Origin of the sequence: Geothrix sp. SG200 (genome assembly GCF_022808935.1) — a bacterium.
In the GTDB taxonomy this organism is placed as follows: Bacteria; Acidobacteriota; Holophagae; order Holophagales; family Holophagaceae; genus Geothrix; species Geothrix alkalitolerans.
In genome coordinates this window covers 507,938-565,608 of sequence record NZ_JAKZFR010000001.1, presented here as the reverse complement: position 1 = coordinate 565,608, position 57,671 = coordinate 507,938, and the positions used below count along the sequence as shown (strand labels likewise).

Below are 57,671 nucleotides of genomic sequence, written 5' to 3'. Positions count from 1 at the left end.
CGGGACGGAGCTCTACGACACGGAGATCGCCCTCACCACCGAGGACCGGCCCGGCATGGTGGCCGCCATCTCCGAAGGCATCCAGCGCGTGGGCATCAACGTGCAGCGCTTCCACGGCTCGGCCACGGAGGAGGGGGCCGGCCTCTTCCACATCGCCCTGCGGGTGCGCGACCGGACCCACCTGGTGGAGCTCATGGCCGGCCTGCGCCGCATCCGCGGCGTCTACACCGTGGAGCGGGTGAAGGGATCCGTGTTCGGGAAGGTGAAATGAGCGCCTGGCGTCCCCCCGACGAAGCCCCGCCGGTCCCCTGGGCCCGCATCGCCGAGAGCCTGCGGCGGCCCCAGCTCGGGCCCGACCCGCACAAGATCAGCGCCCGCATCCCCGAGGATCAGCGCCGCGCGGCGGTCGGGGTCATCCTCTGGGGCGACCTCGCTGGCGCGCGCAAGATCATCCTCGTCCAGCGGGGCTACGGCGCGCCGCACCACCCCGGCGAGATCGCCTTCCCGGGGGGCATGGTGGAGCCCCGGGACCGGGACCTGCCCGCCACGGCGAGGCGGGAGGTGGCCGAGGAGATCGGCGTGTCCACGGGCCTCTGGGAGCTCGGGTGCTTTCCCGACGGCGTGGCCAAGGCCCGGGTGCGGTTCACCCCGGTGTTCTTCCGCTGGGAGGAGCCGAAGCCCAGCTTCCGCCTGGACCACGAGCTCGAGCAGGTCCTCCTGCTCCCCCTGGCGCCCCTCATGGAGGCCCCCTGGACCATCGAGCGCCTCGAACGGCACGGCCTGGCCCTCGATGTGCCCAGGCTCGAGCTGCCCCAGGCGCCGCTCTGGGGAGCGACAGCCTTCGTGCTGAAGGCCTGGCTGGATGTGCTGAAGGCCTGCGCCGACCCTGCGAAGCCGGCGCAGGCCTAAGAGTGCCTACTTCACGTTCACGGCCAGCCAGGCGGTGTTTACGGTGGCGTACTCGGTGGAGGCGGCTCCGTAGAGGTCAGCCGCCGCGTTCAGGGTCGCCATGCGCGCCCCGGCATAGTCCGTGCGCTTGGTCATGTAGACGGTGAGAGCCCGGTACCAGATGCGGCCGGCCTTGTCGTTGCCGATGCCGGTGATGCTGGTGACGCCGTTGGTCATGGGCGAGGCGATGTTGCCGGAGAGGGAATCCACCTGGCTGCCATGGGCCAGGAGGAAGAAGAAGTGGTTGGCCACGCCGGAGCTGTAGTGGACATCCAGGCGTCCCAGCGTCTTGCTGTAGAAGTCCGGGCTGCGGCCGTCGAGGCTGGGCTTGTACATCCACCGCAGGGGCGTGCCGCCATGGCCCCAGCTGTTCTCGAACAGCATGTAGTTGGCCGTGATGGGACCCGGGCCCGCCGTACTGGGGATGAAGCTGCCGGTGCTGTTGTTCAGGGTGTAGAACTCCACCAGGGTGCCGAAGATGTCCGAGTTGGCCTCGTTGAGGCCCCCGGACTCCCGCCGGTACTGGAGATTGGCGGTGGCGGAACACACGCCGTGGCTCATCTCGTGGCCGGCCGTGTCCAGGTCCGCCTCGCCCACGGAGCCCCCCACCTGGCCGTCCCCATAGGTCATGCAGAAGCAGCTGTCCGACCAGAAGGCGTTGTCGTACTGGCTGCTGTAGTGCATGCGGCTGAAGGTGGCCCCGCCGGCATCGTCGATGCCGTTCCGGCTGAAGGCGTTCAGATAGAAGTCCCACGTGGCCTGCATGCCCCGGTGGCCGTCCACCCCAGCGGTCTGGGCGTTCGCGCTCATGCCCGGCGTGCCGTTGTACTGCAGCCCGTCGCCCCAGGCGTTGTCGGCGTCGGTGAAGATCGTGCCCGTGCCGGAGGTGCCATTGAGCAGGTTGGTGGTGACGTTGTTCCCGAAGGTGCCGCCCGTACCCCGGGTGGTGTCCCGCAGCTCGTAGCCGGTGGCGGTGCTGTTGGTGCTGAGGCTCACGGTCCCGTACCACTGCGACTGGCCCGTGCCGGTGGTCCCGGCGGTGTGGAGGGTATCCCAGGATTCGAGGATCCGGCCCGTGTGGGCATCCACGAGGAAGTCCGTGTGCTTCGTCTCCTGGGCCCCATTCTCGAGCTCCGTGTGGACGTGGTAGGCCAGGACATACCGCGTGGCCCGGCCCGGGCCGTCCGGCTCGAGGCCCGCCACGACAAGGGTGGCGGTGGGTTCATGGGCGTAGGTGCCGCGGGGGGCCAGGGCCGCATGGGCCGCCGCCAGGACCTCGGCCCGACCCAGGGTGGGCTCCACGTTGAGGGCCGGGCCGCGCACCAGGTCGTCGGTCACCGCCCGCACCCGGCCGTTCCGGAAGTGGACGATGGCCTCGCCCTCGAACACGGGCACCCCCTTGTAGGCCTGGTCGAGCCGGACATGGTCCTCGCCGAGGGCATCGGAGACGAGGTTCCGGAAGGTGAAGCCCGCGTGCGGGCCCAGGCCCATCTGGAAGGCCCGGGCGGCCAGGTGGCTCTGGGCTTCGCGGACCAGGGCATCGGTGCGGGCCTGGTCCGGCGGCGCGGCCAGGAGGCAGGCGGGGAGGAGGAAGGGAACCACATGGCGCATGGGACCTCCAGGCGAAAGGAGGGTCGGGGGGTCCACCCGACCTGGGGCCACGATCCTACTCCCGCCTGTTAAGTTGTGTTAATTTTTCGACCTTTTTCGTTCATGTTTAACAATTATTACCAGTATTGGACTTGTGCAACCACGAAAAGGCCCGGGCGCGCACTTGCGCGTCCGGGCCTTTCGGATCCTGGTTGGGACTACTTCTTCTCGGCCTTCACCGAGCCATCCTTGTCCAGGTACTTATCGGGGTCCTTCATGAGGGTCTCGCCGCAGTACTTGCTGCAGATGCGGTACTCGCGGCCCCGCACGGCGACGGTGGCGGACTTGGCATCCACCGTCATCTTGCAGACGGGATCCTTCGTGTTCACGGCAGGCTTGGCCTTCTGGGGCGCAGGGGCGGCCAGGACGGCGAGGCTCAACAGGGCGGCATTCAGCATGGGGGTCTCCTCCGGGGCTACAGTTTATCCCCTACTTCCGGGCATTTTTCGGAGTGCCGTCCTTCTCGAGGTACTTGTCGGGGTCCTTGAGCAGCTGGGCGTCGCAGCCGCCGCAGCAGAGGCGGTATTCCTGGCCGCGGACGACCACGGTCTTGGACTTTTCGCTGACCTTGCCGCCGAGGACGGGGCACTTGGCGTTGGTGGCGGGCTTGGCGTGCGGCGTGGCCGCGACGGCCAGCGTGAGCAGGAGATTGAGCATGGGGATTCCTATGGGCATCACGGCCCTGGAGTGGCCGGCGGTCCCTGGGCCGTGGACGGGACCGCCGGGGTGCGGATGGGCGTCAGCCCGGGATCAGGCCGGGCATTGGAGTGGCCGGCCCCTCCACCACCTCCTTGCGCTTCCAGAGGTAGTAGATGGACGGATAGACAAGCAGCTCGAGCAGGAAGCTGGTGGCCAGGCCGCCCACCATGGGCGCGGCGATGCGCTTCATGACGTCGGCGCCGGTGCCGGTGCTCCACATGATGGGCAGCAGGCCCATGAAGGCTGCGAAGACGGTCATGGCCTTGGGCCGCACGCGCTTCACGGCCCCGTGGATGATGGCCTCCACCAGGTCGCCGGTGCTGTTCAGCCGGCCTTCCCGCTTCGCCTCGTCGTGGCTGAGGTCCAGGAAGAGCAGCATGAACACGCCGGTCTCGGCGTCCAGGCCCATGAGGGCGATGAGGCCCACCCACACGGCGATGCTCATGTTGTAGCCCAGGGCCCACAGCAGCCAGAAGGCGCCGATGGCGCTGAAGGGCACCGCCAGCATCACCACGGAGGCCTTGAAGGCGCTCTTGGTGTTGGCGTAGAGCAGGCCGAAGATCAGCACCAGCGTGATGGGCAGGATGACCTTCAGCCGCTCCTTCACGCGGATCATGTTCTCGTACTGCCCCGACCAGGTGAGGCTGTAGCCGGCGGGCAGCTTGAGCTCCTTCTCCACCGCGGCCTTGGCATGCTGGACGTAGGTGCCCACGTCGAACTTCGAGGTGTCGAAGTCCACCAGCACGTAGCCGTTCATCTGGCCGTTCTCGTCGCGGATCATGGCGGGGCCGTTGGCCCACGTGAGCTCCGCGATCTCCTCCATGGGAATCATGGCGCCGCTGGGCGTGGGGACGAGCACCCGCTTGAGGGCATCCGGGCTCTCGCGGAAGTCGCGGGCGTAGCGGACGTTCACGGGGTAGCGGGCCCGGCCGTCGAAGACCGTGCTCTGGTTGTCGCCGCCGATGGCGGTCATCACCAGCATGTTGGCCTGCTCCACGCTGAGCCCGTAGCGGGCGAGCTGGTCGCGCTTGAGCACGAAGTCCAGGAAGTAGCCCTGGGCCGTGCGCTCCGCGAAGGCGCTCCGGGTGCCCGGCACACCCGAAAGGATGCGCTCGGCGTCCACAGCCACCTTCTCGATGGTGGCCAGGTCCGCCCCGTTGATCTTGAGGCCCACGGGCGTGCGGATGCCTGTGGAGAGCATGTCCTGGCGGGCCTTGATGGGCATGGTCCAGGCGTTGGGAATGGCCGGGAGCCGCACCACGCGGTCCAGGTCCGCCACGATGTCCTCCTCCGTGATCCGGTCCCGCCAGATGGGACGCAGGGCGGCCTTCAGGAAGTCAGGTGCCCAGGCGCTGAACCAGCGGGGCTTCGCGCGCCACTGGTCCTCGGGCTTGAGCACGATCACGGTCTCCATCATGGAGAAGGGGGCCGGGTCGGTGGCCGTGTCGGCGCGGCCGGCCTTGCCGAAGACGCGCTCCACCTCCGGCACAGTGCGGATGAGGCGGTCCTGCACCTGGAGGATGCGCTGGGCCTCGGTCTGGCTGAGGCCCGGCAGCGTGGAGGGCATGTAGAGGATCGTGCCTTCGTTGAGCGGAGGCATGAACTCGCTGCCCAGGCTCATGAACGCGGGGATGGTGGCCACCACCAGCAGCACCGCCACCGCGATGGTGGCCTTGGCGTGGCGCACCACGAACCGGCAGGGCCCCTCGTAGATGCGGTGGAGGAAGACGCTGATGGGGTGCTTCTCCTCGGCGTAGTACTTGCCCACGGCGAGCTGGGTGAAGGTCCAGGCCAGCCACCTGGGCTTGAACATGAAGGGCTCCACCCGCGCGAAGAGCATGCGCATGGCGGGGTCCAGCGTCAGCGCCAGGATGGCTGCGATGGCCATGGCCAGGTTCTTGGAGTACGCCAGTGGCTTGAAGAGCCGGCCCTCCTGGTCCAGCAGGGTGAAGATGGGCATGAAGCTCACCGCCACCACCAGCAGGGAGAAGAAGACGGAAGGCCCCACCTCCATCAGGGCCTCCAGCCGCACCTGATGGAAGCTGCCGGGTTTTCCCGCCTCGATCCACTTCTCGATCTTCTTGTAGGCGTTCTCCACCTCCACGATGGCGCCGTCCACCAGCACGCCGATGGAGATGGCGATGCCCGCCAGGCTCATGAGGTTGGCGTTCTGCCCGATGCCGTACATCGGGATGAAGGCCAGCGCCACGCTCACGGGGATGGTGACGATGGGCACCAGGGCCGAGGGGACGTGCCACAGGAAGATGAGGATGATGATGGAGACGACGATCATTTCCTCGATGAGCTTGTGCTTCACGGTGCTGATGGCGTTGTGGATCAGCTCGGAGCGGTCGTAGACGGTGATCACGTCCACGCCTTCGGGCAGGCCCTGCTTCAGCTCCCCGATCCGGGCCTTCACGCGCTCGATGACGTTCAGGGCGTTCTCGCCCTGGCGCATGACCACGATGCCGCCCACCACATCGCCCTGGCCGTCCAGGTCCGCGAGGCCCCGGCGCATCTCGGGCCCCAGGGTCACGGTGGCCACGTCGCCCAGCCGCACCGGCGTGCCGTTCTCGGCCTTGAGCACGGCCGACTCCAGGTCCTTCGTGGCCTTCACGTAGCCCCGGCCCCGGACCATGTACTCGCGGCCGCTGTATTCGACGAGGCGGCCACCCACTTCCGCGTTGGCCCCCTTCACCGCCCCGATGACGGACTCGATGGGGATGCGGTAGGCCGCCAGCTTGTTGGGATCCACCTGCACCTGGAACTGCCGGGCCTGGCCGCCCACGGTGGCCACTTCCGCCACGCCGGGCGTGCTCTGCAGGCCGTAGCGCAGGAACCAGTCCTGGAGCGAGCGCAGCTCGTCCGAGCTGTGCTTGCCGCTGTGGTCCACCAGGGCGTACTGGTAGACCCAGCCCACGGAGGTGGCGTCGGGGCCGAGGGAGGTCTGCACCCCCGGCGGCAGGTTGGCGGTGATTTTCGAGAGGTACTCCATCACCCGGCTGCGGGCCCAGTAGATGTCCGTGCCGTCCTCGAAGATCACGTAGACGTAGGAGAACCCGAAGTCCGAGAGGCCGCGCACGGCCTTCACCTTCGGCGCCCCCAGCAGGCTGGTGACGATGGGGTAGGTGACCTGGTCCTCGACGATGTCGGGGCTCCGGTCCCACTTGCTGTAGACGATGACCTGGGTGTCGCTGAGGTCCGGCAGCGCGTCCAGGGGGATATTCCGCATGGTCCAGAAGGACATGGCCAGCAGCACCGCCGATGCGGCGATGACCAGCCAGCGGTTCTCCGCCGAGAAGCGGATGATCCGCTGGAGGAAGGTCGGGTGTTCGGGATCGTAGGCGGCGTGTCCGCTCATGCGGGCCTCCCCGTGAGGGAATACAGCAAGGAATTCTCAAAGCGGAGGAGAGCGGAGGGGCCGAGGAGAGCGGAGAAAGAGAAAACTGTTTTACTCAGCTTTCCTCCGCTTCTCTGCGTTCCTCCGCTTATCAGATTCTGTTTCTTTGGCGATGGATTCATGACGGCCCTCACCTCAGTGCTTGTGCGTCATCTGGGCCAGGGCGGCCTTCAGGCGGGATTCGGAGTCCACCAGGAAGTTGGCGCGGACGACGACTTCATCCCCGGCCGACAGACCCGAGCGGATCTCCACCTGCTCGCCTACCGTGGCGCCGGTGGTGACTTCGCGGGGCTCGAACTTGCCGTCTCCCAGGGAGACGAACGCCACCTTGGTGGTGCCCGCGTCCAGCACGGCGTCCAGGGGGACGAGGAGGCCCTTGCGGCCCGGACCGTGGATCACCACGTCGCCGAACATCTCAGGCTTGAGGATGCCGCCGGGGTTGGGGAACTCCAGGCGGGCCCGCGCGGTGCGGGTCTTGGGATCCATGACGGGATCCACGAAGGCGATGCGGCCCTTGAGGGTCCTGCCCGGCGCGGCCTGGGTCGTCAGCTCGGCGGGAAGGCCCACCTTCACGCGGCTCAGCTCGGCCTCGTAGACGTCCACCTGCACCCAGACGCGGCTCAGGTCCGTGATCTCGAAGGGGATGTCCGCCGGGGTGAGCCGGGCGCCCTCCACCACGTTCTTCACGGTCACGATGCCGGAGATGGGGCTGCGCAGCGTGAGGGCCCGTTGGACTTCGCCCGTCTTCTCCAGCCGGTCGATGGCCTCGGGCGGCACGTCCCAGAGCAGGAGCCGCCGTTTGGCCGCCTCCAGGAGCTCGCCGCCTGACTGCTGGAGCGAGCCGCTGCTCAGGGCCTTCTGGGTCTTCAGGGCCAGCAGGTACTCCCGCTGGGCGCTGACGAACTCGGGGGCGTAGAGGCTGAAGAGGGGCTGCCCCTTGGCCACGGGCTTGCCCACGTAGTCCACGAAGAGCTTCTCCACGAAGCCCTCCACCTTCACGTTCACCTTGCGGACGCGGGTCTCGTCGATGGCCACGCGGCCCAGGGCCCGCAGCTCGCCGCTGACGGTCCCCTCCGCCACCTTCTCCGTGCGCAGGCCGATGAGCTGCTGGCGCTCGGGGTCTATCTTCACCGCGGCGTGGGACTCGATCCCCGCGCCTTCGCCTTTCAGGTCGCCTTCATAGACGGGCACATAGTCCATCCCCATCTCGTCCTTCATGGGCACCGGCGAGGTCTGGCTGGGGTTCATGGGCGAGCGGTAGTAGATGACCTTGCCCTTGTCCCTGGGAGCCTCGCCTTCCATGGGCACCAGGTCCATGCCGCAGATGGGGCAGGTACCCGGGTGGTCCTGGATGATCTGCGGGTGCATGGGGCACTGGTACATCTGCTTCCTGGGCGCCGCCGCGCTGGCGGCCTCGTGCTCGTGATCGTGTTTCGGAGCGGGCCGCAGCATCAGCGTGCCGCCGATGCCGGCCACCAGACCCAGGGCCACCAGGCCGAGGGTGCGGAGGCGCGACGCCCGGGCCGGAGTCGGGGAATCGAAATCAGGTCGTTCGGTGGTCATCGGGGATCTCCTACATCTTCATGGCGGCGGGACCGCTGTCCTGGGCCTGGCCCGGAACCTTGGCGGCGGATGTCGAGGCGGTGGGCGCGGCGGCGCCGGCGGACAGGCTGGCCGAAGCCAATGCCCCGCCGGTGATGGGGGGCGTGGCGCCGAGGGCCGCTTCGCCCAGGGCGATGTGCTGGGCCTGGAGCTGGGCCAGGGTCTGCAGGTAGGCCCCCTGGTCGCCCACCCAGCCGTTGAGGGCTTCGAGAGCGCCCAGGAAGGGCGCGCGGCCGGCCTCGTACTGGGCCAGAGCGGCCTTGAACGTGGCCTCGCTCTGCACCAGGAGGCCCTCGCGGTAGAGGTCCCGGGTGCGGCGCAGGGTCTCGATCTGGATGGCCCGCTCCTCGGTGCGCTGGCGCAGGAGGGTGCGCACGGATTCCACCTCGGCGCCCTGTCCCAGGCGGTGGTGCTCGTGCTCGGCGATGGCGCGCTGCTGCTTGGACCGGCCGTAGATGGGCAGGGAGATGCTCAAGCCCACCTGCCACATGGGATCCAGGCTGCCCCGGGGCATGATGCCCGCGGTGACGGCGAAGTCCGGGCGGCGATCCAGCTTCGCCAGCTCCACCAGCTTCTCGGTCTGCCGGACGTTGGCCCGCGCGCCCGCCAGCTCGGGGCTGCGGGCCTCGACCTGCTCCGGCGTGAGGGAGGCAGGTTCCGGCAGGTCCGCCAGTGCCGCGGTGGTGGGGATGGGGTCGGCCGGGTCGTGCTGACGCAGCCGGTTCAGGGCGGCGAGCGTGGTCCGCTCCTCCGCCTCCAGGGCCCAGGTCGCCTGCTTGAGGCGGGTCAGCTCCAGCTGGGCCCGCAGCAGGTCACCCTGGCTGCCCTGCCCCACCTCGTAGCGGGTGCGGGCCAGGCGCTCGGCCTGCTCCAGGAAGATGGTCTGCTGGGCCAGCAGCTCCTTCTGCCCCCGCACCAGGAGGAGGGCCGCATAGCCCCGGCGCACATCGGCCTCCAGGCTCATCTGCACGCGGCTGCGGGTGGCCTCCGACACGCTGACGCCGGCGGCGGCCACCTCCTTCCGCAGGCCGCGCTTGCCCGGCCAGGGGAAGGGCTGGGTGAAGGCCACGCTGTAGAAGCTGGTCTCCATCTTCCCGACCTGGATCCCGTTGAAGCCGTCGTTCTGGAGGCCCAGCGACAAGGTGGGATCGGGCAGCACGCCCGCCTGGGGGATGCGCTCCTGGTCCATGCGCACGGTGGCCTCCGCCCGCTGGACATCGGGATGTTTCCCGAGCGCCTCGGCCAGGAGGCCTGCCAGGACCGGGTCAGCCTCCGGGGTCGGCGAGGCGACTGGAGGGGTGTGATGGGGGGCCTGGGCCAGGGCCGGCGCGGCGAGCACCAGGGCCGGGGCCAGGCGCAGCAGCGTGCGCATGGGGATCTCCGGAAACGGGAAAGAGGGTCGGCCCACTCCCACGAGCAGGCAAGGCTTCGCTCAGTCCCGGATCAGATCCGGAAGGTGCTCAGGCGCGCCAGGTGTCGACCCAGGTCCGGGTCGCGGCCGCCTTCGGCGCGGAGAGGCAGGGAGTCCACATCGACCGAGGCCGCCTTGGCCCAGCCGGCCGGCTCGGGCCGGGGCTCGGTCCGGCGCGCGCCTTGTTCCGCCCGGCGGGCCGCCGGGGCGACGACCACTTGGCGCTCGGCGCAGGCGCCCCGCTGAGGTGCGCGGTTGCTGTCCGGCTTCGGGCAGGGGCAGGGGTCGTCCATGCCGGGAGGCACAGTGCCGCAGCAGCAGTCGTGAGGCTGGGCCGCCGTCCGGTCGCCCGCCAGCGCCCAGTCCCCGCCCACGCCGCCCAGGAGCAGCGCGACGGCCAGGATGGTGCGCAGGATCGTCCGCACGGAGGAACCTCTGAATGGAGTTCATGATAGGCCCTCCACCCGTGTGGCAACACGAAAAGATTGACGGCGGTCACACGGAAGCGCCTCCGGGCCGCCGCCAAACCGAGATCCCGCGCGCATCAGCGCTACGATGAATGGATGGGCACGAATGAAACGGCGGACCTGGCGATCATCGGCGGCGGCATCGCCGGCCTGAGCCTCGCCTTCCACCTGGCCCGGGCCGGCCAGGGGGGCCCAGAGAGCGTCATCCTCCTGGACCGGGAGGACCAGCCCGGCACCTACGCCAGCGGCCACAATGCCGCCGTGGCCCGGTCCCTCACGGGCCGCGACGAGCACACGGCCCTCACGGTAGAGGGCCGACGGCGCCTGGCGGAGGCGAGCCTGATGACAGCCAGCGGCGGTCTCCTGGCGAGCACGGAGCGCGGCCCCCTGGACACCTTCGAGGCCGAGGCCGGACGCCACGGCGTGGCGGTCCATCGCGGCGCGGGCATCCCCCTGCCCGGCCTCCGGGCCGCCGAGCACCTGGCCATTCCCGGCGATGGCGTCATCGACGCCGCGGGCCTGCTGCAGGCCTGCGTCGAGGGCGCCCGGGCCGGCGGCGCGGACCTGCGCTTCGGCTGCGGTGTGAGTGCGATCCGCCCGACGCAGGATGGCTTCGACCTGGATACGGATCGGGGGCCGCTGCGCGCCAGGACCCTGGCCATCGCGGCGGGCGCCTGGGCCGGCGAGCTGGGCCGCCAAGCGGGCTCGCAGATCGCCTACACGCCCCTGCGGCGCTCCCTGGTGTGGAGCGGCGCCGCGCACCCCCAGCGGGATCCCTGGGCCTGGTGGGTGGACCGCCCCTTCTACCTGCGACCCGAGAGCGGCGGCGTCCTCATGTGCCCCTGCGAGGAGGTGGCCGTGCCCCTGCCCCCGCGCGGGCGCCAGCCGGACACGGACCCGGCCGTGCTCGAGGGCCTCTTCGCCAGCCTGCGTGAACTGGCTCCGGACCTGGCGGAGCGCCCCATCACCCGCACCTGGGCCGGCCTGCGCACCTTCGCCCCGGACCGCCGCTTCGTCATCGGCTGGGACCCCTGGAATCCGCGCCTGTTCTGGTCCGCCGGCCTCGGCGGCCACGGCATGACCAGCGGCCTCGCCGTCGGCCAGCTCGCCGCCGATTGCTACCTCCGCCATACCACCGCCGGACCACTCGATCCGCGAAGATTCAGGAACTGATGGGAACCGCGAATGGCGCGAATGGGCGCGAATAAGGCAAATACCTGAACATTGGCCAACCTCATCCGGAAAAATGAGGAACGCAGAGAACGCGGAGATGCCCTTCGGGCGCGCGGAGGGCGCAGAGGGGACTCGACCCACTCCGGACATCCTTTCCCGGGTGGCGGTTCCGGGCGGCTTTTATGGGCCGCCACAGCCGCCGCCCGGGAAACGGGTCGTGCGAGGCGCGGCCCGGGGCCGCAGGCCCGGATGTCCTGGCCGGGGTGCCTCTGTTTTATCTGCGGTTCGAGCATTTCCTGGCTGAAGGGCGCCCAGAACGAAGAACGACACGGTCCAGTCTTTCTTGGGTCCTCACCTTCGTGGCGATGACCCTTGCTGCTTTTTCATTCGCGCCCATTCGCGCCATTCGCGGTTCCATCTTTTAAGATCTCCCCATGACCTCTCTCCGCGTCGCCCTCATCCAGCAGGACACGGTCTGGCAGGATCCGGCCGCGAACCTGGCCCGGGCGCGAGGGTTCGTCCAGCAAGCGGCCCAAGCAGGCGCGCGGGTGGCGGTGTTCCCCGAGCTCTTCACGCTGGGCTTCACCATGGCGCCCGAACCCTTCGCCGAGCCGATTCCCGGCCCCACCACGGAGGCCGTGGCGGCGCTCTCGCGGGAGTTCAGCCTCTACCTGGTGGGCTCGGCGGTGGAGGCCCACGCGCCGCACCCCCGCAACGCCGCCTTCGTCACCGCGCCGGACGGCTCGCTGCTCGCCGCCTACCGGAAGATCCACCCCTTCTCCTACGGCGAGGAGCACCAGCACTACTCCGGCGGGGAGGACTGCCCCCTGTTCGAGGTGGACGGCATCCTCTGCGGCCTGCAGGTCTGCTACGACCTGCGCTTCCCCGAGCCCTTCCGGGCTCTCGCCGCCCGAGGGGCCGAGGTGGTGTTCGTCCCCGCCAACTGGCCCGTGCGCCGCATCGCCGCCTGGTCCACCCTGCTGGCCGCCCGGGCCATCGAGAACCAGATGGCTGTCTGCGGCGCGAACCGCGTGGGGCGCGACGGGGCGGGCCTCGAGTATCCCGGCGCCTCCGCCCTCCACGACGCCTTTGGCGAGGTCGTGGCGAAGGGCGACGCCACCGAGGGGCTGGTGGTGGGCGACCTCGACCTGGACGCCCTGCGGGCCTGGCGGACGCGCTTTCCGGCCCTGGGGGACCGCCGGCCGGACGTCTATCGCCGCCTGATGCCCTAAGTGGCCCGTCCGGCCCTCAGGAGATCCACATCATGAGGCTGGCGACCTCCCGCAGCTTCCCGTCCTCCATCCGGAACACCACCAGGTGCCCCGAACCCGCCAGCCAGTCGTACTGGGTGCCGAGGTAGATCAGGAGCAGGCGCTGCTCGCGGTCCACCACGGGGATCGAGACCGTGGCCATGCCCCCGGCGCCGGGGTGGTCCCGGCGGAGCTTCGCCCACCCGCCGCCCCCGGTCTTGAAGTAGGCCGCGTAGGTGCCGTCATGGTCCACCAGGTAGCCGTCCTTGGGCGCCGAGGAGAGGCGCAGCCGCACCGGCGCCGCATTGTGCTCGAAGAGGGCATCGATGAGGGCCGAGGCGTCGTAGCCGGGCACCTGGAGGTTCTTCTTGCAGTAATCCAGGCTGCGCGCCCGCTCCTCCGGCGAATCCATCCGGACCATCCCCAGGCGCGTCTCCGGGCGCAGCACGGTGGTTCCGCCCGGGGCCGCCGTGGCCGCCAGCACCCGGGCGATCAGGTCCTCGCCTCCGCGCTCGGGGGGCGCTGACCGCGCGGCAGGGCCAGCGAGCGCGAGGCAGGCGAGGAGGATGGACGCACGGACGCGCAAGGGGTCTCCGGATGGCCAGGGGCTGCCCGATCCTACCCCCGCCCGGCCCTTCCGGCCACCAGGTCTGCGTCCCGCCCTGTCCCGAAGTCCACCCCCCTCCGCGTGGGCTGAACTTCCCTTCCTGGCCGGCGCACGGCACCTAGATTGGTAGGTATGCGAAAGGTGCCGCGCTGGGCCGCCGTCCTCCTCGCGATCGGGGCCGGGGCGGCCCTTCTCATGGCGTGGCTCCTCCGGAAGCCGGGCCTGGAGGTGAAGGTCGCCCGCGTCGAGGTGGGGCCGGTGGAGGAGATCGTCGCCAACACCCGGGCGGGAACGGTGAAGGCCCACCGCCGGGCCAAGCTCTCGCCCCAGATCCCCGGCGTGGTGACCGCCCTGCCCCACCGCAAGGGCGACCGGGTGGCCGCCGGCGACCTGCTCCTCCAGATCGAGGATTCGGTCCAGCGGGCCGCTTTGGCCCTGGCGGAGGACCAGGTGCGCACCGCCGAGGCCCGCACCCGGGAGGCCTGCCTCGCCGCGGACCTGGCCGAGAAGGAGCTGGCCCGGGGCCTGGCCCTGAGCCGGGACGGCGTCCTCAGCCCCCAGGCCCTGGATGCCCTCCAGAGCGCCCGGGACCGCGCCGCCGCCACCTGCCAGGCCCTGCGCGCCGCCCTGGAGGAGGCCCGCAGCCAGGTGCGCCTCGCCCGGGCCCAGCTCGCCCTCACCCAGCTCCGGGCGCCCTTCGCGGGCATCGTGGCCGAATGTTCAGGCGAGGTGGGCGAGTGGATCACGCCCTCGCCCACGGGCATCCCCATCCCGGCGGTGCTGGACCTCTTCGACCCCGCCACCCTCTACGTCAGCGCCCCCATCGACGAGGTGGACTCCCAGCGGGTGAAGGCCGGGATGCCGGTGCGGATCGCCGTGGACTCCCATCCCGGCCTGAAGCTGGCGGGGCGCCTGGACCGCGTGGCGCCCTACGTCCTCGACGTCCAGGAGCAGAACCGCACCGTGGAGATCGAGGTGTCGCCTCTGGATCCCTGGTCGGCCCAGGGCTTCCTGCCCGGCACCTCCAGCGATGTGGAGGTGATCGTGGCCCGGCGGGACGGGGTGCTCCGCGTCCCCACCGCGGCCCTGGCCGAGGGCGGGAAGGTGCTGGTGCTGGCGGGCGGGCGGCTGGCGGAGCGCACCGTCCAGACCGGCCTGCGCAACTGGCAGTTCACCGAGGTCCTCGCGGGCCTCGCGGCGGGGGACCGGGTGGTGACGGTGCGGGACTCCCCGGCCATCCGCGCCGGGGTCCGCGCCCGCGCCCAGGCCCAGGCCCAGGCCCAGGATCAGGATCAGGCCCGGGAGGGCCCATGATCGAGCTGCAGGGCGTGTGGCGCACCTACCCCGTGGGGGAGGGCGTGGTCCATGCCCTGCGGGACGTCAGCCTCGCCATCGCGCCCGGCGAGCACGTGGCCCTCATCGGCCCCTCGGGCTCGGGCAAGTCCACCCTCCTGCACATCCTGGGCTGCCTGGACCGCCCCAGCCAGGGCCGCTACTGCCTGGAGGGCCGGGATGTGGGCACCCTCTCGGAGGCCGAGCGGTCCCAGCTCCGGCGCACGCGCATCGGCTTCGTCTTCCAGTTCTTCCACCTGCTGGCCCGGCTCACCGCCCAGGGCAACGTGGAGCTGCCCATGCTGTTCGCCGGCGTCCCCCGGGAGGAGCGGAAGGCGCGGGCGGCCCAGGCCCTCGCTTCCGTGGGCCTCCTCCCGCGCGCCGGGCACCGGCCCGACCAGCTCTCCGGCGGGGAGCGTCAGCGGGTGGCCATCGCCCGGGCCGTGGTGATGAACCCCGCCATGGTGCTGGCGGACGAGCCCACGGGCAACCTGGACCGCGCCTCCGCCCAGGAGGTGATGGGCGTGCTGGAGGCCATGAACCGCCAGGGCCTGACCCTGGTGGTGGTGACCCATGATCCAGTCCTCGCCGCCCGGGCGAGGCGGGTGGTGCACCTGTCGGACGGCATGCTGGCGGACGCGCCCGCCGGGGAGGCCTAGGTGGCCTTCCTGGACCTGCTCGGCTTCGCCCTGGGCGCCCTCCGGGGCCACCGGCTCCGCACGGCGCTCTCGGTGACGGGCGTGGCCATCGGCATCACGGCGGTCCTGGCGCTCACGGCCCTGGGCGAGGGCGCTCGGCGCTACATCGTGGACGAGTTCGCCACCCTGGGCTCCAACCTCGTCATCGTCCTGCCGGGCAAGGTGGAGACCACCGGCGGCATGCCCTTCGGCGGTGTCACCCACGACCTCACCCTGGAGGACCATTCCGCCCTCGCGCGCCTGGGGCGCCTGGCCCGGACCGCCCCCATCGCCGTGGCCACCGAGACCCTGCGCTTCCAGGACCTGGGCCGCTCCGTCCCGATTCTGGGCACCACCGCCGACTACCAGGAGATCCGCCGCCTGCGCCTGGCCCTGGGAGCCTTCCTGCCCTCCGGCGATCCCGACCGCTCGGGCACGGAGATCGTCCTCGGCGCCAAGGTGGCCCGGGAGCTGTTCCGCGGGGAGCATCCCCTGGGCCAGGTGGTGCGCGCGGGCCCCGCCCGTTTCCGCGTGGTGGGCGTCCTCGCGCCCCGGGGCCTCTCCATGCTCGGCTTCGACCTGGACGAGGCGGCCTTCATCCCCGTGCGCACCGCCATGCGGCTGTTCAACCGCACCAGCCTCTTCCGGATCGTGGCCGAGGTGCGCATCTTCGCCGAGATGGACCAGGCCAAGGCGGATGTCCTGGCCCTGCTGAAGGACCGCCACCGCGCCGAGGACGTGACCGTCTACACCCAGGACGCCATGCTGGCCTCCTTCTCCGCCATCCTCCGCGCCTTGACGCTCTCGCTGGCGGGCATCGCCTCGGTGTCCCTGGTGGTGGCGGGCGTGGGGATCATGAACGTCATGCTCGTCTCCGTCACCGAGCGGCGGGCGGAGATCGGCCTCCTGAAGGCCCTGGGCGCCCCGGCCCCGCGCATCCTCCTGGCCTTCCTGGCCGAGGCGGTGATCCTGGCGGCCCTGGGCGGCGCGGCGGGGCTGGCGGCCGGCGCCGCAGGGGTGGGCCTCCTGGCCTTCGTCTATCCCGAGTTCCCCGTGGCCATCCCCCTCTGGGCCGTGGGCGCGGCCGTGACGCTCTCGTTCCTCGTGGGGGTGGGTTTCGGCGTGTGGCCGGCGCGGCGGGCCACGCAGCTCGATCCCGTCGCGGCCCTGGCGCGGAGGTGAGCATGCTCCTGCTGCCGTCCGCCGAGCTGCTGCGCTTCGCCCTGGGGGCCGTGGCCGGCCACCGGCTGCGCTCGGCCCTCTCGGTGCTGGGCGTGGGCATCGGCGTGGCCGCCGTGGTGCTGCTCACGTCGCTGGGAGAGGGCACGCGCCAGTACATCGTGTCTCAGTTCAGCCAGTTCGGCGCCAACCTGCTGGCCATCAACCCCGGCAAGGTGAAGACCATGGGCGTGCCCGGCGTGTTCGGCGGCACCACGCACCTGCTCACGCCGCAGGACGCCGAGGCCCTCCGCCGCCTGCCCGGCGTGGAGGCGATGATCCCCGTGGCCATGGGCCAGGGCCGGGTGGAGTTCGAGGGGCGGGGCCGCAGCGTCTACATCTACGGCGTCAACCACGAGCTGCCCCGCGTCTGGGGCGTCGGCACGGCCCAGGGCAGCTTCCTCCCGCCCCTGGATCCCGGGCGCCGGGCCTCGCTGGCCGTGCTGGGCCCCAAGCTGGCGCGGGAGATCTTCGGCAGCGCCTCGCCCCTGGGCCAGCGCATCCGCATCGGCTCCGAAAGCCTCGTCGTCATCGGCGTCATGGAGCCCAAGGGCCAGCTCCTGGGCTTCGACCTGGACGACACGGCCTACATCCCCGTGGGCACGGCCATGGGCCTGTTCAACCTGGCGGAGCTGCATGAGATCGACCTGCTGGCGGCCACCAGCGAGGGCATCCCCGCCCTGTCGGACCAGATCAAGGCCACCCTCATGGATCGGCACCGCGGCGAGGAGGACTTCACCCTCACCACGCAGACCGAGATGCTCGAGGTCTTCGGGCGCGTGATCGGCATCGTGACCCTGGCCGTCACCGCCATCGCCGGCATCTCCCTGGTGGTGGGCGCCATGGGCATCCTCACGGTGATGTGGATCTCGGTGCACGAGCGCACGGGCGAGATCGGCCTCCTCCGGGCCCTGGGCGCAGACGGCGCCACCGTGCAGGCCCTCTTCCTCCTGGAGGCCATCCTGCTGGCCCTGGGCGGCGGGTTGGGCGGCCTGGCCTTCGGGGCGCTGGTGCAGCTGGTCCTCCGGATGATCGTGCCCGGCCTGCCCCTGGCGACGCCCCCGGAGGCCGTGGCCGCAGCCCTCCTCATGACCCTCGCCGTGGGCGCCGCCGCCGGCGTGCTGCCCGCGAGGAAGGCCGCCGCTTTGGATCCCATCGAGGCGCTGCGGGCGGAGTAGGGCCTTCGCACAGGAAAGAAGAACGCGAAGGACGCGAACGCCCTTCGGGCGGGCGAAGGGCGCGAAGGACAAAGGCTTTTTCGCCACCGATTTCGCCGATTTCAGTGATTTGAAAAGATGGGCCCGGCCTCCACGCAGCATGGGCTCCATGGGGGGCGCCAGGGCCGCGGCCCCTTGGAAGGCCTCGGCCCTGGCGCCCCCCATGACTTCCGGCGAAGCCGGAAGCGGCCTCCGGCCGGCCCATGCGGCGATCCGCCGAGACGCAATCAGCGCAATCAGCGAAATCGGTGGCTAAAACAGCTTTTCATCCGGATGGTCCGCCCGGCCCTCAGGTGGTCGCCACCAGCAGTTCTTCGGCGGGATCGGGGGGACGGAGGCCGTCGGTGCGGTTCGCGAAGTAGCGCTGGGCCACGATGGCAGCCCGGAAGAACCGCGTGAACGGCGCCATGTCCGGCCGCTCCCGCCACCCCGTCTCCGGCCCCACCAGCCGCGGCCCCACCTCATCCCGGAACACCGCCGGCGGCGCATCCACCTCCAGATGCAGCGCCCGCCAGAACGCCACCCGAACCGCCGTACTGTCCGGAGAAGCCACCGATTCCCCGCGCATCAGGCCCCCGAAAGATCAACCACCGAGGGAAGTCTAGCGAACACACCCGCCTCGACTATCTGACTCCGCCACCATCCACAACGCTCGCGGTGAAGTCCCTGCCATGGGAGATGGCACCGAGGTCTTGTAGGCGGAGTAATAGATCTGTCCAGCTAACAGCCTGATGCGAGTACTTCCCGTCGCTCAGGGACCCGAGGCGTGAATACGTAATAAGTACCAGAGTCAAAAGAGGAATACCAATAAACCTGGATCAAAGACAATAAACGTCAATCAAGTTTTTCCGAGCCCTATGGAACAATTTATCAGCTGATAACACAATGAGCACATCACCCTGTAAGTCTAATATGCCCACGCATGTTCCTTAAACAATTCAACCTCTTCTGGTTGAATAACTTCCGTTATATCATCAACATCAGAAACGACGATCTTGTTAACATCTAAGGCACTCTTGAGTGCCTCGCTTGCGATCCAGCCAGACTCCCAAAGTTGAGGGGATGCGCCATTCACAATCTGACAAATCGGTTCATTGCTTTCAAATATGATGCCAACAGTTTTTGGTTGGATTACACGCTGAAGCCAAACTTCTAGATAGCCATTATATGGAACTCTAGCCATCTTTTCACGTACCTTAGTCCACAATCGCACTTTTTCTTCTTTTGGTGCGAGTGAGATAAGGTGACTTAGAATGCCAGCCACGGCTGGAAACGTCGATGGCGAAACGAAAGCAATATCTGTTGCAATCGCAACCTGCACGTCAAGATCCTCGGGAGTTTCAGTCTGGTTTGAAACATTAGTATGAAACTCACCAACCAATCTTCGCAATGCTCCACTGTTTGGATATCGCTGGCCAAATGAATGCAATCTCAAAAGTTGTTTTTGAATTGTCTTTGCATTTGATTCTCCGAGATCTTGTTGATCAATTCCAGCCAACTTATCAGGCTTGATTGATCCTTCTACTACATTCCTACACGAAATTGTTTTTGACACCCCGAGCCTCATTCCTACCGCTCGTAATTTGTCGCTGACCACCTTCAAAACGGCTTCTGCACGCTCATCACTGTTCGCAAAAATCCTATAATCATCTCTATACCTAAGTATTTTTATATCAGTGTTTCCGGTTAATTCAAAATTAATCTGCTCATCGACGTATCCTAGGACCATCTCCGCGATGAAATCCATAAGGATTGACCCTTGCGCAATACCATTGGTCTGCCCATAGCGGCTAGCTTGAATATGGAAATCAATTTTGTTTCCTAATAGGCTTTTATTATTTCTTTCTGCTTTAGCTTTAGGCAGGCCATGCAAAGCCCAAGCAATACTATGAGTATACATGGATCCGTAACAATCAGTCACATCGGTATGAAGAAGATGGCTAAATTCTAATGAATAAGTTAAAGACCTTTGCTCAACACTCTGCCACCAGCTTTTTATCTGAGTTGCGACATCAGTTTGATGATCCACCGATAAGACCTGTGCACTACAACAATCAACTAAACCTCCCTCAAACTCTTTGAATCTTGTCTTTATACATTCCCAATTTGCAGCATCGCAAATCACATTCACCAGTGATACATAGATAGCAGGGTGCAATAACTCATAAGGTCGCCATGCAAATTTTCCATCCTTATTTGATATGAAGCTGTAGTTTACATTCGGGAGATCATTGGGATTTGTACTTTTAAATTGGGCGTAACCTGCACCACTTAGAACTTCAGACACGCCATTCAGTATGGGTTCGAAACTGATGTACTTGGGCAGGTCCCCATTAAAGTAGCTACTTCCCTTTAGGAAATGGCCCCTTGCCTCTTCATTGGACAAGTCTATCAATCGTTTCATTGCCCCCCCAATCGCAATATTGGTCACGCCGAACGCTAGTATCTAATCCGTGGCTAATTCCCATTACTTTGACGGATTCGCCGGCGCATCCCGTTTGTACCACTGTGCCTGCCCATAGACGGGCCGTACCTTCTGTTCCAAGGCTTCTAGCTGAGCCAAGTTCAGCGGCAAGAACTCCCCGGCGATGCGGACGTTCTCTTCGAGCTGGGCCACGTTGTCCACGCCGATGATGACGGTGCTCACGGGGTGGCTCAGGGTGTAGCGCATGGCCTCCTTGATGGTGAGGGTGCCGGGGCGGTCGTGCTTGGCGGGGCCGCGCTGCTGGGCAGGGGGCGGGGGCTGGACGCCGGCCAGGAGGCGGCCGCGGGCAGGGATCTTCATGCCGATGATGCCCATCTCCTTCTCCACGGCCAGGGGCAGCAGGGTCTTCTTGAAGGGCAGGTGCCAGGTATCGGCGGCGTTGAAGGCCATGAGCACCGTGTCGAAGGGGAAGCGGCGGATGGCCTCGGCCAGCACATCGGGATCCGTGTGGCCGCTGAGGCCCAGGAAGCGCACCAGCTTCTGGTCGCGCGCCTTCTGGAAGGCCTCCAGGGCGCCGCCCTTGGCGCAGACGCGCGCCACGTCATCCATGGTGCTCATGGCGTGGAGCTGCCAGAGGTCCACATGGTCGGTCTGGAGCAGCTTCAGCGAGGTCTCCAGCAGCCGCAGCGAGCCGTCCGCCGTGCGGTCGTGGGTCTTGGTGGCGAGAAAGGCCTCGGCCCGCCGCCGCTTCATCACCTGCCCGAAGTACTGCTCGCTCCAGCGGGCCTCACCGCCGTAGCGGGCGGAGGTGTCGCAGTAGTTCACGCCCAGGTCCAGGGCCCGCTCGATGAGGGGCACGGCCACCTTCTCGTTGTGGGGTTTCTCGATGGCCGCCTGGCCGCCCAGGCTGAAGATCCCCACCTTGTGCCCCGTGCGCCCCAGGTTGCGGGTGGGCATGGCCTCCGCGGTGGCGGGGTTGAAGGGCGGATGGGGCACGGGGTGGTGGATGACGGGCTCGGCGCCCTCCGGTGCCAGGGCCGGTTCCAGAGCCGGTTCCAGGGCCGGCTCCACGGCCGCGAGGCGCGTGGCCACGAGGCCCGCCGCCGCGGCGGCTCCCAGCTTGAACAGGTCGCGTCGGGTGGTGCCGGCCTCGGACATGGCGTCCTCCACGGGATTCAGGATCTGGTCATCATGATCGCACCAGGAAGGCGTCCAGGTGCGCCAGGGCTTCATCAACGGCTCCGTAGGTCCGGAAGGCCACGCCGTCCTGCCGGATGCCCGTGAGCATCTTGCTGACGCGGACGCCCTCGCGGGCCAGGCAGAGCACGGGCTTGCCGCGCTCCAGCGCGTAGGCGATCTCGAAGCCCACGCCATGCGACGGCGTGCTCACCTCGGCCACCACGGCCTCGCTGGCCCGGAGCCAGGCCGTGTCGCGGTCGTAGACGGCCTCCGGGGGGGGGCCTCCGTCCGCGGCCATGGCGGAGGCGTCGGCCAGGTGCGCCGTCAGCACCCGGTGGCCCAGGGCCTCCATGCGGGCCACCAGCGCCGCCACCACGGGCTGGTCCCCACGACCGCCGGTGAGGGAACACGAAAGGTACAGATCCACCTGATGCCCCACGAAGAAGGATGATCCCCAGAGTCACACAGCCCTGAGGGCGGGGGAACGACTGAAAGGAAAAGAGGAACGCGAAGAGCGCGAAGCAAGGAGCGAAGGGCGCGAAGAATACAGGGATCTGGGATTCAGGAGGGGATCTGGATACCGGCCCAACTCAACCGGAAATGCGAACAACCGCGAATGACGCGAATGACGCGAATGGGCGCGAATGGCAGCGGAGGTGGGCCGCCTGGGCCTCCGGCCCCCAGCCGCGTGATGCGCGGCTGGCCATGCGCGTGGAGGCGGAAGCAAGATCGTTCGCCATTCGCGCGCCCGAAGGGCGATTCGTGTCATTCGCGGTTCAAGCCTTCCAGGGGAAGGTTGCCTGAACACCTGGAAATCCTTTCGCGTCCTTCCATCCTTTCTTCGCGCCCTTCGCGTTCCGTCTGTGGCTGTTGGATTCGCTTGGCCTCAGCGGCCCAGGAGCTCGTCGGCGAGGTAGCCGGCGTCCATGATCTTGCGCAGGGCCTCGAGGATGGCGCGGGCGTCGGTGGCCACGGCGCGCTTGGTGTCGGCGTCGTAGACGTAGTAGCCGCCCTGCCCTTCGTAGACGCTGTCGAAGTTGATGCCCACGAACTCGCCCTTCACGTTCACCACGGGGCTGCCGCTGTTGCCGCCCACGGTGTCGCAGGCGTAGATGAAGTTGAAGGGGGTGGCCAGGTCCAGCTTCGACTGCCGCTTGAGCCAGCGCTCCGGCAGGGTCCAGGCCCCGTGCTCCGCGGCGGCGGCATTGCCGCCCCAGCCCAGGTGCCGGTCGTACATCCCCATGTAGGTGGTGAAGGGCTGGGCCAGGGTGCCCGTGCCGTTGGCATAGGTGGCGACGGGACCGTAGCCCAGGCGCAGGGTGAAGGTGGCGTCGGGATAGAGGCTCTTGCCGAAGGTCTTGAAGCGGGCCTCGGCGATGCGCCCGCCGTGCTCGTTGAAGACGCCTGTGACTTCCGCCTCCATCCGCGCGTGGATGGCGCGGCCGAAGGGATCGACCTTCTTTGCCAGCAGGATCATGGGATCCGTGCTGGCGTCGAGGGCGGCCTTGCCCCCTTCGGCCAGCGCCTTCCGCACGGCGGGATCGTCCAGCCTGGTGCCCGCCACCGCGGCCTGGGCCACGGCCTCCGGGGACTGGCCGCCCAGCAGGGCCTTCACGAAGGGATGGTCCGCGCCCAGCTCGTCCTTCGCCTCCTGCAGCCCGGCCGCCAGCAGCGTGGCGTCGATGGGCTTCTGCACGGGCCGGGGCGAGAGGAGCTGCGCCCGCGTGGCCTTGAGGTTGCCGTCGCTGAACTCGCTGAGCCGCTCGGCCGAGGGCTTGCCCAGCTCGTCCGCGAGGCGAACCAGCGTGAGGGCGTGGCGCAGGCTGGCCACCCGGCCCACCAGGGTGCCGCGGCCGGCATCGAGGTAGGTGGCTTCCTTCAGCAGCGCCTTCTGCCGCTCCACGGCCTGGGCCACCCGGTCCCAGCTTCCGCCCACGCGGGCCTGCAGGGCGGGATCCTTGGCCACGGCGGCCTTCAGGGCAGCCTCGGCCTCGGCCACCTTCTTCAGGTTCTCCGGCTTGGCGAGGCCCAGCAGCTGGCCGCTGAGCCGCTTGTGGCCGTTCTCGATGCCGTAGATGGGCTCGGCGGCGAGGCGGTGCGCCTCGGGCGAGGTGGCCGAGTACGCCAGGAGGGCCTGCTTCTGGCGCTCCAGCGTGCGGAGCTGGAAGGGGATGCCGATGTCGCGGGCATAGGCCATCTGGGCGTGGGTCTGCTGGCGGTAGGTGATGCCGGGATGCCCGGAGATGAAGGTCAGCTCGCCCATGGCCACGCCCTTGGCGCTGAAGGGCAGGAGGGCCTCGGGCCGGTAGGGCTTGCCGTCCTCGTAGACGCGGAACAGGGAGAAGTCCAGGTTGTGGCGGGGGTAGGTGTAGTTGTCGGGGTCGCCGCCGAAGGCCGCGACCTGAAGCTCCGGCGCGGCCACCAGGCGCACGTCCTTGAACTTCCGGTAGCGGTAGAGCCAATACTCGCCGCCCTGGTAGAGGGTGACGGGCTCGCAGGTCAGGCCGGTCTTCGCCTCCTCGGCCTTGCGCAGCTCGGCCAGGGCGTTGCGGCGGGCGGCCAGGGCCTCGGCGTCCCCGCTGCCGGGCTTCACGGCGCCGTTCACCCGGGCCGTCACGTCCTCCATGGAGACGAGCATCATCAGCTCGAGCCCGGGCACGGGGATTTCCTGGGCGCGGGTGGCGGCGGTGAAGCCGTTCTTCACGAGGTCGGCCTGGGCGGTGGACACCTGGGCGATGGCGCCCCGGCCCACGTGGTGGTTGGTCACCACCAGACCGTCGCGGCTCACGAAGGCACCCGTGCCGCCGGGGAACCGCACGGTGGCGAGTTGCAGGTTCTTCAGCCAGGCCTGGCTCAGGTCCACGCCGTACTTCGCCTTGATCTTCTGCACGGGGATGTTGTCGAAGGTCCACATGCCCTCGTCCGCGCGCAGGGCGGGCAGGACGGCGAGCAGGAGGGCGAGGGCGGAAAGGCGCATGGGGGCTCCGAAAAGGGGCCCCGGAGGGCCCCCTGTGGTCAGTCGTTCTGGTTCACTTGCCGGTGAGCTCGGCGGCGAGGTGGGGCGCGTCGTAGACCTTCACGAGGGCCTCGAGGATGGCACGCGCGTCCACGGAGACGCTGCGGTTCACCTTCTCGTCGTAGAAGTAGCGGCCGGCGTTGCCCTCGATGTTGCCGTCGAAGAGCAGGCCCACCAGCTCGCCCTTGCGGTTCACCACGGGGCTGCCGGAGTTGCCGCCGGTGGTGTCCACGGCGTGGGAGAAGTTGAGGGGCGTCTTCAAGTCCAGCTTGCCCATGCGGTCCAGCCAGCGCTGGGGCAGGTGCCAGTCGGTGTAGTCCTTCGCGTCGTTGCCGCCCCAGCCGAAGTGGCGGTCGTAGAGCCCGGCCCAGGTGGTGAAGGGCTGCTGGAGGGTGCCGTTGGCGGGATAGGTGGCCACGGCACCGTAGGTGATGCGCAGCGTCCCCGTGGCGTCCGGCGGCAGGGTCTTGCCGTAGACGGCGAAGCGGGCCTTGGCGATGCGGGCGCCGTGCTCTTCGAGGATGGCCTTCACGTCGTCCTGCTTCTTCCGCTGGGCCAGGAGGATGGGCTCGAGCTTGCGGGCCAGCACGATCATGGGATCGGCGCTCTCGGCCACGGCCTTCTGGCCGCCGTCGATCAGGGCCTTGCGCACGGCGGGATCGTTCAGCTTCGTGCCCGCCACGGCGGCCTTGGCCACCTCGGCCGGCGTCTTCCCGCCCAGGACGGCGACGATGTAGGGGTGCTGCGGGCCCAGCTCGCGCCGGGCATCTTCCAGGCTCCGAGTGAAGAGGAGAGTCTCCAGCTCAGGGTTGGCGGCCTGGCCCATCATGCCCATGGCGGGGCCGGAGAGGCGGGTCTTCAGGGTCTTCAGGCCGCCTTCGGAGCGGTACTCCGTCAGGCGCTTCTCCACGGGCAGCTCCTGCTGTGCGGCGAGCCGCACCAGGGCGAGGGCCTGGCCCAGGGTGGCGGAGCGGGCGGCGCCCAGGTAGAGCGACTCCTTGAGGTTGGCCTTCTGGAGCTGCATGGCCTGCTCAACACGGGCCCAGCTCCTGCCCGTGATGGCGGCCAGCTTGGGATCCTTGGCCACGGCGGCCTTCAGGGCCTTCTCGGCGGCCTCGAGGCGCTTCATGGCCTCGGCGTCCTTCAGGCCGGCCAGGGAGCCCTCGTTGGCCTTGGCGCCGTTGTTCACGCCCAGGATCATCGTCTGCACCTGGCGGGCATGCTCCGCGTCCTGCTTGCCGTACTCCTCGAGGATGGCGCGGGTGCGGTCGGCATTCTTCAGGTAGGTGGGGATGCCGAAGTCGCGGTCGTACTTCATCTGGGCGAAGGTCTGCAGGCGGCTGGTGCGCCCGGGATGGCCCACCACGAAGGTGAGGTCGCCGTTCTTCAGGCCCTCGGTGCTCCAGGTGAGGTGGTGGGGCGGGTGGTAGGGCTTGTCGTTCTCGTAAACGCGGACCATGGAGAAGTCCAGGTCGTGGCGCGGGTAGGTGAAGTTGTCGTAGTCGCCGCCGAAGGCCGCCACGGCGATCTCGGGGGCGGCCACGAGGCGGATGTCCTTGAACACCTTGAAGCCGTACATCCAGGTCTCGCCGCCCTGGTAGAGGTTCACCACGTCGTAGGTGAGGCCGGTCTGCTTCTCCAGCCCGGCCTTGATGGCGTCCAGCTCCTTGGCGCGGGCCGCGGCGGCCTGCTTCTCGGTGAGGCCGGGCGTCACGGCCTTGGCCACGCGCTCGGTGACGTTCTCCATGGCCATGAGGGTGCGGTAGGTCAGGCCCGGGATCTTGAGCTCCTGGTCGCGGCTCATGGCCACGAAGCCGTCCTTCACCAGGTCGCGGTCCTTGGTGGAGAGGCGGGCCAGGGAGCCCCGGGTGCAGTGGTGGTTGGTGACCACCAGGCCGTCCGCGCTCACGAAGGAGCCGGTGCAGCCGCCCAGGGTGAGGGTGGAGAGGCGGACGTGGTCGATCCAGGCCTGCCCGGGCTCGAAGGCGTACTTCTCCTTGAGCTGCTTCAGGGGCAGGTTGTCGAAGGTCCACATGCCCTCCTCGGCCCGGAGGGCCGGCAGGGCGAGCGTGGAGACGAGGGCGAGGGCGAGAACGGAGAGGTGTCGCATGGGGGCTCCTGAGGTGGATCTACTTGCCGGTCAGCTCGGCCACGAGCGCGGAGGCGCCGTAGACCTTGTCCAGGGCATGCAGGAGGCCCCGGGCATCCACGGAGACGCCGCGGTTGGCCTTGTCGTCGTAGAAGTAGTTGCCGGGCAGCATGTCGATGTCGCCGTCGAAGATGAGGCCCACCAGCTCGCCCTTGCGGTCCACCACGGGGGAGCCGGAGTTGCCGCCGATGATGTCGACCTTGTGGACGAAGTTGAAGGGCATGGCGGGGTCGAGGGCGCCGCGCTTGTCGATCCAGCGCTGGGGCAGCGTCCATGCCCCGCCGTGGGCCGCGGCGGCGTTGCCGCCCCAGCCGTCGTAGCGGTCGAAGAGGCCGCCGAAGGTGGTGAAGGGCTGGATGAGCGTGCCGTTGGCCGGGTACTCCGCGACGGGCCCGTAGGTCAGGCGGAGGGTGAAGGTGGCGTCGGGGTAGGTCTCCTTGCCGTAGGCCGCGAAGCGGGCCTTGGCGATGCGCGCGCCGCACTCGGTGAGCACGCTCTGCACCTGCTCCACCTGCTTCCGGCGCACCTCGCGGGACAGGGGATCCAGCTTCTGGGCCAGGAGGATCATGGGGTCCTGGCACTCGGCCACGGCCTTCTTGCCGCCGGCCAGGAGCGCCTTGCGGAATTCGGGGTCCGCGAGCTTGGAGCCGGACACGGCCGCCCGGGCGACCTCCGCCGCCGGCTTGCCGTCCAGCATGGCCTGGATGTAGGGATGGGCGCCGCCGAGCTCCTTCGCGGCGTGCTCCAGCCCCTGAGTGAACATGAAGATCTCCTGCTCGGCGTAGAAGGGGGCGTGGACGCTGAGGCGGGTCTTGGCGGCCTTCAGGTTCGCGTCGCTGTATTCGGGCAGGCGCTTGTCGCTGGGGAGGTGCTCCTCATCGGTGATGCGCACCAGGGCGAGGGCGTAGCCCAGGAGCGTCGAGTCGGCGGTGCCGACGATCTGGGATTCCTTGGCCAGATTCCCGGAAACTTTGAGAGCCTCTTCGATGCGAGCCCAGGCATCGCCGACCTCGGCGGAGAGCTTGGGGTCCGCGTCCACCTTGGCGCGGAGGTCCTTCTCCGCCGCGGCGATCCGGGCCATGGCCTCGGGGTTCTTGAGGCCGGACCAATAGCCGTTGACGGCCTTCAGGCCATTCTCGACGCCGAAGATCTGGGTGTTGACCTGGCGGGCGGCCTCCGGGGAGGACTTCCCGTACTCAACCAGGGCTTCCTTACGCCGTTCCATGGCCTTGAGGCGCATGGGGATGGCCACGTCCCGGGAGTAGATCATCTGGGCCAGGGTGTCCTGGCGGCTGGTGCGGCCGGGATGGCCGGTCACGAAGGTCAGGTCGCCCGCCTTCAGGCCGGTCCGCGTCCAGTGCAGGAACGCCTTCGGGTGGCAGGGCTTCCCGTTCTCGTAAACTCGGAAGATGGAGAAGTCGAGGTTGTGCCGGGGGTAGGTGAAGTTGTCGTAGTCCCCGCCGAAGAAGGCGATCTGCATCTCGGGGGCGAAAACCAGCCGCACGTCGGTGTGCTTCTTGTAGCTGTAGATCCAGTGCTCGCCGCCCTGGTAGAGGGTCACGTGCTCGCAGGTGAGGCCCGTCTTCTCCTGCATCTCCTTCTTGATCCGCTCGATCTCGCCCTCGCGGAGCTTGTGGGCCTCGGCCTCGGAGGCGCCGGGCTTCACCACCTTGGCCAGCCGGTCGGTGATGTTGTCCATGGCCATGAGCGTCAGCAGCTCGAGCCCGGGGACCTTGATCTCATGGTCGCGGTCCTGGGCCGCGAAGCCGTTCTTCACGTAGTCGTGGTCCTTGTCGCTGACACGCTGGATCCAGCCCCGGCCCACGTGGTGGTTGGTGAGCACCAGGCCGTCGGCGCTCACGAAGGAGCCGGAGCCGCCGGGGAAGCGCAGGGCCGACAGGCGCACATGGTCCAGCCAGGCCTGATCCGGCGCCCAGCCGTAGGCCGCCTGAATCTTCTTCGTCGGCAGGTTGTCGAAGGTCCACATGCCCTCCTCAGCCTTCGCCGACCCGGAGGCCAAGGCGAGAACGAGCAGAGGGAGGGTGAGGCGTCGGGCACGGAAGGACATGGCTGCTCCACAGGGGGGATGACCATCGTATCACTACGTATCCCCGGATCCGCCTGCCTTCCAGGCTCGGGGACCGGGGCCCGGCATGCTTTGGCTAGACTGTGACCCCCAGCCGATCTTCGGCCTGGTGACGGGCATCACTTCTCAACCCCGAGGTCTTGAATTCTATTTTTCTGAGACTCAGTATCACAATTATGACGACAACGACCCCCTCTCCCCTCTCCCGCATCCTTCCAGCCCTCCTGCTCGCGACCTCCCTGATGGCCCAGGAGAAGAAGGAAGGCCCCATCCAGGACAACTCCTTCCTCGTGGAGGAGGCCTACAACCAGGAAACGGGCGTGGTGCAGCACATCAGCACCTTCACCCGCTACCAGGAGGCCAAGGACTGGATCTACACCTTCACCCAGGAATGGCCCGTCTTCAGCCAGAAGAACCAACTCAGCTTCACCCTGCCCTGGCAGCGGCTGGACGCCTCCCCCGGCCGCAAGCAGGCCTTCGGCGACGTGGCCCTGAACTGGCGCTACCAGCTGCTGGGCGACGGGAACGCCCCCGTGGCCTTCTCCCCGCGCCTCAGCGTGCTGCTGCCCACGGGCGACGAGAAGGCCGGCTACGGCAAGGGCGCCACCGGCTACCAGGTGAACCTCCCCGTGAGCTTCACCCTGGGCGGCGACTTCGTGGGCCACTTCAACGCCGGCGGCACCCTCACCCCCCGGGCCCGCAACACCGACGGCGACCGCGCCACCACCCGGGACTACCTGCTGGGCCAGAGCTTCATCTGGCTGGCCACCCCCCGCTTCAACGTGATGCTGGAATACATCTACACCAGCGCCGAGGTCATCACCGGCCCCGGCCAGACCCAGCGCCAGGGCGCCTCCTACGTCAATCCCGGCATCCGCTGGGCCTACAACTTCCCCAGCGGGCTCCAGGTGGTTCCGGGCATCGCCGTGCCCATCGGCGTGGGCGCCAGCCGCGGCGAGAAGGCCATCTTCCTCTATCTCAGCTTCGAGCACCCGTTCTGAGGCGGCGCTGAGGCCGGCTCAGAACGTCCACTTCACCCGGGCGGCAAAGGTGCGCGGCGGGATGACGTGGGTGCCGCCGAAGGCGCTGAGGAAGTTGTAGAGGCCCTTCTCGTCCGTGGCGTTCAGCAGGTCCAGGCCCACCGACAGCTTCTGCCCATTCTTGAGCGTCCACGCCTGCCCGGCGTTGAGGTTCAGGATGGTGCGCGACTTGATGCGGTGGTTGAGGCCCACCAGGCTGTCGGTCTCCGTCCGGACGTAGGGGATGCCGAAGGCGTAGTCGGGATTCCCGGCGACGGTCGCGGGGTCGCCCGCCTCCAGGCCCGAGTCATGGCGCGCGGAGGCCTGGGCGAAGAAGCCGCCCTGCTCGTAGCGCACGCCCAGCTGGGCGGTGAGCTTCTGGTCGTGGTCGATGAGGTACGGCGTTCCGTCGGGGCCGTTCACCGTGGGGTCCGCCGAATCCAGTCCGCCGAGGGTCGGGCTGTAGTAGAGCGTCCGGACGGTGCCCGCGCTGAGGTAGGCGGACCAGCCCCGGATCGGCACCGTGTCCACCCGGAGGTCCAGCCCATGGAAGCGCCCCTTCCAGGCGGAGATGGGGAAGAGGATGCCCGTGTTCAGGAATTGGCTGTTGTCGGCGGAGTTCCGGCTGTCCTTCCACCAGTAGTCGAGGCTGACGCGGGCCACCTGGCCCAGCTGCTGCTCCAGGCCCACCAGGTAGCTGTCCTGGGTCTCGGCCCGGAGCTGGGGCACCGGCGTGGATGACTGGGTGACCAGGCTCCAGGCGGTCTGGGAGGTGGAGAAGGCCAGGTTCTCGTTCTCCGGTGTGATGAGCAGCCGGTCGTAGACCACCCGCACCAGGGTGCCGATCCCCGGCAGCGCGTAGGTGACGCCCAGCCTCGGCTGGAGCTCGTTCTGGGTGAAGTCCCGTCCCTGGTAGCTGTCGAAGCGGAGGCCCAGGGCGAAGGTCCAGCGCCCGGCCTTCAGGTCGTCCTGGATGTAGGCCGAGGCCAGGGAGGGCGCGAAGCCGTCTGCGAACCGGAGGATGTTTCCGCCCCCGGCGGGGGTGTAGGGATACAGGGGATCCGAGGGCCCGGAGACCTGGGCCTGGTCGGTGATGGCCAGGTCGAACCGCTCGTGCAGGGGATAGCGCACGACCTGGAGGCCCACCTTGAAGGTGTTGTCGCCGTTTCGCTGGGTGTAGCCCGCCTGGGCGCCCTGGTTGTCCAGGCGTCGGTCGGAGCGGATCCACACGGGGGTGTCCGGCCCGCCGCCGGTGAAGCCCGGCTGCAGGTCCCGGGTGGGGTCCAGGCGCGCAGTGGCGCCGCGGTAGTAGATCGCCATATCCAGGCTGCGGTCCGCGCCCAGCAGGTGGGTCCAGCCCAGGTTCAGGTTCACGTCCGTGGTGTGGACCCGCTGGTCCTGCCCGGCGGCCTGCTGGGAGGCCAGGTTCACCACGTCCCGGTTGGTGCTGCCGCCGCTGGCGGAGAACCGGAGGATGTCGTTGGCGCCCAGCAGCCAGTCGAAGCGGGTGAAGAGGCGGTCCGTGGTCCCGTGGTTGTGCAGGTTCTCGAAGTTCACGGGGTCGAGGAACCGATCGCCCTCGGAGGCGGCGCCAGTCACGAAGTAGCCGAAGGAGGCCGACCCGCCGCGGGCCCCGAAGCCCAGCTCGCGGGTGCTGAACCGCGAGGCGCCCAGCGACACCTCACCCTGGAAGGGCCGGGGGGAACCCAGGCCGGACTTGCTGGTGAGGTTCACCACGGCCGCCGGCTTCCCGCCGTACTCGGCGCTCACGCCGCCGGTGATGACCTCCATGCTCTCCACCTGGGAGGGGTCCAGGGAGTTCGAGAAGGTGGACTGCACCTGGTCCGTGACGGGCACCCCATCCACCACATAGGTCACCTGCCCGTGGCTGCCGCGGAAGTGGAAGCGGCCGTTCTCGTCCTGGATGAAGCCCGGCGTGGCGAGCAGGATGCTCTCCATGGCCCGGCTCTGCACGGCGGTGGGGATCTTCTCGATGGTGGAGCGGTCGATGTCGATGTGGGCCGAAGGGTGGGCCTCCACCAGGGACACCGTGTCCTCCACGGCCACCGTGGCGGAGGCCTGGGCGGCCTTCAGCCGCAGATCGAGCTGGGTGGGCAGGTTGGAGCGGACCGAGATGTTCTGGTGGAGGTCCTGCATCCCCGGCGCCACCACCTCCAGGTGGTAGTCGCTGAAGGGGACGTTGTAGGCGGCGTAGGTGCCCGAGGCGTCCGTGACGACCGTCTGGCGGAATCCGGAAACCCGGTTCTCCAGGCGGACCCGGGCCTGGGGCACCGGCCTTCCCTGGTCGTCCAGCACCCGTCCGGCGAGGGTTCCGCTGCCCGCAGCGGCGGCGAATGCGGGCCCAGCCGCAAGAAGGGCTAGGATGGTGGGGCCGATGGGGGAGTGGGACAAGGCGGGTCCTCCAGATGAAATTATTTTCCAACTAGAGGGTTCAATCAATGGAAAACAATTTCATTTATGACGCCCAAGGCCACTAAACCCTTGGACCATCTGAGCGAAGATTGAGATGCGATCAGCCCGTTGGGGAGGCCTTTGACATGAAGCGGAAGCAGATGTGGATCCTCGGCGGAGGATTGGCGATCTTCGTGATCGCCGGCCTGAGCATCGCCGGCATGCGGGACAAGGGCATCGCCATCCAGGTGGCCACCGTGGCCCGGGAGAACCTGCAGGCCAAGGTGAGCGCCAACGGCAAGATCCAGGCGGTGACGAAGGCGGACATCTCCGCGAGCATCATGGGCCAGGTCACCCGCCTGGCCGTCAAGGAGGGCGACCGCGTCCACAAGGGCCAGTTCCTCATGGAGATCGATCCCCGCAGCGCCCGGGCCAACTCCGAGGCCATGCAGGCCAGCCTGCACGCGGCCCAGTCGGACCTGACCTCCGCCACCGCCAACCTCGCCCAGGCCAAGTCCGACTTCGACCGGGCGAAGGCCAACCGGGACGCGGGCATCATCTCCGCGGCGGATTTCGAGCGGGCGAGGACCGCCCTCGAAACCGCCCAGGCCGCGCAGGAGACGGCCCGCCGCCGCACGGACCAGGCCAAGGCCAACCTGAGCCAGTCCCATGTGGGACTCGGCTTCTCCACCATCGCCGCGCCCATGGACGGCGTGGTCACCGCCCGCCGCATCGAGCTGGGCGAGACCGCCGTGCCCGGCATCCAGAACCAGCCTGGCACCGTGCTCCTCACCGTCTCCGACATGAGCAAGGTGGAGGCCGAGATGGAGGTGGACGAGGCGTCCATCCCCACCGTGAAGCTGGGCCAGGAGGCGCAGATCCGCATCGACGCCTATCCCAACCAGGTCTTCCAGGGCCAGGTCACGGAAGTGGGCGGCAGCCCCATCCTGAAGACCAGCGTGAACGACGCCACCAAGTTCAAGGTGAAGGTGTGGATCAAGGATCCGCCCCTCACCATCAAGCCCGGCCTCTCCGCCCAGGCGGACATCTTCACCGGCAGCCGCGACCAGGCCCTGGCCATCCCCTTCCAGGCCCTCGTCATGCGCGAGATCAAGCTGAAGCCCGGCGAGACCCACAAGCCCGGCGCCCCCCGCGAGGAGGAAGGCGTCTTCGTCATGGAATCGGGCAAGGCCAAGTTCGTGGCCGTGAAGACGGGCCTCATGGGCGACCTCTCCGTGGAGGTGCTCTCCGGCCTCAAGGGCGGCGAGTCGCTCATCACCGGCCCCAACCGGGCGCTCCGCGACCTCAAGGGCGGCGAGGCGGTCCGGGTGGAGAAGGCGAAGAAGAAGGACAAGGACAAGGACGAGACCAAGTCCTGAGGCCCCCATGAACCCCACTGAACTCTTCCGCGCCTCCTTCCGGGCGATCCGGGCGCACACCCTGCGCAGCTTCCTCACGCTGCTGGGGGTCATCATCGGCGTGGCCACCATCGTGGCCGTGGTGGGCGTGATCTCCGGCCTGAACACCTACGTGAAGGAGAAGATCATCGTCCTGGCCCCGGACGTCTACGTCGTCCAGAAGTTCGGGATCATCCGGAGCCGACGGGAGTTCATCGACGCCCTCAAGCGCCCGCCCATCACCTGGCAGGAGTATCAGCGCCTCTCCAGCGGCATCCTCAAGGAGTCCTCCCAGGTCTCCGCCGCCGCCGGCAACTCCATGCCCGTGCAGAGCGGGGACCGGCACCTGGACAGCATCGCCGTCATCGGCATCACCTCCAACTTCGCGGACCTGTTCAACCTGGAGTTCGAGGCCGGACGGTTCTTCTCGGACAACGAGGACCAGGGCGCCCTGAACGTCGCCGTCATCGGGGCCAACACCCGGGAGGAGCTGTTCCCCCACCTGGATCCGGTTGGCCGGACGATCCTGATCCGGGGCCTCCCCTTCCGCGTCATCGGGCTCATGCCCAAGCAGGGGCGGAGCATCGGCTTCAACCAGGACGGGCGCATCTACATCCCCCTCCAGGTCTACCGGAAGAACTTCATGGCCTCGAACGAGAGCCTGGAGCTGCAGATCAAGGCCCGGAACGGCGTGGAGGGCCTGGACGCGTCCATGGACGAAGTGCGGGCCCTGTTCCGCGCCATGCGGCACACCAGTTTCCGCAGCCCCGACCCCTTCGGCCTCCTCACCCAGGAGAGCCTGCAGGAACTCTGGAAGACCATCAGCAGCGCCGCCTTCATCCTGCTGATGCTGATCTCGAGCGTGAGCCTCGGCGTGGGCGGCATTGTGATCATGAACATCATGCTGGTGAGCGTGGTGGAGCGGACCCAGGAGATCGGCGTCCGCATGGCCCTGGGGGCCCGCAAGCGCGACATCCGCTACCAGTTCCTCCTGGAGGCCGCCCTGCTCTCCGCCGCCGGCGGCGTCATCGGCGTGCTGGTGGGCTCCCTCGGCGCCTTCACCGTTCGGGCCCTGGCGGACTTCCCCGCCCAGATCACGCCGGGCATCGTCCTCGTGGGCATCCTCCTCAGCACCCTCGTGGGCCTGGCCGCGGGCTTCCTGCCCGCGTACCGCGCCTCCAACCTCGTCGTCATCGACGCCATCCGGGCGGAGTGACCATGGCCAGCCGCAAAGCCGGATTCAGGGGCATCGGCAGCGAGAACGTCAAGTTCGCGTTCCGGGCCATGGTGGCCCAGAAGCTTCGGAGCTTCCTCACGCTCTTGGGCATCGTGGCGGGCGTGGCCACGGTCATCGCCATGGTGAGCTTCGTGTCGGGCTTCAACGACGCTGTGACTGACAGCTTCTCCAGCTTCGGCACCACCCTCGTGCAGTTCCAGAAGTACGAGCCCCGGTTCGGCGGCGGGCGCATCCCCGAGGACCAGAAGCGCCGCCGCGACCTCACCATCGAGGACGCCGAAGCCCTCAAGCAGACCGCCACGCTCGCCGCGGCCGTGTCCCAGGAGCGCTACCTGTTCGGCAACGACGCGGCGAACCTCAGCATCAAGACCCCCGAGGGCCAGGAGGGGAACAACCCCACCTTCGTCGGCACGAACCCCGACTACGCGCCATCCAACAACTCCTTCATCCAGGACGGGCGGTTCTTCGTGGACGCGGACGTCACCCACACGGCCCGCACCTGCGTGGTGGGTCCCATGACCGCCGAGGCCCTCTTCGGCAAGCGGGATCCCATCGGCCGCACGGTGCTCGTCAACGGCGTGGCCTTCAGCGTCATCGGGCTGCTGGAGAAGAAGGGCAGCTTCCTGGGCGGCGATGCGGACAACATCCTGCTCATCCCCATCAGCACCTTCGACGAGATGTTCCCCCAGGTGAAGAACGGCGGCGGGGACACCATCCACATCGCCACCGTGCCCAAGGACCCGAAGCGGATGTACGAGATGATGGATCAGGAGGTGGCCATCCTCCGGGCCCGGCGCGGACTTCGGGCCAGCCAGCCCAACGACTTCGCCATCTTCACCAGCGAGGCTCAGCTCAAGACCTTCCAGCAGATCACCGGCGGCATCGCGGGCGCCATGATCCTCATCGCCGCCATCGCGCTGCTGGTGGGGGGTGTGGGCGTCATGAACATCATGCTGGTGAGCGTCACCGAGCGCACCCGTGAGATCGGCGTGCGCAAGGCCCTGGGCGCCACGCGCCGGGACATCGCCATGCAGTTCCTGGTGGAGGCCATCAGCCTCACGGGCGTGGGCGGCGCCGTGGGCATCGCCGTGGGCCTGGGCATCGCCATGCTGGTGCGCCTGGTCTTCGAGTTCCCCGCCGCCGCGCCCCTCTGGAGCATCGTCCTCGGCTTCGGCGTCAGCACGGCCGTGGGGCTCATCTTCGGGCTGTGGCCGGCGCTGAAGGCCGCCAAGCAGGATCCCATCGAGGCCCTCCGCTACGAGTAGCGGCGGGCCTCTGGATCCCGCGGCTCCGCCGACAACCCCCAGATCGGATGCGCCACTGGCGCCTCCTCCCGCTCACCTCCGGTTCGCGGATGGGGCCCCGTCCCATCGAGGCCCTCCGCTACGAGTAGCGGCGGGCCTCTGGATCCCGCGGCTCCGCCGACTACCCCCAGATCGGATGCGCCACTGGCGCCTCCTCCCGCTCACCTCCGGTTCGCGGATGGGGACCGTCCCATCGAGGCGCTACGGTACGAGTAGCCTCAGCCCTCGACCAGGGTCTTCACGATGAACGCCGGGGGATGCTCGATGTGCTTCTTCACCGTGCACTGGCTGGCGGTGCGCACGAGAGCGTCGTGGTACTTCTCGGGGAACGTAGGCGGCACCAGGATCTCCAGCTCCACGCGCCCGACCATGCCCGTGGCGGGATCCGGGACGGTCCGCTGGACCAGCCGGATGCCCTCGGTCGGAAGCTCACGCTGGCGGCAGAAGTTCAGCACGTAGATGCCGGCGCAGGTGGCGAGGGAGGCCTGGAAGAGGGCGAAGGGGCTGGGCGCGGAGCCTTCCCCGCCGCCCTGGACGGGCTGATCCGTCTTCACGGTGTAGGGTCCGAAGTGCGCGTCGACCCGCGCGCCGCCCGGAAAATCGATGACCATGTCCATGCCCGGCTCCTTGTCGCAGAACCTTCATGGTGCCACAATATTCTATCATAATCAAATAGGATTATTTGGCGGCCCCCTGGAAGGAACCCATCGCACCGCAGGATGACAGGGGCTCCGCGATGCACGACCATGGGCGGAAGATCCCCGGAGTTCGACATGACCCAGGCTGAGGCGCAAGGCCCCGTGACGCTGCTGGACCTGAAGTTCCAGGTGGAGAACACGGTGGGGGCGTTCCTCATCCGCACGTCCGACGGGCCCGTCCTCGTGGAGACGGGGCCCGAGTCCCTCTACGAGCACCTCCGGGAAGCCGTGGAGGCCCAGGGCTTCGCCCTGGAGGACATCCGCCATGTCTTCATCACGCACATCCACCTGGACCACGGCGGCGCCGCCTGGCGGTTGGCGCGCCACGGCGCGAAGATCCACGTCCATCCCAAGGGGGCCCGCCACCTCCAGGATCCGGCCAAGCTGCTGGACTCGGCCCGGCGCATCTACGGCGATGCCATGGAACGCCTGTGGGGCCGGCTCGAGCCCATCGCTGCGGACCATATCGTGCCCATGGAGGACGGCGGGACGGTGCGCATCGGTGATACCGCCATCCAGGCCATCCACACCCCGGGCCACGCCATCCACCACATCACCTACCGCCTGGACGACGGGCTCTTCACCGGCGACGTGGGCGGCATCCGCATCGGGCACGGCCCCACCATCCCGCCCTTCCCACCCCCGGACATCGACCTGGAGGCCTGGCGAGAATCCATCCGCCGCATGCGGGCAGCCCGTCCCGCCTTCATCTACCCCACCCACTTCGGCATCAAGCGCGATGGCGAGGCCCACTTCGATTCGCTGGAAGAGAACCTCCACCGCATCGCCGAGTGGGTGCGCCAGCAGCTCGCGGCGGGCACCCCCGAGGCGGCCATGGTGCCCCGGTTCCAGGCCTTCCTGAACGGCCTGCTGGCCGGGTACGGGCTGGACGACCAGGCCATCCAGGACTACGAGATCGCCGATCCCGCCTTCATGAGCGTCTACGGCCTGGCCCGCTACTGGCGGAAGAAGGACAGCCTCGCCTGATATCTCTGAAGAGGAGCCAGCCATGAACCCCTACGAATCCATGAGCCGCGAGGACCTGCTCCGGGCCCTCGAGATGTTCGCCAAGAACTGGCTGGCCCACGACGGCTGCTGGCTCCTGGCCGCCGAGGAGCGCGATGGCATGGACGCCGCCATCGAGCTGGACGCCCTGGCCTGGAAGCGCTTCGCCCAGGCCGAGGCCAATCGGATCATGGAGACCTTCGCCGTGCCCGCCGGCGGCGGACTGGAGGCCCTGGAGAAGGCCCTGGCCCACCGCATGTACGCCTTCATCAACGAGCAGCACGCCGAATGGTCCGAGGACCGGGATGAGCTGACCTTCGTCATGGACCGCTGCCGCGTGCAGGAGACCCGCCGCCGCAAAGGACTGCCCGACTTCCCGTGCCGCCCGGTGGGGGAGGTGGAGTTCAACGCCTTCGCCCACGCCGTCGACCCCCGCATCGAGGTGAGCTGTCGCCACTGCCCGCCGGATGCCCCCGAGGGCGCCTACTGCGCCTGGCGGTTCCGGCTGAAGGGCTGAAGGGCCGCTCGCCGCGCCCCCAGCGACCTCGCGGTTGCCCCAGGTCGGAAGGGGTACTCGCGAGGTCCGACTTATCCCTGGGCGCCCCGTTCCGGCACCGGCACACTTTGGGCCATGGACACCCTCGACCCCACCGCTCGTTCCGTCGTGCCGGAGGCCTTCCGGCAGGAGGACCGTCGACGCCGCTGGAAGGTCCTGGCCGCCTTGACGGGGTTCCTGCTGGCCTTCGCCAGTGGCACCGCCCTGCTGGTGACCCAGCCCGTCTTCGCCGGGCGCACCGCAGACGATGTCCCCGCGGGATCTCCGGAGCGCCTGGAGGCCGATGTCCGGCTGCTCTCGGAATCCTGCGCGCCCCGGGACTGGCTCGGCGCAGGCCTGCCGAAGGCCGCCGACGCGATCGCCCTGGCCTTCCAGGAGGCAGGCGGGCGGGTGGCGCGTCAGCCCTTCGAGGTCCGCGGGCACACCGTCACCAACGTGATCGCCTCCTTCGGCCCCGAGACCGGAACCCGCGTCGTGGTGGGCGCCCACTATGACGCCTGCGGGGAACTGCCCGGCGCGGACGACAATGCCAGCGGGGTGGCCTGCCTGCTGGAGCTGGCCCGGTCCCTCGGCCAGGCCCCGCCGGCCGGGCGGGTGGACCTGGTGGCCTACACGCTGGAGGAGCCCCCCTTCTTCCGCACCCCGGACATGGGCAGCGTCAGGCACGCCCGCCTGCTGAGGGAGGCCGGGAGCGAGGTGCGGGCCGTGATCGTCCTGGAGATGGTGGGCCGGTACACCGAGGCCTCCAACAGCCAGCGATACCCCTCGACCCTCCTCGATCTGCTGTACCCCGACCGGGGGAACTTCCTCCTGGTGGCCGGCCGATTCGGCGACATCGACCTGACCCGCCAGGTGAAGGCCGCCTTCCGGTCCGCCTCGCCCCTCCCCGTGCGCTCCCTGAACGGCCCGCGCTGGATCCCCGGCATGGACTTCTCGGACCACTACCCCTACTGGGACCAGGGGTTCCCGGCCGTCATGCTCACGGACACGGCCTTCTACCGGAACCTCGACTACCACACCGGCCGTGACACCGCCGACCGGCTCGACTACCGGCGCATGGCCCAGGTGGTCCAGGGCGTGCATGCCGCCGTGACCAGGCTCGCCATGCGGGCACCCTAGAGGAATGCGGGCACACTAGAGGCATGGACGCCAACGAATTCCGCCGCCTCGGTTACCAGCTCGTGGACTGGATCGCGGACTACCGCGAGAACCTCGAGCGCCTCCCCGTCATGAGCCGGGTGCAGCCCGGCGACATCCGCGCCGCCTTCCCGGACCACCCGCCTCAGCACGGAGGCCGTGTGGCCCAGGCCCTGGCGGCCCTCGAGCGGGACGTGCTGCCCGGCATCACCCACTGGAACCATCCATCCTTTTTCGCCTACTTCCCCAGCAACACCAGCTACAGCTCGATCCTCGGCGACCTGGCAGCCTCGGGCCTGGGCGCCCAGGGCATGAGCTGGCAGACCAGCCCCGCCGCCACCGAGGTCGAAGAGGTGGTCATGGACTGGCTGCGCCAGATGGTGGGCCTGAGCCCCGCCTTCGCCGGCGTCATCCACGACACCGCCAGCACCGCCACCTTCACGGCCCTGCTCTGCGCCCGGGAGAAGGTCTCTGAGTACGCCCAGAACACGGAAGGCCTCCAGAGCGGGGAGGCGCCACTGGTGGTCTACGCCTCGGACCAGGCCCACAGCTCCATCGAGAAGGCAGCCCTCCTCGCGGGCTTCGGCCGCAGCTTCCTGCGGCTCATCCCCACGGACGAGAACCACGCCGTCCGGATCGATCTGCTGCAGGCGGCCATCGAGAAGGACCTCGAGATCGGCCTCCGCCCCTGCGCCCTCGTGGGCGCCGTGGGCACCACGGCCACCACGGCCCTGGATTCCCTGCCCGCCCTAGCGGACCTCGCCGAGAAGCACGGCATGTGGCTCCACGTGGATGCGGCCATGGCGGGCACGGCCATGGTGCTGCCCGAGTGCCGCTGGATGTGGGAAGGCATCGAGCGGGCGGACAGCCTGGTGTTCAACCCCCACAAGTGGATGGGCGTGGGCTTCGACCTCAGCGCCTACTACGTCCGCGATCCCCAGCACCTCATCCGCGTGATGAGCACCAACCCCAGCTACCTGCGCACGGCCCAGGACGGCCAGGTGAGCAACTTCCGCGACTGGCACATCCAGCTGGGCCGCCGCTTCCGGGCGCTCAAGCTCTGGTTCTACCTCATGGATGTCGGCGTGGAGGGCCTCCAGGCCCGCATCCGGCGCGACCTGGCGAACGCCCAGTGGCTGAAGGACCAGGTGGACGCCGCCCCGGACTGGGAGCGCCTGGCTCCCGTGCCCCTCCAGACCCTCTGCCTCCGCCACCTCAAGCCCGGCCTGGACGAGGGCGCCCTGGCCCAGCACAACCTGGACCTCGCCCACCGCATCAACGAGGGCGGCGCCGCCTACCTCACCCCCTCGATGCTCAAAGGCCGCCAGATCCTCCGCGTGAGCATCGGCGCCGAGCCCACCGAGCGCCGCCACGTCGAAGCCCTGTGGCAGGCCCTGAAGGCTGCGGCCGAGGCCTGAACCGCAGAACGCGAAGAGCGCGACGCCGCCCTTCGGGCGAGCGAAGAGCGCGAAGGGGGTTCGACCCATCCCGGACATCCCTTTGAGAGCGGCGGCCATGCGCGACCTGGGGCCGAAGGCCCGGATGCCCTGCACCAAGGCACCCACAACTGCTTTCGCGGTCTTCGCTCTTTCTTCGCGCCCTTCGCGTTCTTCTTTTCCCGTTTTCCATTGCATCAAGCGGCCTCGATCCGGCACACTTGGCCCACCATGATTCCTGTCCTGACCTTCAACCCTCGCCCTAGCCACCCTATGACCGGCCGACCGGTTGGAGGGCTTTGAGCTAGTCGCCAGGACGATCCGCTCACATCCACCCCCGGGCCGCACACCGACCCGGGGGTTTTTCTTTATGGCAGATGACCATGACCCGCAGCACCCACGCCATCGCCAACACCGCCCAGCGGGCCAGTCTTGGCGCGGCCAAGAGGATCGTCATCAAGCTCGGCACGCAGGTCGTGCTGGATGACGAGGGAAGGCCTGCGCTCAGCCGTCTGTACGGATTGATGGAAACCGTGGCCAGTCTCCGCCGCCGGGGCGCCCAGCCCGTGCTGGTGTCCTCCGGCGCCATCGGGCTGGGAGCCCGCCAGCTCGGCATCCACAAGCCGAAGGAATTGCCCCAGAAGCAGGCCTGCGCGGCCGCCGGGCAGGGCCAGCTCATGTCCATCTACCAGGAGGGCTTCGCCCGCATGGGCCACTGCGCGGCCCAGGTGCTGCTGACGGAGGACGACTTCGCGGATCCCCTCCGCCATGCCAACCTCCGGCGCACCCTGGACACCCTGCTGGAGCTGGGGGCCATCCCCATCCTCAATGAGAACGACACCGTGTCCACCCTGGAGCTGGAGCGGCCGTCCCCTGGCCGCCGGCCCATCTTCAGCGACAACGACCACCTCTCCGCCCTGGTGGCCATGCACCTGGAGGCCGATCTCCTGGTGCTCCTCTCGGACGTGAGCGCCCTCCACACCCGAAACCCGGGACTGCACGTCGACGCCGAGCCCCTGGCGGAGGTCCCCTTCGGAACCGATCCTCAAGCCAGGCTCGAGGGCGCCTCGGGCCGCGGGCGAGGGGGCATGGTCAGCAAGGTGGAGGCGGCGCGGGCCGCGGCACGGGCCGGGGTGCCCGTGGTGCTGGCCTCGGGCCTCGCCATCGGCATCCTCGACCAGATTCTCGCGGGCGACCCCGTGGGCACCCTCTTCCTTGCCGCACCCAAGGGAGCCCGGCCATGACCGACACGAGCCTCAGCCCCCTCCAGATCCAGGCCATGGCCCAGGCGGCCCGGGAGGCCTCCCGCCGCCTGGCCGCCACCCCCGGAACGCGTCGTTCGGCGGTGCTGCGGCGGCTGGCGGGCCTTCTGCAAGCCCAGGCCCCGGCCCTCTTCGCGGCCAATGCGGAAGATGTGGCCGCCGGGAACGCGCTGCCGCCCGCCACGCTCCAGCGGCTCAAGCTGGACGACGCCAAGCTGGCGGCCATGGCCCAGGGCGTCCGGGCCGTGGCGGACCTGCCGGATCCCCTCCACCGGGTGCAGCTGCGCCGCGAGCTGGACGAGGGCCTGGAGCTCACCCGCGTGGCCTGCCCCCTGGGCGTGCTCTGCGTGGTGTTCGAGTCGCGGCCCGACGCCCTCATCCAGATCAGCGCCCTGGCCCTCAAGAGCGGCAACGCCGTGCTGCTCAAGGGCGGCCGCGAGGCCGCGCGCTCCAATGGCGCCCTGCTGGCCGTGGTGCGGCAGGCGCTGGCGGAGGAGGGGCTGCCGGAGGACGCGGTCCAGGGCCTGCCGGACCGCGAGGCCGTGGCGGCCCTGCTGCAGCGGCCGGACCTGGTGGACCTGGTGATCCCCCGCGGCTCCCGGGAGCTGGTGCTGAGCCTCCAGGCCGCCACCCGCATCCCCGTGCTGGGCCACGCGGACGGCATCTGCCACATGTACCTCGACGCCGCCGCCGACACCGCCATGGCCGTGGCCCTGGTGCGCGACGCCAAGCTCCAGTACCCCGCCGCCTGCAACGCGGTGGAGACGGCCCTCATCCACCGCCGGGCCGCGGCCCGCCTGCTGCCGGCCCTGGTGGCGGACCTGGCCCCGCGCGGCGTGGAGCTGCGCGGCTGCGCCGCCTGCCGCGAGCTCGAGCCCGCCCTGGCGGAGGCCACGGACGCGGACTGGGACACCGAGTACGGCGCCCCCGTCCTGGCCCTGAAGATCGTGGACGATCTCGACGGGGCCCTGGCCCACATCCGCGCCCACGGCAGCGGCCACACAGAGGCCATCGTCACCGAGGATCACGCCGCCGCCTCCCGCTTCCTGGCGGAGGTGGATGCGGCGGGCGTGTTCCACAACGCCTCCACTCGGTTCGCTGACGGGTTCCGGTACGGCTTCGGCGCCGAGGTGGGCATCAGCACCGGGCGGATCCACGCCCGGGGCCCCGTGGGACTGGAGGGCCTCCTCAGCTACCGCTACCTCCTGCTGGGCCACGGGCACAAGGTGGAAGACTACGCGGGGTCTGCCGCCCGGCCCTTCCGTCACCGGGATCTGGCCGGTGGTTTGGGCGGCGATCCAGACAGCAGGGTATAAACATCAATTATTGATACATAAGACTCTATAACTTTGAACCCGAGGCCCGAAGTGTTAGCCTTGACCCACGTTCGTCGCTCCTGGATCGCCGCAGGGGCGACTTTTTCGTATCGGGAGGATCCATGGCTGCCCTGCTCTCCCCTGAAACGCCCGCCTTCGCCGTGCCGGAGGCCAACCTTGTCCCAGTGAGCGGCCATCTGAAAGACCTGATGGCCATCCCGGCCTCCCGCATGTTCCTCATCAACAAGTCGCTGAAGGTCTTCAAGGAGAAGCAGCCGGGCGTGCCCGTCTTCGACGCCAGCCAGGGCGACGGCGGAGCCTCGCTGCCCGGCGTGCCCGCGGAGCTGCTGGACCGTGCCTTCCAGATGCAGAAGGAACACGGCACCGCCTACGACATGCCCTACGGCACCGACGCCTATCGGAAGATCGTGGCCGAGCAGTACTGGAAGCTGGCCCCCGACACGGGCTGGGGCCCGGCCAACATCATCGGCACCCAGGGCGGCCGCGACGGCCTCCAGAAGGCCTACCAGGCCATGCTGGCCCTGGGCCACGGCCGCCAGGGCGACGTGGTGGTGGTGAGCCGGGTGCCCTGGATCAGCTACAACTGGGGCCCCTACGGCATCGGCGCCAACGTGATGTGGGCGCCCGGCCGGGCCGAGGAGGGCTGGGCCTATTCCGAAGAGGGCATCCGCGCCTGCGTGGCCGAGGCCGCGCGCCACGGCCGCAAGATCGCGGGCCTCGTCATCACCTGCCCCGACAACCCCACGGGCCAGACCATCCCCCTCGAGCGCCAGATCGTCCTGGCCCGCACGGCGCTGGAAGCGGGCGTGGCCTTCGTGCTCTTCGACTGGATGTACCACGCCGTGGGCGACGGCGAGCCCTACGACGTGAACGTGCTGCTGCGCGCCTTCGAGCCGGAGCTGCGCAAGCGCCTGATGGTGCTGGACGGCCTCACCAAGAGCCTGGGCGCCTCCAACATCCGCAACTGCCACCTGCTGGCCGACGCGGAGGTGGTCAAGACCATCGTGGCCCAGGCCTCCCACACGGTGATGCCCTCCTTCTTCAGCCTGGCCGTGGCCATGGCCGCCTACGAGAAGGGCTTCCAGAAGGCCGCCGCGCCCATCATCGAGCCCACCCGCGCCAGCCGCGCCTGGCTGCGCGACTTCCTCAAGAGGGAAGGCCTCACCCACATCATCGGCCAGGGCTACTACGCCTTCATCAAGGTGTCGGACGTCTTCCAGGCCAAGGGCTGGACCGACTCCGAGCCCATGGGCCAGTACCTGGCCGAGGAGCACGGCGTGGCCGTGGTGCCCGGCGCCTTCTTCAGCCCCTACGGCGCCGAGTGGATCCGCTTCTCCTACGCCACCCCCCCCGAGCGCACCCAGGGCGCCGCCGAGCGGCTGCTGGCAGCGCTGAAGTCACTGCAGGGCTGAACAGATCCACTTGCACTTCGATTGATTGATCCGGAGCACCCGTGTTCGACCTGAACGCCTTCGTCGAGAAGTTCAAGCTGGCGCGCCAGACGGCCCAGGAGACGCGGCCCGGCGGCGGCCTCTGCGGGCTGGAGCTGGAGTGGAACCTGGTGGACCCGCAGTTCCGCCCCCTGCTCACCGTGGGCACGGGGCCGGACCGCATGTCCTTCGTGGACCACCTGCGGACGAAGGTGCTGGCGCCCTGGACCGGGGAGTACCACCAGCTCGAGGTCTTCCACTGGATGATCGAGTGGGTCACCCGGCCCTACCACACGCCCCGGGGCGCGGTGTACGAAGGGCGCCTGCTGGAGGCCGCCCTCATCAACGCCCTCTACAAGGCGGGCCGCGCCTTCGGGGAGCCCCTGCACTACTGGCACGGGAACCTGCTCGTGCTGCCGGAGATCGGGCCCGACTGCGTGCCCGAGTCCTGGCACCTGGCCAAACGGCGGTACCTGCAGCGCTGCGTCGAGATGTACGGCACCGAGCTGGCCACCGCGGGCACGCACTGCAACCTCAGCCTGCCCGAGCCCATGCTGGCCTGGGACTTCATGCACCTGCCCGCCTCCCAGCGGGGCGATCACCACCTCGACGACTACAAGAACCAGGTCTACATCACGGGCACGCGGCTCATGCGGGCCTTCGCCGGGCTCTTCATCGCCACCAGCGCCAGCACCCCCCTCCAGGCCTCGGAGGAAGGCGGCAAGCCCGTGGTCCGACTCACGCCGTTTGAATCCGTGCGGAACCTCACCTTCCCGAACCCGCCGGCCCTGGACGTGCCGGACCTGAACCGCACCCACGCCGACTACCTGCGCCTGTCCTACGACCTGGTGCGGCGCGGCGTCCGGTTCGGCAACAACAACTGGATCCCCGTGCGCGCCCGCTCCCAGGCCGAGCCCGTCGAGCGCCTCATCCAGGTGACCAGCGACCAGCTCCATGACATCTACGCCCGCGGCCTCTTCGCCGCCGGCGAGACGCGCAACGTCGAGGACATGGCCGCCCAGATCGAGCGCCAGAACCTCTTCGCCCGCATCGACCTGCCCATGGCCCGCGTGGAGGTCCGCACGGACGATCCCGGCCACGAGCTGGCCCTGGACGTGGCCAACCTCACCCTCAAGCACCTGCTCCTCCTCCGCTTCTACGCCGATCCCGACTTCGCCCGCGGCTTCCGCTACGACGCCGAGGACATCACCCGGGCCCGGCGGAACGAAGAGCTCGCCGCCAAGGAAGGCCTCAACGCCGTCATCGAGGACCCCCTCACCGCCAAGCCCGTGGCCATGCGGGTCTTTCTGGCCTGGACGCTCAACCAGCTGCGGCCCCTGGCCGAGGCCCTGGGCTTCTGGGAGGACCTCCAGCCGCTCCGCGAGATGGCGGAGGGCGCGCCCAGCACCGCCGAAAAGATGCGCCAGAAGCTGAAGGCCAAGCTCGGCACCTCGGACATCGTGCCGCCGGCCCTGCTCGTGGAGCTGGCCGAGGCCCGGAAGGCCCAGGTCCGCGACGAGGTCGAGGCCATCACCGCCCGCCTGGCGGACCTCGGACCAGAACAGGACAAGCTCAAGGACTTCGTGGAGCACGCGCGGGACGAGGTGCATCTGGATCCCCGGGCCCCCGTGCGCTTCCGCCCCCGGCCCGAGGCCGTGGTGGAGGGGACCTTCGCGAGCAAGACTGCGGAAGTGCTGGCCGTATCCCAGCGCCTCATCCGCATCCCCAGCGTCACCGCCTGCCCCGAAGAGCGCATGCCCGAGATCCACCGGGCGGCCACGTTCATCTACGACTACCTGCGCAACCACGGCGTGCCCGTGCGCTACTTCAACCAGGCCACCTTCCCGGCCGTGCTGGCCCACTTCCCGGGCGGCGAGCAGGCCCCGGCCATGCTGTGCGGCCACTTCGACGTGGTGGAGCCCGAGCCCGACGACAGCCAGTTCGAGCCGAAGATCGAAGGCGACTACCTCTGGGGCCGCGGCGCCGCCGACATGAAGACCGTGCTCTCCACCTACCTGGTGTGGATGAAGGACACCTTCAAGAAGGGCGCGCCCTACCCGCCCGTGAGCCTGCTCATGCTCGGCAACGAGGAGAACGGCGAGCTGGAGCCCATGGGCACGCCCCACGTGCTGAGGCAGCTCAAGGAGGAGTGGGGCTACGAGCCCTCCTTCTTCGTGGCCGGCGAGCGCACGGGGGAGAAGGGCACGGAGCTCTGGGGCGAGGTCTGCACCCAGAACCGCGGCGTCCTGCGCTTCGAGCTGGTGGCCCGAGGCACCCGCGGCCACAGCGGACTGGCGGGGGGCAGCGACCTCACGGAACGCCTCCTGGGCGCCCGCGAGGCCCTGCGCGAAATGTTCGCCAAGCGCCTCACCCTGAAGGCCGCGGACGGCTGGCAGTCCCTCGCCCGCTTCGCCTACATCCAGGTGGGCACGCCGGGCGTCTACAACATCACGCCGGACCGCGGCGCCCTGGGCGTGGAGATCCGCCCCATCCCCCAGGACGACATCTCCGGCCTGCGCGCCGACATCGAGGCCCTGGCCGCGGCGCGGGAGCTGGAGCTGGTGCCCTCCGCCTGGGAGCCCGGCGTGGCCTGCGACCCGGAGAACCCCTACCTCAAGGCCCTGCTGGCCGGCATCGAGGCCGCCGGCGGTGAGGTCCGCATCGGCCGCAAGGGCGCCGGCACCTCCGCCCGCTTCGCCCCCAAGGGCCAGGGCGTGGTCTGGGGCCAGACCGGCATCGGCCCCCACGCAGCCGGCGAGCGCCACTTCATCCCCAGCATCGACCCCTACTACCGCGCCCTGGACGCCTTCGCGGCCAAACTGAAGGGCTGACCGCAAGCTGACCACGGCCTGACCACAAGTAGGCTCGGTGGTCGTGCCCAAGATCACTGTCAAAACAGCTTCTTTCTTCCACCATCGAGGTTGGCCTACGGAACGGGATCGTCCTGGTCCGCCGGAAGCCCGGGAGATCGCCTCGATTCGCCGCACCTTGGGCCGGACAGCCTCCGCCCGCCTGAACACCCTGCACCAGCGCCTGGATGCCGCCCGCCTGGCGACCCTCCGCGCCCGGGACGGCCTCGTCCACGTCTGCGGCTGGTGCCGGAAGGTCCGGATCGACGAAGGCGAGTGGGTCCCGGCGGAGCCTGCGCTCCTGGAGCGCGCCGGTCCCACCCTCACCCACGGCGTCTGCCCCGACTGCGCCAAGGCCATCGTGCGGCAGCGCTCCGCCGTCGCGTAGCGCCGGCCGGCACCACAAGCTGAAACGCGGGAACAGGATTGGAAGGATTAACAGGACCTGGTGAGCGGCCTAACTCAGCCGGAAGAACAAGGAACCGCGAATGACGCGAAAGGGCGCGAAACGCGGCAGAGATCGGCCGCCTGGGCCTTTGGCCCCCAGTCGCGCCAAGCGAGACTGGCCGCACGCGGGGCGGGAATGCCGGCTCCTAAAGGCCGCCAAGCCCGCCCCGCGTGTGGAGTCGAAAGCAGGATCGTTCGCCGTTCGCGCGCCCGCAGGGCGATTCGCGTCTTTCACGGTTCGATCATCCCAGGCGGAGGCAAGCCGATGGCCGGATATCCTTCCATCCTGTTAATCCTGTCCCCGCTCTTTCCTCAGAAGTCCAGGTTCTCCGTGATCCGGGTGCCGTTCTTGCTGAAGGTCTGAAGGAAAGTGGCGATGCGCTTCTCGGCCTCGGGCAGGCTTTCGACGCCGAGGTTCAGGTTGAGCAGGTCCACATACCAGGGGGCCTTCACGGGGCTGTTGACGTAGGCCTGCACGATGGCCCGGGCCACGGGAAGCGTGGTGTCCTTGGAGTCGTCGTGGACATCGCGGTTGCTGGCCTTGCGCAGCTTGGCGTATTCCTCGTCGACCAGGCGGGCGAAGAGGGCCGGCGTCAGCGCGTCGCCGACCGCCGTACCCGTGGCGGCGTCCGCCTCCGTGAACGTCGCGCCCTTGTGCAGCCACTCCCAGAGGATGGAGAGGCGGATCTCGCCCGTGGCCATGTCCTCCATGAGGTAGAGCACGTCGTCGTTGCCGAAGAAGTCCGCGGGCTTGAGGGCCGCGGCCTGGAAGCCCCGCAGGAAGGCGTTGCCGTACTGCAGTGCCACCGAAAGCAGGTCGCGCGCTCCGGCGATGGTGCGGGGGGCCTTCTCCAGCATCATCAGGCCGGCGGCGTCCTCAGGGCCGTAGGTCAGGGCCGGGAAGGCGCGGCCCATCTGGTTGGCCTGGCCCACCTTCTCCCACACGGGGCGCACGATGTGGACCATCTTCCAGTGGGCCACCCACTTGCCCGAGGCGCCCTCGCGCTGCTCGCGCTCGGCGCCGGCCACGGCCCGCTTCATGCTGGCGGCCACGCCCGCTTCGGATCCCACCGGGATGTTGGGCTCCATGCCGCCCTGCCAGAGAGCGAAGCGGCCGTTCCGGTCCGGCGTGTTCATGGCCCGGCGCACGCGGTCCTCGTAGGTCCGCATGTAGCCGTAGGTCATGGTGATCGCGCTGATGTCGGGGTTCACGAAGGCCTTGTCCCAGGCCAGGGCGTCCGAGACGCTGTTGATGTAGTCCCACCTGCCCGTGTTGAAGCCCACGAAGTGGGGCGCCAACGCGGCGCGGATCTCCATGAGCTGGTAGCACTGCTCCAGCTGCTCCACCAGCACATAGGCCTTGATGGTGCCCACGTCGAGGCCCAGGTGCTCCTCCAGGGCCACCAGCATGGCGTTGAAGAGGGCCGCATCCTCGGCGGTCTGGGTCTTGGGCAGGTAGAGCACGAGGCTGCGGCCTGCGGCGCGGAGGCGCCCGTGGTTGTTCACCACGTAGAGCACCATGTCGGCGATGGAGGCGGAGAAGCCGTGCCCGTCGCGGCGGATGTGGCGATCCTCCAGGTGCAGGCCCCGCACTCGGTAGATGACGGTGGTGAAGTCCAGCTGCTTCCGCCAGTCCTCGATGATCGGGTGGCCGAAGAAGCCCTTCGCCCACTGATTCATCTCGCGGCTGACCTCCTCGGCCACCTCCAGGAAGAGAGGGTCGCGGGCGATGGCCAGCTTGAGGTTGCGGTGGTTGTCGAGGGACATGGTGTCCACCTGGCCCAGGGCGTCCTCGCCATCGAACATCCAGCCATCGGCGCCGGAGAGCAGGGCGTAGGCGACATTGCGGATGCCGGAGCGGACATCCGAGCGCGGCTTGGTGGCCGGGCCCGTGCCCTGGATCCACTGGCGCTGGAGGTCCGGCGGGATCACGGCGCCGTCGAAGTTGCCGGCCCGGGCGTCGGCCACGGTGAAGGGCTTGCCCGGGATTAGGGCCGCGGGATCGAGGAAGCCGATGCGCTCGCCGGCCTCGGCCCGCTGCTTGCGACGGGCGAGCCGGGCAGCCATGCGCTCGCGACGGCGGTCGTCCAGGGGGGCCAGCGCCTCCAGGGCGCGGATCACCTCCGGCGTGTAGACATCCGGATAGCTGGACAGGACGGCATCACGGAATTCGAGGGTCATGGTGGGTCTCCCTTCGGAACATCAGCAGGACAGGTGCATCCATTCTTGCGGATCGGTGGGTGCTTCCACCCCTCGAGCGCGTGTCAAACAGGTGTGCGTGTCAATCGCATGTCAATCACACGGCCGGCGGCTGTCAATCGCATTTCATCGGTGCATGCCCATGCCCACCTTCACCAGGCGGCAGGCCCGGGCGGCGGCAGCCTCCACCAGGGCGGCGCCCTGCCCCATGCAGTCCTCCAGGCTCATGGGCTGGGGCACGGTGGTGGCCAGGGCGTCGATGCCGTGGACCAGCACATCGTCGGCGCCGTCGCCCAGGCCGCCGGCGATGCAGACCACGGGCACGCCATGGCGCTTGGCCACGGCCGCCACGCCCACGGGGGCCTTGCCCATGGCGGTCTGGAAGTCCGTGCGTCCCTCGCCGGTGATGACCAGATCCGCCCGCTGGGCCAGGGCCTCGAAGCCCGTGGTCTCCAGCACGATGGAGACGCCGGGCCGCAGGCTGGCGGGCGTGAAGAAGAGCAGGCCCGCGCCCAGGCCGCCGGCGGCGCCGGCCCCGGGCAGCAGGGCGATGTCGCGGCCCGTGGCGGCCTTGGCCACATCCGCGAAGACGCCGAGGGCCGCGTCCAGTTCCTGCACCATCTCCGGCGTGGCGCCCTTCTGGGGGCCGTAGACGGCGGAGGCGCCCCGGGGCCCGCAGAGGGGATTGTCCACATCGCAGGCCACCATGACGCTGGCCTCAGCCAGCCGCGGGTCCAGGCCCGAAAGATCGATGCGGGCCAGCCGGGCCAGGGCGGCCCCGCCCTCGGGCAGGTCGCGGCCCTCCGCATCCAGGAAGCGCACGCCCAGGGCCCGGGCCATGCCCGTGCCGCCGTCGTTGGTGGCGCTGCCGCCGATGCCGATGACGATGGCGCGCAGGCCCGCGTCGAGGGCGGCCTTCATCAGCTCGCCCGTGCCGAAGGTGCTGGTGACACGGGGATCCCGGAGTTCCTTCGGCACCAGGGGCAGGCCCGAGGCCGAGGCCATCTCGATGAAGGCGGTGCCGCCATCGCCGGAGATGCCCCAGTGGGCCCGCACGGGTTCGCCCAGGGGACCGCGCACCTCCGTGTGCATGAGGCGACCGCCCGTGGCGGCCACCAGGGCCTCCACCGTGCCTTCGCCACCGTCGGCGATGGGCACCTTGACCACCTCCGCGGCGGGAAACACGGCATGGATGCCCCGCTCCATGGCCTCCGCCACACCGAGGGCCGACACGCTGCCCTTGAAGGAATCCGGAGCCACGATGATGCGCATGGAACCCACCTCGATTTCAGCCAGAGATAAAACTACCGCCAAGACGCTCTTGCGTCTTGGCGGCTGACGATCAGCAGATCAGGGTACGAGCCCCGGGAACAGGAACGCGAAGCCAAAGACCATGAGGCCCAGCAGGATCACGTAGGGGATCGTGTACTTGATGGTCTGGCGCATGATGAGGCCTTCCTTGCCGGCCAGGCCCACGGCGGTGGCGGCGATGACGATGCTCTGGGGCGAGATCATCTTGCCCGCGGAGGCGCCCGCGCTGCCGGCCGAGGCCATGAGGATGTCGGACAGGCCCATGCCGTTGGCGGTGAGGCGCTGCAGGTTGCCGAAGAGGGCGTTGGCCGAGGTGTTGCTGCCCGTGAGGAACACGCCCAGGGTGCCGAAGAGCGGGCTCAGGAAGGGATAGACGTGCCTGCTCACCAGGGCCACGATGCCGTTGGCCATGGTGGCCACCATGGAGATCTGCTTGGTGGCCAGGTCGCCGACTACGGCCAGCTTGGTCTTGGGGTCGATGATGGGCAGGGCCATGTTCATCACTTCGGCGATGGCGAGGATGCTGGCCACCGCGATGAAGGAGGGGATCATCTGCTTGAAGGTCTTGCCGAACTGCTCGCCCATCACGCCGTAGCTGATGCCCATGAAGGGGAAGGCGATGAGGCCGGCGATGAGCATGATGGTGCCGGGGCTCTGCAGCCAGGTGAAGGCGTAGAGCTTGCCGGGGTTGTAGATCTGGGCCTTGAGGAGCACCCACTTCCAGCCCGGGGCGCTGCCATTGAAGAGCGGCTTGGTGCTGGGCAGGTTCACGGCGATGACGAGCACGGCCAGCAGCAGGTAGGGCAGCCAGGAGAGGAACAGCTCCTTCGGATGGAACTCGCGCCGCTCCCCGGTGGCCGGGGCCTCGCCCTCGAAGAGCCAGGGCTGCGCGTGCTTCTGGAAGTTCAGGTAGATGGCGGTGGCCACGAGGCAGACCAGGCCCGCCAGCACGGAGGTGAGGTCCGCGCCGATGAAGTTGGACACCAGGAACTCGGTGATGGCGAAGCTGAGGCCTGAGACCAGGATCGTGCCCAGGGCGCCTTTGAGGCCCTTGGACTTGGACATGGCGTACACGGTGGCGAAGGCCATGATCAGCGCCAGGGGCGCCATGAACCGGCCCGTCATCTGGGAGAGCTTCATCACGTCGAGGCCCGTGGTCTTGGCCAGGGTCACCGTGGGGATGGCGAGCGACCCGAAGGGCACCGGGCCCGTGTTGGCCACGAGGCACACCAGGGCGGCCATCATGGGGTTGTAGCCCAGGCCGATGAGGATGCTGGCGGGAATGGCCACCGGGGCGCCGAAGCCGCAGATCCCCTCGAGGAAGGCGCCGAAGCCGAAGGCGATGAGCAGGGCCTGGGCGCGACGGTCCACGGTGAGGTTCGCCATGGCGCCCTGCATCTTGTCCATCCAGCCCGTGGCCTTCAGCACGTTGTAGACCACCAGCGCGCCGAAGGGGATGTACATGATCGGGAAGATGCCCGTGAGGCCGCCCTGGAAGGCCGCCAGCACCGTCGTCTTCACCGGGAAGTGGAACACGGTGACCGCCGCGAGCACCGTCACCAGCAGCGCGATGGGCGCCACCTTGGCGGCGGGTTTCATCAGCAGCGGGATGCCGATGAGCAGAACGATGAGGGGCAGCGTGGCTGCAAGGATGCTCAAAAACATTGTCGACCTCCGAATCGGTTGCCAAACAGTATCTGGGGTCGGTCTGACCACCAAGCCAAAAACGTTTTTGAGCCACAAGGGCCGGAATCGTTCAGATCCCGGCCCTTGTGGCTACATCTTTCAAAGTGGATTTTATCGGCACTAAATGAGGCGGTTAGACCACCAGACCTATTTCACTTTGACCGGATCGGCCGGGCGTTTCGGCAGGTGCATGGGGGTCTCCGCCATGCGCTTCAACACCTCCTGCACCCCCCGCTCCAGCTGCAGGTCCCGACCCGCCAACATGGAGGCGGGATCGTTCTCCACCTCGATGTCAGGCGTCACGCCCTGGCCCTCGATGATCCACTCGCCCGTGGGGGCGTTGGTGCCGGACTGGGGCACGAAGACGCTGCCGCCGTCGATGAGGGGCGAGTTGCCGCCGCCCACGACGCCGCCCCAGGTGCGCTTGCCGATGAGGGGACCCAGCCCTGCGAAGCGGAAGTGGTAGGGAAAGATGTCGCCGTCGCTGGCGCTGGTCTCGCTGACGAGGGCGACCATGGGGCCGTGGAACACGGTGGACGGGTACGTGGTGGGGTGCTCGCCCGCATAGCCGAAGCGCGTGCCGAGAAGCTTCTTGCCCAGGCGCTCCAGGATCATCTGGCTGATGTTGCCTCCGCCGTTGGCGCGGACATCCACGACGAGCCCCTCCTTGCGGATCTGAGGGTAGTACCACTTGATGAACTCGTACAGGCCGGACCCGCCCATGTCGGGGATGTGGAGGTAGCCCACCTTGCCGCCGCTGAGCTTGTCCACGGTCTCCTTCGAGCGCAGCACGAAGTCCAGGTAGCGCAGGCTGGCGTCGCTCTGGATGGGCTGGTAGGTGACCTGGCGGGCGCCCTCGAGGCTGGGCTTGGCGTTCAGCGTCAGCGTCACGGGGAAGGTCTTGTTCCGCAGCAGGCGGTAGGGGCTGTCGTCGGCCTTCAGCTCCGTGCCGTCGATGGCCAGGATGTAGTCGCCTTCGCGGGCGTCCACGCCGGGTTCCGTGAGGGGGCTGCGGTACTTGGGCTCCTCGTTGTGACCCCGGTAGATGTGAGCCAGCTTGTAGCGGCCGGCCTTCACATCCAGCTCGAAGCGGGCGCCGGGCAGGCCCACCTTGGCGCGCTCGGGCAGGAACTGGTCGCCGCCCTCGGTGTAGGTGTGGCCGATGTTCAGCTCGGAGATGAGCTCCGTGAGCACGTAGGTCAGGTCCGAGCGGTGGGTCACGTGCTGGAGCCAGGGCCGGTACTGCTCGCGCAGGGCCTTCCAGTCGTAGCCGTGCATGTTCTTCACGTAGAAGAAGTCGCGGAAGCGCCGCCAGGTCTCGTCGTAGACTTCGCGCCACTCCTCGGCGGGGATGCGGTCCACGGTGAGCTCCTTGGTGGAGACCGTCTTCTTCTCCGTGGCCTTGGGCTTGGCGTCGATGAGCTGGTACGAGGCCGCGGGCCCCTGCCCGGCCCGGGCCAGGACCTTGCCGCCGTCCTGGCTCAGCACCCAGCCCTGCACGCCCGCCAGCAGCTCGCTCTCCTGGCGCTTCTTGAGGTCGAAGATCCACAGGGCGCCGCCGCCGGGCCGGCGGCCATTGGCCTCGCCGTACACGAAGGGCTCGGCCTTGCTGTAGAGCAGGAAGCCCTTGATCGCCTCCAGGCCGCCCAGGTTGTCCGCGGGCACCGGCACGCGCACGCCGCGCTGCTCGAAGCCGTCGAAGTCGATGCGCACGGCAACGGGGGCCTTCGCGGCCTCAGGCTTCTTCCCGCCCTCCTCCTTCTTCTCGGGCCCGGTCTTTTCCGGTTCGGCCTTCTCCGGCGCCGCCCCCACCTCGTCGCTCTCCGGCGGGAAGGGATGGGGCACCGCCTTCGTCAGGGCGTAGGCCACGATGTCCGTGTTGCGGTTGCCGGCAAAGTCGAACTCCAGGTTGCTGATCTGGGGCGCGTAGTCGCGGCGGCTGAGGGTGTAGAGGTACTTGCCTTCGGGGTCCCAGGCGGGATCGGCCACCGTGAACAGCTCGCCGGTGAGGCGATGGAGCTGCTGATCCGCCAGGCCCCAGACATGGAGGCTGCGCGTGCCGTTCAGGTTGGCCAGGGAGAAGGCCAGGAACTGGCCGTCCGGCGACCAGGCCAGGTCGCCCACCCGGGCGAAGATGTCCTTGGCGGCCTGGGCGAGCTTGCGGTCCTGGACGCCCAGCACGTAGACCACGCCGTCCTTGTGCGTGAAGGCCAGGTGCTTGCCATCCGGCGCCCAGGTGAGCCCGTTGAGCTGGCCCACCAGGCCGCTGGTGAGTGCCTCGGGCTTCCCCTTCCCGTCCTGGGGCACGAGGTAGACCTGGTCCTCGCCGGTCATGTCCGAGATGAAGGCGATGGTCTTGCCGTCCGGCGACCAGCGGGCCAGGCGGTCATGGGCGCCGGAGCTGTTCGTGAGGTTGCGCACGGGGCCCTTCTCGATGGGCACGGTGAACACATCGCCCCGGGCCACGAAGAGGGCCCGCTCGCCCTTGGGGGACAGCGCGAAGCCTTCGATGTTGCGCTCCACGGCGATGCGCGAGGGCCGCGAGGCGCCGCCGTCCGTGGGCACCGTGATGGAGAGCCCCTGGTCGCGGCCCTCTTTCACGTTGAACACGCGCAGCTCGCCGTTCAGCTCGTAGACGATGCGGGACTGGCGGTCGCTGGAGGGCCAGCGCACGTCCCAGGTCTTCTGGAAGGTGAGCTGCTTCACCGCGTCCGTGGCGGGGTCCACCGAGAACAGGTTGAGGGTGCCGTCCCGGTCCGAGGCGAAGTACACCTGGTCGCCGATCCACATGGGGTCCCGCTCGGTGCGCGAGCTGGCGGCGATCTTCTTCTGCTGCTTCGTGGCGAAGTCGAAGACGTAGAGGTCCTGGGCCCAGCCGCCCTGGTAGCGCTTCCAGTGGCGGAAGTCGCGGAACATGGGCGCGTAGGCCAGGCGCGTGCCGTCCGGTGAGTAGGCGCCCGGCCCGGCCGTGGGCATGGGCAGCCGGGTGGGCAGGCCGCCCTTGAGGCTCACGGTGTAGAGGGCCGTGCGGCTCAGCACGCCATCGGCGTCGCTGCCGGCGCGGAACAGCACGCTGGAGCCGTCCGGCGTCCAGCCCACCACCTGGTGATCGTAGCCGCCCCGGGGCGGAAGCGGCCCGGCGGCGGGATCGAAGGTGAGCTGGCGCGGAATGCCGCCTCCGCTGGGCATCACATAGACCTGCTCATCGCCGTCGTACTGGCCCGTGAAGGCGATCCACTTCCCATCCGGACTGAACTTCGCGAACAGCTCCAGGCCCGGGTGCGCCGTCAAGCGCGTGGCCGTGCCGCCCGTGGCCGGCGCGCTCCAGAGGTCGCCGCCGTGGGTGAACACCACCTTGTCCCCGTGGATGTCCGGGAAGCGCAGCAGCTTCGTCTGGGCCTGCGCCACGCCGCAGAACGCGAGCGTCAGGGCCAGCCGGGAAAGAAGGAAGGGTCGCCCGGGCATCGGTGCACCTCTGAGGTTGGAGATGCAGGCATTGTATGACGAGGTAAGGCCGAGCCAACGGAAACTTCCGAGCGGCGGCCCTTGGACCGGCACAGCGGGCCTAAGTTGGTTCTCCCCATGAGCCGATCAAATGGCAGATTCGTACAGATACCGCTGGAAGCCGGTGAAGGCTTCCCTGATCTCCTCGACGCTGCCCAGGTCGGCCACGGCATCGGAAATGGCGTTGTGGTACTTCAGCTTGAGCAGGGGCGACAGCTTCTCCTGATCGAGTTCGTCCACGCCCTGCTTCACGTACTGGGCCAGGACGAATTCCAGAAAGGCTCGCTGCCTGTCTGAATAGTTGTCATGGATGAGGACCTTGGCCCGGTCGGCGCGGGCCTCGCGGGTCCGGGGGTGCAGGGCGAAGGCGACATAGGCCAGCACATCGAACAGGTCGCAGTTCTCGGCCTCGATGATCCGCTGCATCTCGGCCATGGTGTCCCGACCGTAGCCCTTGTCGGAAAGCCCTGCCAGCAAGGCCTTCCGGGTGTCCGGCTTGCTCCAGATGGCCCGCAATTCCGCCTCATTTTTGAAGAACTCCGGCAGGGCCCCGAACAGGTTCTCCAGAAACTGGGCCGCCGACATGGGCCGCCCGTCTGCGCTCCAGAAGGTGGTGGACAGCATGTGCTGGATGGCCCGCTCCTTCCCGTCCGCCAGCTTGATGCGGGTCTTCTGCGGGCGCTCTGGCGCTTCTCCTTCAGGTTTGGGGTCCGGGGCCGCTGCCGCTCGCCGAGTGGCGGGCTCCTCCGCCGCTTCCGGCGGTTCCGGCTCCCCATCCCATTCAGGATCACTGAAGTGGTGATGGGCCTGCACGAAATCGTAGATGGTGAAGTAGTCCTTGCCCTCGAAGAGCCGCGTGCCGCGCCCGATGATCTGCTTGAACTCAATCATCGAATTCACGGGGCGCATGAGGACGATGTTACGGACATTCCGCGCATC

General features: G+C 68.6%; 42 protein-coding genes and 1 pseudogene (2 of these 43 running past the window's edge). 21 read left to right on the top strand and 22 right to left on the bottom strand.

Annotation, left to right across the window (positions count from 1 at the left end; genetic code table 11):
• Both ML539_RS02495 and ML539_RS02490 read left to right on the top strand, forming a co-directional pair.
• Positions 1–271, top strand: the end of a protein-coding gene (locus ML539_RS02495) for a bifunctional (p)ppGpp synthetase/guanosine-3',5'-bis(diphosphate) 3'-pyrophosphohydrolase (protein WP_243320344.1). Its footprint begins 1,949 nt before the window's first position; the window shows 271 of its 2,220 coding nt (coding positions 1,950–2,220); its start codon lies beyond the left edge, outside the window; its stop codon occupies positions 269–271.
• Complete coding sequence (locus ML539_RS02490) at positions 268–909, top strand: CoA pyrophosphatase (protein WP_243320343.1); 642 nt, start codon at positions 268–270, stop codon at positions 907–909. The genes ML539_RS02495 and ML539_RS02490 overlap by 4 nt, the downstream gene beginning before the upstream one ends.
• A 6-nt stretch (positions 910–915) precedes the next feature.
• On the opposite strand, the gene ML539_RS02485 is transcribed toward ML539_RS02490, so the two are convergent.
• The 7 genes from ML539_RS02485 to ML539_RS02455 all read right to left on the bottom strand — a co-directional run bounded on the left by ML539_RS02485 (position 916) and on the right by ML539_RS02455 (position 10,135).
• Entirely contained in the window at positions 916–2,559 is a 1,644-nt protein-coding gene (locus ML539_RS02485) for a M4 family metallopeptidase (protein ID WP_243320342.1), read from the bottom strand.
• Positions 2,560–2,756: 197 nt separating this feature from the next.
• Entirely contained in the window at positions 2,757–2,996 is a 240-nt protein-coding gene (locus ML539_RS02480; protein WP_243320341.1) for a hypothetical protein, read from the bottom strand.
• Positions 2,997–3,027: 31 nt separating this feature from the next.
• A complete protein-coding gene (locus ML539_RS02475; RefSeq protein WP_243320340.1) occupies positions 3,028–3,255 on the bottom strand; it encodes a hypothetical protein in 228 nt (75 codons plus the stop codon).
• 82 nt (positions 3,256–3,337) lie between these two features.
• Complete coding sequence (locus tag ML539_RS02470; RefSeq protein ID WP_243320339.1) at positions 3,338–6,658, bottom strand: CusA/CzcA family heavy metal efflux RND transporter; 3,321 nt, start codon at positions 6,656–6,658, stop codon at positions 3,338–3,340.
• A gap of 174 nt (positions 6,659–6,832) precedes the next feature.
• The gene (locus ML539_RS02465) at positions 6,833–8,260 is read right to left on the bottom strand and encodes an efflux RND transporter periplasmic adaptor subunit (RefSeq protein ID WP_243320338.1); all 1,428 of its coding nucleotides are present in this window, start codon (positions 8,258–8,260) and stop codon (positions 6,833–6,835) included.
• A 10-nt stretch (positions 8,261–8,270) separates the two neighbouring features.
• Positions 8,271–9,671, bottom strand: a complete 1,401-nt coding sequence (locus ML539_RS02460) for a TolC family protein (protein WP_243320337.1) — start codon at positions 9,669–9,671, stop codon at positions 8,271–8,273.
• A 71-nt stretch (positions 9,672–9,742) separates the two neighbouring features.
• A complete protein-coding gene (locus ML539_RS02455; RefSeq protein ID WP_243320336.1) occupies positions 9,743–10,135 on the bottom strand; it encodes a hypothetical protein in 393 nt (130 codons plus the stop codon).
• Positions 10,136–10,273: 138 nt separating this feature from the next.
• Here ML539_RS02455 and ML539_RS02450 point away from each other — a divergent pair, with 138 nt between their 5' ends.
• Positions 10,274–11,350, top strand: coding sequence for an FAD-dependent oxidoreductase (locus ML539_RS02450; protein ID WP_243320335.1), 1,077 nt, complete (start codon positions 10,274–10,276; stop codon positions 11,348–11,350).
• A gap of 434 nt (positions 11,351–11,784) precedes the next feature.
• Complete coding sequence (locus ML539_RS02445; protein WP_243320334.1) at positions 11,785–12,582, top strand: carbon-nitrogen family hydrolase; 798 nt, start codon at positions 11,785–11,787, stop codon at positions 12,580–12,582.
• A gap of 16 nt (positions 12,583–12,598) precedes the next feature.
• Here ML539_RS02445 and ML539_RS02440 read toward each other — a convergent pair whose 3' ends face one another.
• On the bottom strand, positions 12,599–13,186 hold the full coding sequence (locus ML539_RS02440; protein WP_243320333.1) for a hypothetical protein: 588 nt from the start codon (positions 13,184–13,186) through the stop codon (positions 12,599–12,601).
• A 153-nt stretch (positions 13,187–13,339) separates the two neighbouring features.
• On the opposite strand from ML539_RS02440, the gene ML539_RS02435 reads away from it, so the two are divergent.
• The 4 genes from ML539_RS02435 to ML539_RS02420 are packed head-to-tail and all read left to right on the top strand — an operon-like array spanning position 13,340 to position 17,612.
• On the top strand, positions 13,340–14,521 hold the full coding sequence (locus ML539_RS02435) for an efflux RND transporter periplasmic adaptor subunit (protein ID WP_243320332.1): 1,182 nt from the start codon (positions 13,340–13,342) through the stop codon (positions 14,519–14,521).
• Positions 14,518–15,198, top strand: a complete 681-nt coding sequence (locus ML539_RS02430; protein ID WP_243320330.1) for an ABC transporter ATP-binding protein — start codon at positions 14,518–14,520, stop codon at positions 15,196–15,198. The genes ML539_RS02435 and ML539_RS02430 overlap by 4 nt, the downstream gene beginning before the upstream one ends.
• On the top strand, positions 15,199–16,398 hold the full coding sequence (locus tag ML539_RS02425; protein ID WP_243320328.1) for an ABC transporter permease: 1,200 nt from the start codon (positions 15,199–15,201) through the stop codon (positions 16,396–16,398).
• A gap of 2 nt (positions 16,399–16,400) precedes the next feature.
• Positions 16,401–17,612, top strand: a complete 1,212-nt coding sequence (locus ML539_RS02420) for an ABC transporter permease (protein WP_243320326.1) — start codon at positions 16,401–16,403, stop codon at positions 17,610–17,612.
• Between the two features lie 403 nt (positions 17,613–18,015).
• Here the strand turns inward: ML539_RS02420 and ML539_RS02415 are convergent.
• From ML539_RS02415 to ML539_RS02385, 7 genes and pseudogenes are all read right to left on the bottom strand, one after another.
• Positions 18,016–18,219: pseudogene (locus ML539_RS02415) on the bottom strand (SAM-dependent methyltransferase); the annotation flags it as partial.
• 339 nt (positions 18,220–18,558) lie between these two features.
• Complete coding sequence (locus ML539_RS02410) at positions 18,559–20,055, bottom strand: RNA-directed DNA polymerase (protein WP_279341481.1); 1,497 nt, start codon at positions 20,053–20,055, stop codon at positions 18,559–18,561.
• 63 nt (positions 20,056–20,118) lie between these two features.
• Positions 20,119–21,309: an aldo/keto reductase gene (locus ML539_RS02405; protein ID WP_243320321.1), complete on the bottom strand. Its 1,191-nt coding sequence runs from the start codon at positions 21,307–21,309 to the stop codon at positions 20,119–20,121.
• Complete coding sequence (locus ML539_RS02400; protein ID WP_243320319.1) at positions 21,266–21,682, bottom strand: nucleoside 2-deoxyribosyltransferase; 417 nt, start codon at positions 21,680–21,682, stop codon at positions 21,266–21,268. Before ML539_RS02400 ends, ML539_RS02405 begins: the two co-directional genes overlap by 44 nt.
• Positions 21,683–22,141: 459 nt before the next feature.
• Positions 22,142–24,232 carry a S46 family peptidase gene (locus ML539_RS02395; protein ID WP_243320318.1) on the bottom strand — a complete coding sequence of 697 codons (2,091 nt, stop codon included), beginning with the start codon at positions 24,230–24,232 and terminating at the stop codon, positions 22,142–22,144.
• A 52-nt stretch (positions 24,233–24,284) separates the two neighbouring features.
• Positions 24,285–26,381, bottom strand: coding sequence for a S46 family peptidase (locus tag ML539_RS02390; protein WP_243320316.1), 2,097 nt, complete (start codon positions 26,379–26,381; stop codon positions 24,285–24,287).
• 19 nt (positions 26,382–26,400) lie between these two features.
• A complete protein-coding gene (locus ML539_RS02385) occupies positions 26,401–28,488 on the bottom strand; it encodes a S46 family peptidase (RefSeq protein ID WP_243320313.1) in 2,088 nt (695 codons plus the stop codon).
• Positions 28,489–28,682: 194 nt separating this feature from the next.
• Here ML539_RS02385 and ML539_RS02380 point away from each other — a divergent pair, with 194 nt between their 5' ends.
• On the top strand, positions 28,683–29,507 hold the full coding sequence (locus ML539_RS02380) for a transporter (protein ID WP_243320311.1): 825 nt from the start codon (positions 28,683–28,685) through the stop codon (positions 29,505–29,507).
• Positions 29,508–29,525: 18 nt separating this feature from the next.
• On the opposite strand, the gene ML539_RS02375 is transcribed toward ML539_RS02380, so the two are convergent.
• Positions 29,526–31,937: a TonB-dependent receptor gene (locus ML539_RS02375; protein ID WP_243320309.1), complete on the bottom strand. Its 2,412-nt coding sequence runs from the start codon at positions 31,935–31,937 to the stop codon at positions 29,526–29,528.
• A gap of 146 nt (positions 31,938–32,083) precedes the next feature.
• Here ML539_RS02375 and ML539_RS02370 point away from each other — a divergent pair, with 146 nt between their 5' ends.
• From ML539_RS02370 to ML539_RS02360, 3 genes are read left to right on the top strand one after another with little or no spacing between them, the layout of a single operon-like run.
• On the top strand, positions 32,084–33,316 hold the full coding sequence (locus ML539_RS02370; RefSeq protein WP_243320308.1) for an efflux RND transporter periplasmic adaptor subunit: 1,233 nt from the start codon (positions 32,084–32,086) through the stop codon (positions 33,314–33,316).
• 7 nt (positions 33,317–33,323) lie between these two features.
• The gene (locus tag ML539_RS02365) at positions 33,324–34,550 is read left to right on the top strand and encodes an ABC transporter permease (RefSeq protein WP_243320306.1); all 1,227 of its coding nucleotides are present in this window, start codon (positions 33,324–33,326) and stop codon (positions 34,548–34,550) included.
• Between the two features lie 2 nt (positions 34,551–34,552).
• The gene (locus ML539_RS02360) at positions 34,553–35,836 is read left to right on the top strand and encodes an ABC transporter permease (protein ID WP_243320304.1); all 1,284 of its coding nucleotides are present in this window, start codon (positions 34,553–34,555) and stop codon (positions 35,834–35,836) included.
• Positions 35,837–36,093: 257 nt separating this feature from the next.
• On the opposite strand, the gene ML539_RS02355 is transcribed toward ML539_RS02360, so the two are convergent.
• Complete coding sequence (locus ML539_RS02355; protein ID WP_243320302.1) at positions 36,094–36,492, bottom strand: OsmC family protein; 399 nt, start codon at positions 36,490–36,492, stop codon at positions 36,094–36,096.
• Positions 36,493–36,648: 156 nt separating this feature from the next.
• Here ML539_RS02355 and ML539_RS02350 point away from each other — a divergent pair, with 156 nt between their 5' ends.
• The 9 genes from ML539_RS02350 (at position 36,649) to ML539_RS02310 (ending at position 47,973) form a co-directional block, all read left to right on the top strand.
• Positions 36,649–37,560, top strand: coding sequence for an MBL fold metallo-hydrolase (locus ML539_RS02350; RefSeq protein ID WP_243320300.1), 912 nt, complete (start codon positions 36,649–36,651; stop codon positions 37,558–37,560).
• Between the two features lie 22 nt (positions 37,561–37,582).
• A complete protein-coding gene (locus tag ML539_RS02345; RefSeq protein WP_243320297.1) occupies positions 37,583–38,095 on the top strand; it encodes a DUF6125 family protein in 513 nt (170 codons plus the stop codon).
• Positions 38,096–38,209: 114 nt separating this feature from the next.
• Positions 38,210–39,253, top strand: coding sequence for a M28 family peptidase (locus ML539_RS02340; protein WP_243320296.1), 1,044 nt, complete (start codon positions 38,210–38,212; stop codon positions 39,251–39,253).
• 23 nt (positions 39,254–39,276) lie between these two features.
• Positions 39,277–40,689, top strand: a complete 1,413-nt coding sequence (locus ML539_RS02335) for a pyridoxal-dependent decarboxylase (RefSeq protein ID WP_243320294.1) — start codon at positions 39,277–39,279, stop codon at positions 40,687–40,689.
• 395 nt (positions 40,690–41,084) lie between these two features.
• Positions 41,085–41,951: a glutamate 5-kinase gene (proB, locus tag ML539_RS02330; protein ID WP_243320291.1), complete on the top strand. Its 867-nt coding sequence runs from the start codon at positions 41,085–41,087 to the stop codon at positions 41,949–41,951.
• Positions 41,948–43,285 carry a glutamate-5-semialdehyde dehydrogenase gene (locus ML539_RS02325; RefSeq protein ID WP_243320289.1) on the top strand — a complete coding sequence of 446 codons (1,338 nt, stop codon included), beginning with the start codon at positions 41,948–41,950 and terminating at the stop codon, positions 43,283–43,285. Before proB ends, ML539_RS02325 begins: the two co-directional genes overlap by 4 nt.
• A gap of 122 nt (positions 43,286–43,407) precedes the next feature.
• Positions 43,408–44,718, top strand: a complete 1,311-nt coding sequence (locus ML539_RS02320; RefSeq protein ID WP_243320288.1) for a pyridoxal phosphate-dependent aminotransferase — start codon at positions 43,408–43,410, stop codon at positions 44,716–44,718.
• A 41-nt stretch (positions 44,719–44,759) separates the two neighbouring features.
• The gene (locus tag ML539_RS02315) at positions 44,760–47,567 is read left to right on the top strand and encodes a M20/M25/M40 family metallo-hydrolase (RefSeq protein WP_243320286.1); all 2,808 of its coding nucleotides are present in this window, start codon (positions 44,760–44,762) and stop codon (positions 47,565–47,567) included.
• Positions 47,568–47,724: 157 nt separating this feature from the next.
• Entirely contained in the window at positions 47,725–47,973 is a 249-nt protein-coding gene (locus tag ML539_RS02310) for a hypothetical protein (protein ID WP_243320284.1), read from the top strand.
• A 371-nt stretch (positions 47,974–48,344) separates the two neighbouring features.
• On the opposite strand, the gene ML539_RS02305 is transcribed toward ML539_RS02310, so the two are convergent.
• The 5 genes from ML539_RS02305 to ML539_RS02285 form a co-directional block, all read right to left on the bottom strand.
• Complete coding sequence (locus ML539_RS02305) at positions 48,345–50,213, bottom strand: hypothetical protein (protein ID WP_243320282.1); 1,869 nt, start codon at positions 50,211–50,213, stop codon at positions 48,345–48,347.
• A 144-nt stretch (positions 50,214–50,357) separates the two neighbouring features.
• Positions 50,358–51,503, bottom strand: a complete 1,146-nt coding sequence (locus ML539_RS02300; protein ID WP_243320280.1) for a glycerate kinase — start codon at positions 51,501–51,503, stop codon at positions 50,358–50,360.
• Between the two features lie 78 nt (positions 51,504–51,581).
• The gene (locus ML539_RS02295; RefSeq protein ID WP_243320278.1) at positions 51,582–53,201 is read right to left on the bottom strand and encodes an L-lactate permease; all 1,620 of its coding nucleotides are present in this window, start codon (positions 53,199–53,201) and stop codon (positions 51,582–51,584) included.
• A 174-nt stretch (positions 53,202–53,375) separates the two neighbouring features.
• Positions 53,376–56,693: a S41 family peptidase gene (locus ML539_RS02290; RefSeq protein WP_243320276.1), complete on the bottom strand. Its 3,318-nt coding sequence runs from the start codon at positions 56,691–56,693 to the stop codon at positions 53,376–53,378.
• Positions 56,694–56,819: 126 nt separating this feature from the next.
• Positions 56,820–57,671, bottom strand: partial view of a type I restriction endonuclease subunit R gene (locus ML539_RS02285; protein ID WP_243320274.1) — the 3' end only. It continues 1,455 nt past the right edge of the window; the window shows 852 of its 2,307 coding nt (coding positions 1,456–2,307); its start codon lies off the right edge, out of view; it ends in the stop codon at positions 56,820–56,822.

Bases quoted from the DNA above. Each gene is read 5' to 3' on its own strand.
- ML539_RS02300 (WP_243320280.1), bottom strand. From the start codon at position 51,503: ATGCGCATCATCGTGGCTCCGGATTCCTTCAAGGGCAGCGTGTCGGCC.
- ML539_RS02450 (WP_243320335.1), top strand. From the start codon at position 10,274: ATGGGCACGAATGAAACGGCGGACCTGGCGATCATCGGCGGCGGCATC.
- ML539_RS02490 (WP_243320343.1), top strand. From the start codon at position 268: ATGAGCGCCTGGCGTCCCCCCGACGAAGCCCCGCCGGTCCCCTGGGCC.
- ML539_RS02470 (WP_243320339.1), bottom strand. From the start codon at position 6,658: ATGAGCGGACACGCCGCCTACGATCCCGAACACCCGACCTTCCTCCAG.
- ML539_RS02345 (WP_243320297.1), top strand. From the start codon at position 37,583: ATGAACCCCTACGAATCCATGAGCCGCGAGGACCTGCTCCGGGCCCTC.
- ML539_RS02320 (WP_243320288.1), top strand. From the start codon at position 43,408: ATGGCTGCCCTGCTCTCCCCTGAAACGCCCGCCTTCGCCGTGCCGGAG.
- ML539_RS02430 (WP_243320330.1), top strand. From the start codon at position 14,518: ATGATCGAGCTGCAGGGCGTGTGGCGCACCTACCCCGTGGGGGAGGGC.
- ML539_RS02410 (WP_279341481.1), bottom strand. From the start codon at position 20,055: ATGAAACGATTGATAGACTTGTCCAATGAAGAGGCAAGGGGCCATTTC.
- ML539_RS02355 (WP_243320302.1), bottom strand. From the start codon at position 36,492: ATGGACATGGTCATCGATTTTCCGGGCGGCGCGCGGGTCGACGCGCAC.
- ML539_RS02435 (WP_243320332.1), top strand. From the start codon at position 13,340: ATGCGAAAGGTGCCGCGCTGGGCCGCCGTCCTCCTCGCGATCGGGGCC.
- ML539_RS02420 (WP_243320326.1), top strand. From the start codon at position 16,401: ATGCTCCTGCTGCCGTCCGCCGAGCTGCTGCGCTTCGCCCTGGGGGCC.
- ML539_RS02325 (WP_243320289.1), top strand. From the start codon at position 41,948: ATGACCGACACGAGCCTCAGCCCCCTCCAGATCCAGGCCATGGCCCAG.
- ML539_RS02395 (WP_243320318.1), bottom strand. From the start codon at position 24,232: ATGCGCCTTTCCGCCCTCGCCCTCCTGCTCGCCGTCCTGCCCGCCCTG.
- ML539_RS02360 (WP_243320304.1), top strand. From the start codon at position 34,553: ATGGCCAGCCGCAAAGCCGGATTCAGGGGCATCGGCAGCGAGAACGTC.
- ML539_RS02445 (WP_243320334.1), top strand. From the start codon at position 11,785: ATGACCTCTCTCCGCGTCGCCCTCATCCAGCAGGACACGGTCTGGCAG.
- ML539_RS02290 (WP_243320276.1), bottom strand. From the start codon at position 56,693: ATGCCCGGGCGACCCTTCCTTCTTTCCCGGCTGGCCCTGACGCTCGCG.
- ML539_RS02380 (WP_243320311.1), top strand. From the start codon at position 28,683: ATGACGACAACGACCCCCTCTCCCCTCTCCCGCATCCTTCCAGCCCTC.
- ML539_RS02385 (WP_243320313.1), bottom strand. From the start codon at position 28,488: ATGTCCTTCCGTGCCCGACGCCTCACCCTCCCTCTGCTCGTTCTCGCC.
- ML539_RS02460 (WP_243320337.1), bottom strand. From the start codon at position 9,671: ATGCGCACGCTGCTGCGCCTGGCCCCGGCCCTGGTGCTCGCCGCGCCG.
- ML539_RS02465 (WP_243320338.1), bottom strand. From the start codon at position 8,260: ATGACCACCGAACGACCTGATTTCGATTCCCCGACTCCGGCCCGGGCG.
- ML539_RS02405 (WP_243320321.1), bottom strand. From the start codon at position 21,309: ATGAAGCCCTGGCGCACCTGGACGCCTTCCTGGTGCGATCATGATGAC.
- ML539_RS02305 (WP_243320282.1), bottom strand. From the start codon at position 50,213: ATGACCCTCGAATTCCGTGATGCCGTCCTGTCCAGCTATCCGGATGTC.
- ML539_RS02485 (WP_243320342.1), bottom strand. From the start codon at position 2,559: ATGCGCCATGTGGTTCCCTTCCTCCTCCCCGCCTGCCTCCTGGCCGCG.
- ML539_RS02480 (WP_243320341.1), bottom strand. From the start codon at position 2,996: ATGCTGAATGCCGCCCTGTTGAGCCTCGCCGTCCTGGCCGCCCCTGCG.
- ML539_RS02390 (WP_243320316.1), bottom strand. From the start codon at position 26,381: ATGCGACACCTCTCCGTTCTCGCCCTCGCCCTCGTCTCCACGCTCGCC.
- ML539_RS02370 (WP_243320308.1), top strand. From the start codon at position 32,084: ATGAAGCGGAAGCAGATGTGGATCCTCGGCGGAGGATTGGCGATCTTC.
- ML539_RS02335 (WP_243320294.1), top strand. From the start codon at position 39,277: ATGGACGCCAACGAATTCCGCCGCCTCGGTTACCAGCTCGTGGACTGG.
- ML539_RS02365 (WP_243320306.1), top strand. From the start codon at position 33,324: ATGAACCCCACTGAACTCTTCCGCGCCTCCTTCCGGGCGATCCGGGCG.
- ML539_RS02350 (WP_243320300.1), top strand. From the start codon at position 36,649: ATGACCCAGGCTGAGGCGCAAGGCCCCGTGACGCTGCTGGACCTGAAG.
- ML539_RS02340 (WP_243320296.1), top strand. From the start codon at position 38,210: ATGGACACCCTCGACCCCACCGCTCGTTCCGTCGTGCCGGAGGCCTTC.
- ML539_RS02475 (WP_243320340.1), bottom strand. From the start codon at position 3,255: ATGCTCAATCTCCTGCTCACGCTGGCCGTCGCGGCCACGCCGCACGCC.
- proB (WP_243320291.1), top strand. From the start codon at position 41,085: ATGACCATGACCCGCAGCACCCACGCCATCGCCAACACCGCCCAGCGG.